The sequence below is a fragment of the Bifidobacteriaceae bacterium genome, from assembly GCA_031281585.1.
Classification (GTDB): Bacteria; Actinomycetota; Actinomycetes; order Actinomycetales; family WQXJ01; genus JAIRTF01.
Map to the genome: position 1 here is coordinate 1 of JAITFE010000060.1, position 57,671 is coordinate 57,671.

33 protein-coding genes and 1 pseudogene are annotated in these 57,671 nt (G+C 70.0%); 5 read left to right on the plus strand and 29 right to left on the minus strand.

Annotated features, from left to right (window positions below; genetic code table 11):
• The first annotated feature begins 125 nt into the window (after window positions 1–125).
• Entirely contained in the window at window positions 126–1,115 is a 990-nt protein-coding gene (locus LBC97_06810; GenBank protein MDR2565760.1) for a hypothetical protein, read from the plus strand.
• Window positions 1,116–1,181: 66 nt separating this feature from the next.
• A complete protein-coding gene (locus LBC97_06815; GenBank protein ID MDR2565761.1) occupies window positions 1,182–2,186 on the plus strand; it encodes a hypothetical protein in 1,005 nt (334 codons plus the stop codon).
• 128 nt (window positions 2,187–2,314) lie between these two features.
• Here LBC97_06815 and LBC97_06820 read toward each other — a convergent pair whose 3' ends face one another.
• The 9 genes and pseudogenes from LBC97_06820 to rpsB all read right to left on the minus strand — a co-directional run bounded on the left by LBC97_06820 (window position 2,315) and on the right by rpsB (window position 11,462).
• Window positions 2,315–3,175: an aldo/keto reductase gene (locus LBC97_06820; protein ID MDR2565762.1), complete on the minus strand. Its 861-nt coding sequence runs from the start codon at window positions 3,173–3,175 to the stop codon at window positions 2,315–2,317.
• Between the two features lie 78 nt (window positions 3,176–3,253).
• The gene (locus tag LBC97_06825; protein ID MDR2565763.1) at window positions 3,254–4,786 is read right to left on the minus strand and encodes an SLC13 family permease; all 1,533 of its coding nucleotides are present in this window, start codon (window positions 4,784–4,786) and stop codon (window positions 3,254–3,256) included.
• A 164-nt stretch (window positions 4,787–4,950) separates the two neighbouring features.
• On the minus strand, window positions 4,951–5,499 hold the full coding sequence (locus tag LBC97_06830; protein MDR2565764.1) for a DivIVA domain-containing protein: 549 nt from the start codon (window positions 5,497–5,499) through the stop codon (window positions 4,951–4,953).
• On the minus strand, window positions 5,499–6,581 hold the full coding sequence (gene rlmN / locus LBC97_06835) for a 23S rRNA (adenine(2503)-C(2))-methyltransferase RlmN (protein MDR2565765.1): 1,083 nt from the start codon (window positions 6,579–6,581) through the stop codon (window positions 5,499–5,501). Before rlmN ends, LBC97_06830 begins: the two co-directional genes overlap by 1 nt.
• Window positions 6,578–7,507, minus strand: coding sequence for a phosphatidate cytidylyltransferase (locus tag LBC97_06840; protein ID MDR2565766.1), 930 nt, complete (start codon window positions 7,505–7,507; stop codon window positions 6,578–6,580). Before LBC97_06840 ends, rlmN begins: the two co-directional genes overlap by 4 nt.
• A gap of 56 nt (window positions 7,508–7,563) precedes the next feature.
• Window positions 7,564–8,121 (minus strand): ribosome recycling factor, encoded by a 558-nt coding sequence (gene frr, locus LBC97_06845; GenBank protein ID MDR2565767.1) that lies wholly within the window; start codon window positions 8,119–8,121, stop codon window positions 7,564–7,566.
• A 54-nt stretch (window positions 8,122–8,175) separates the two neighbouring features.
• Window positions 8,176–8,871 (minus strand): UMP kinase, encoded by a 696-nt coding sequence (gene pyrH / locus LBC97_06850; protein MDR2565768.1) that lies wholly within the window; start codon window positions 8,869–8,871, stop codon window positions 8,176–8,178.
• Window positions 8,872–9,041: 170 nt separating this feature from the next.
• Window positions 9,042–9,887 (minus strand): translation elongation factor Ts, encoded by an 846-nt coding sequence (tsf, locus tag LBC97_06855; protein ID MDR2565769.1) that lies wholly within the window; start codon window positions 9,885–9,887, stop codon window positions 9,042–9,044.
• Window positions 9,888–10,664: 777 nt separating this feature from the next.
• A pseudogene (gene rpsB, locus LBC97_06860) lies at window positions 10,665–11,462 on the minus strand (30S ribosomal protein S2).
• 279 nt (window positions 11,463–11,741) lie between these two features.
• Here rpsB and LBC97_06865 point away from each other — a divergent pair.
• A complete protein-coding gene (locus LBC97_06865) occupies window positions 11,742–12,446 on the plus strand; it encodes a M23 family metallopeptidase (protein ID MDR2565770.1) in 705 nt (234 codons plus the stop codon).
• Between the two features lie 9 nt (window positions 12,447–12,455).
• Here the strand turns inward: LBC97_06865 and LBC97_06870 are convergent, their stop codons facing one another.
• From LBC97_06870 to LBC97_06925, 12 genes are all read right to left on the minus strand, one after another.
• Complete coding sequence (locus tag LBC97_06870; GenBank protein ID MDR2565771.1) at window positions 12,456–13,388, minus strand: tyrosine recombinase XerC; 933 nt, start codon at window positions 13,386–13,388, stop codon at window positions 12,456–12,458.
• Window positions 13,389–13,594: 206 nt separating this feature from the next.
• Complete coding sequence (gene dprA / locus LBC97_06875; protein MDR2565772.1) at window positions 13,595–14,956, minus strand: DNA-processing protein DprA; 1,362 nt, start codon at window positions 14,954–14,956, stop codon at window positions 13,595–13,597.
• Between the two features lie 109 nt (window positions 14,957–15,065).
• Window positions 15,066–16,607 carry a YifB family Mg chelatase-like AAA ATPase gene (locus LBC97_06880; GenBank protein ID MDR2565773.1) on the minus strand — a complete coding sequence of 514 codons (1,542 nt, stop codon included), beginning with the start codon at window positions 16,605–16,607 and terminating at the stop codon, window positions 15,066–15,068.
• Entirely contained in the window at window positions 16,604–16,972 is a 369-nt protein-coding gene (locus LBC97_06885) for a YraN family protein (protein MDR2565774.1), read from the minus strand. The genes LBC97_06880 and LBC97_06885 overlap by 4 nt, the downstream gene beginning before the upstream one ends.
• A gap of 119 nt (window positions 16,973–17,091) precedes the next feature.
• Window positions 17,092–17,820, minus strand: coding sequence for a signal peptidase I (gene lepB / locus LBC97_06890; GenBank protein MDR2565775.1), 729 nt, complete (start codon window positions 17,818–17,820; stop codon window positions 17,092–17,094).
• A gap of 104 nt (window positions 17,821–17,924) precedes the next feature.
• Window positions 17,925–18,227, minus strand: a complete 303-nt coding sequence (locus LBC97_06895; GenBank protein MDR2565776.1) for a DUF2469 domain-containing protein — start codon at window positions 18,225–18,227, stop codon at window positions 17,925–17,927.
• Window positions 18,224–19,246: a signal peptidase I gene (lepB, locus tag LBC97_06900; protein MDR2565777.1), complete on the minus strand. Its 1,023-nt coding sequence runs from the start codon at window positions 19,244–19,246 to the stop codon at window positions 18,224–18,226. The genes LBC97_06895 and lepB (LBC97_06900) overlap by 4 nt, the downstream gene beginning before the upstream one ends.
• Before the next feature lie 223 nt (window positions 19,247–19,469).
• The gene (locus LBC97_06905) at window positions 19,470–20,138 is read right to left on the minus strand and encodes a ribonuclease HII (protein ID MDR2565778.1); all 669 of its coding nucleotides are present in this window, start codon (window positions 20,136–20,138) and stop codon (window positions 19,470–19,472) included.
• A gap of 21 nt (window positions 20,139–20,159) precedes the next feature.
• Window positions 20,160–20,576: a 50S ribosomal protein L19 gene (rplS, locus tag LBC97_06910; GenBank protein ID MDR2565779.1), complete on the minus strand. Its 417-nt coding sequence runs from the start codon at window positions 20,574–20,576 to the stop codon at window positions 20,160–20,162.
• 1,015 nt (window positions 20,577–21,591) lie between these two features.
• On the minus strand, window positions 21,592–23,139 hold the full coding sequence (locus LBC97_06915) for a 2-oxo acid dehydrogenase subunit E2 (protein ID MDR2565780.1): 1,548 nt from the start codon (window positions 23,137–23,139) through the stop codon (window positions 21,592–21,594).
• Entirely contained in the window at window positions 23,132–24,187 is a 1,056-nt protein-coding gene (locus tag LBC97_06920; GenBank protein ID MDR2565781.1) for an alpha-ketoacid dehydrogenase subunit beta, read from the minus strand. Before LBC97_06920 ends, LBC97_06915 begins: the two co-directional genes overlap by 8 nt.
• Window positions 24,184–25,578, minus strand: coding sequence for a hypothetical protein (locus LBC97_06925; protein MDR2565782.1), 1,395 nt, complete (start codon window positions 25,576–25,578; stop codon window positions 24,184–24,186). Before LBC97_06925 ends, LBC97_06920 begins: the two co-directional genes overlap by 4 nt.
• Before the next feature lie 186 nt (window positions 25,579–25,764).
• Between LBC97_06925 and LBC97_06930 the strand changes: the two genes are divergently transcribed.
• The gene (locus LBC97_06930; GenBank protein ID MDR2565783.1) at window positions 25,765–26,892 is read left to right on the plus strand and encodes a VIT1/CCC1 transporter family protein; all 1,128 of its coding nucleotides are present in this window, start codon (window positions 25,765–25,767) and stop codon (window positions 26,890–26,892) included.
• Window positions 26,893–27,110: 218 nt separating this feature from the next.
• On the plus strand, window positions 27,111–27,671 hold the full coding sequence (locus LBC97_06935; GenBank protein MDR2565784.1) for a hypothetical protein: 561 nt from the start codon (window positions 27,111–27,113) through the stop codon (window positions 27,669–27,671).
• 550 nt (window positions 27,672–28,221) lie between these two features.
• Here LBC97_06935 and LBC97_06940 read toward each other — a convergent pair.
• The 8 genes from LBC97_06940 to LBC97_06975 form a co-directional block, all read right to left on the minus strand.
• Window positions 28,222–32,223 (minus strand): choice-of-anchor M domain-containing protein, encoded by a 4,002-nt coding sequence (locus tag LBC97_06940; protein MDR2565785.1) that lies wholly within the window; start codon window positions 32,221–32,223, stop codon window positions 28,222–28,224.
• A 644-nt stretch (window positions 32,224–32,867) separates the two neighbouring features.
• Complete coding sequence (locus LBC97_06945; protein MDR2565786.1) at window positions 32,868–49,424, minus strand: Ig-like domain-containing protein; 16,557 nt, start codon at window positions 49,422–49,424, stop codon at window positions 32,868–32,870.
• 439 nt (window positions 49,425–49,863) lie between these two features.
• Window positions 49,864–51,132, minus strand: a complete 1,269-nt coding sequence (locus LBC97_06950; protein ID MDR2565787.1) for a glycosyltransferase — start codon at window positions 51,130–51,132, stop codon at window positions 49,864–49,866.
• Window positions 51,129–52,346, minus strand: coding sequence for an amidohydrolase (locus tag LBC97_06955; GenBank protein MDR2565788.1), 1,218 nt, complete (start codon window positions 52,344–52,346; stop codon window positions 51,129–51,131). The genes LBC97_06950 and LBC97_06955 overlap by 4 nt, the downstream gene beginning before the upstream one ends.
• Before the next feature lie 10 nt (window positions 52,347–52,356).
• Window positions 52,357–53,892: a hypothetical protein gene (locus tag LBC97_06960; protein ID MDR2565789.1), complete on the minus strand. Its 1,536-nt coding sequence runs from the start codon at window positions 53,890–53,892 to the stop codon at window positions 52,357–52,359.
• On the minus strand, window positions 53,889–54,476 hold the full coding sequence (locus LBC97_06965; protein ID MDR2565790.1) for a 2'-5' RNA ligase family protein: 588 nt from the start codon (window positions 54,474–54,476) through the stop codon (window positions 53,889–53,891). The genes LBC97_06960 and LBC97_06965 overlap by 4 nt, the downstream gene beginning before the upstream one ends.
• A 182-nt stretch (window positions 54,477–54,658) precedes the next feature.
• Window positions 54,659–55,687, minus strand: coding sequence for a tryptophan--tRNA ligase (trpS, locus tag LBC97_06970; GenBank protein MDR2565791.1), 1,029 nt, complete (start codon window positions 55,685–55,687; stop codon window positions 54,659–54,661).
• A gap of 189 nt (window positions 55,688–55,876) precedes the next feature.
• Window positions 55,877–57,607 carry an HNH endonuclease gene (locus LBC97_06975; protein MDR2565792.1) on the minus strand — a complete coding sequence of 577 codons (1,731 nt, stop codon included), beginning with the start codon at window positions 57,605–57,607 and terminating at the stop codon, window positions 55,877–55,879.
• Window positions 57,608–57,671 lie beyond the last annotated feature (64 nt).

Sequence of the window (57,671 nt, forward strand, 5' to 3'; positions counted from 1 at the left end):
CCCGGCCCAACGGCATCGTCCCAGGCCACCGCCCCGGACCGTCACGCTGCCGCCCGGGGGCGCACTGCTGCACGGAAGTGGTTGAATGTTCGCAAAGCGCATTTCGGCCAACGGGAGGCACCCACATGTTGCGACGCCGTGTGTTGACGGCCGCATTGTCCGCGGGCGTTCTGACCGGGGTGGTCGCGCTGGCCGCCTGTTCGGATCGCGGGAACGTGCCGACCTTGAACCAGGACGGCCGGGCTGTCGCCCCACGGACCCAGGCGGAAGAGATCGCGGACCAGGCGCGAGGCGCCGAAGAGCTGCTCGACTGCCTCGCGGCGGCGGAAATCCCGGCCGCCACCGAGTCCTGGTACGGCGACGGCCAACTTCATGTTGTCATCGACGTCAAGAATGACTACATCCTGTCATGGGGGCAAATGCCCGAGTTCAGCGAGCCCCTGTCAGACGCGCTCCTGGCCATGGCCGAAAAGTACGACCCGCACGCGGCGATGATCAGGGAAATCAGCGCGGGCGGGTCCCCGCCCGCCGTGGAGGACGTTGAGGTGGCGCCTTATCTGATCATCGGCGCGCGGGACCACACCGAAGACTTGCGCCAATGTCTCCAGTCGTCCGGGTACACCGAACCAATCGACTACCCGGACCCGGCTGATGAGATCGCAGCCAAGCAGGCGACTTTGTCGGCCACGCTGTCGTGGATCGAATGCGCCCGCGCCAACGGCTACCCGAACATGGAGGACCCGGAGCCGGTGCAAGCCGACGATTGGCAGACGGAGCCAAGAGCCGTTCTGCCGGCAACCATCACCGAAGGCGCCATGCGCGCCCTGGTGGAGGCTTGCCCGATAGTCGACGAACAAGCCTGGGTGGCCCACTACCAGGCGCTGATTGACCTGGGACAGGCCCCGTCTGCGGAGCAATTCCGAGAAGTGGAGATCCAGTACCCGCTGAACCAGCCGAACATCGGCTTCGACGTGCCCGGCGCGGACGGACGCTACCGCCCCGGAGCGCGGACAGGCGACCCATTCCCGGACAGCGTTGTCCGGGCGTTCCAAGTCATCCAGGCGGAAGACGATCGCCTCCACGAGAAGTACGCGGACATGTTCGCGGGCGGCTGACCGTCCCAGACCCGACCGGGGCGCTATGGGATGACGGGGCCGGACTGCCGGCGTGGTTGGATGGAGGTGAACCGCGTTTCCCCAGGCCGGGAGGTCACCATGTTGCGATGCCGCATGTCGACAGCCGCGTTGTCCGCGGGCGTTCTGATCGGGGTGGTGGCGCTGGCCGGCTGTTCGGACAGCGAGGATGTGCCGACCTTGGACCAGAGCGGCGGGACGGGCGGCCAGGCGGAAGTGATAGCCGCCCAGGCGCGGAGCGCCGAAGACCTGGTCGACTGCCTGGCGGCGGCGGAAATCCTGGCCGCGACCGAGGCCTCGCGGGGCGACGGCCAGCTTCGCGTGGTCCTTCAGATTGACCAAGAGCACATCATGTCCTGGGGCGGGTGGCCGGAGGCGAGCGAGACGGCGGCGGACTCGGTGCTGGACGTGGCGGCGCAATACGATCCGCGCATGGCCGCCCTCAAAGTGATCAACGCGGGCGGGTCGCCACCGCCCATGGAGGACATCGAGGTGGACCCGTACCTGGTGATCGGGGCGACGGACCGAACCGGCGAATTCCGGCAGTGCCTCAAATCGTCCGGCTACACGGAGCCGGTCGCCTACCCGGATCCCAACCCCGAGATCGCAGAGAAGCAATTGATGTTGGACGCCACGCTGCCATGGATCGACTGCGCCCGCGCCAACGGCTACGTCGACATCAAGGACCCGCTGCCGGTCAAAGCCGACGGATGGCAGACGCAGCCGCTGGCCGTCCTGCCCGCAGACATGGAAGAGGACGCCTTCCGCTCGCTGATCGAGGTGTGCCCGATCATCGACGAGGCGGCGTGGACCGCCAACTACAAGGCGCGTCAGGCACTGCCCCCGAACCCGACGCGGGAGGAGTTCAACCAGGTCGACGTCGACTACCCGCGGGGCGAGCCAAGCATCGGCTTCGATTTGCCCGGCCTGGACGGCCACCCGAACGCCGCCAGCGGCGCCCCGTATCCCGACAACGTGAGCGAAATCTTCCTGATCATTCAGTTGGAGGAACAGCGCTTTGACGAGGAGCACCCGGACTTGGTCGCCTGGTGACTGCTTCCGCTCGGCGACCGCAGGCAAGAAGCGGGCGGGAAAGGGGGACGGTCCTGATGACGGAAATGGGGACGGTACCTATTTCGGAGGCGAAATAGGTACCGTCCCCATTTCCGTCGCCGTCTTCGTCAGCCCAGGAGCGCTAGCTCTTCCGGGGTCAGCTCCAAATCGGCGGCGGCCAGCGAGTCCAGAATGGTCTCCGGGCGCGAGGAGCCGGGGATCGGGATGACGTGGTCGCCCTTGGCGAGTTCCCAGGCCAGAGCGACCTGCTGGGGCGAGACCCCGTGGTCGCGGGCCACCTCGCCGAAGGCGGCGAAGCGGTCGGCCAAGCCGCCGGCGTTGGCGATCCCGCCCAGCGGGCTCCACGGCAGGAACGCGATCCCCAGTTCTGCGCACAGTTCGAGCTCCGGCTCGGAAGACCTGAAAGCGGGCGAGAACTGGTTTTGCACGGCCACCAGGTCTTCGCCCAGGATCGACAAGGCCAGCTTGATCTGCTCCGGATTCGCGTTGGAAATCCCGGCTTTGACGATCACGCCCTCCGCCAGCAGGTCGGCCAGCGCGCCGATCGAATCCGCGTACGGCACGCGGGGATCCGGGCGGTGGTAGTAGTACAAGCTAATGGCCTCGACGCCAAGCGCCCGCACCGATTCCTTCGCGCAGGTCTTCAACCAAGCGGGCTGACCGGCCAAGGGCCAGTCGGCGCCGCTGTAAGGATGGCGGAAATGGCCGCCCTTGGTGGCCACCAGCACCTCGGAGACGTCGCCGGGCCAAGAGCGCAGGGCCTCGGCGATCAAGAGCTCGTTGTGCTGTTCGGCGTCCAAGGGGACGCGGTACGCGAAGGCGGTGTCGATGTGGCGGACGCCGGCGTCCAACGCGGCGTGAATGGTGGCGATGGAGCGGGCGCGGTCGGGGCGCCCCTCAATCGACATGGGCATTCCCCCAAGGCCGATCGCGCTGACTGTGAACGGGCCGATTTGACGGGTTTTCATGGGTTTCCTTCCAGGGGTAAGGCGGCTAGTTGGGACGGGGGCGCCAGCGTGGCGCCGTTGGGACGCGGGGCCGGCGACTCACAGGCCGAGGGCGACCTGGCCCCAGATGAACATGTTGACAGAAACCATGATGACGCCGGCAACCGCGATCAGCGCGCCCGCCTTGTTCATGTCCCCGATTGTGATCATGCCGGACGAATAGGCGACGGCGTTGGGCGGCGTGCCTGCTGGCATCATGAAGGAGCAGGACGCGGCCATGGCGACCGGCAGCGCCAACATGGCCGGCGACTGTCCCAGCGCCATGGAGACCGACCCGAAGATCGGGATCAAAGTCGCGGCGGCGGCGGTGTTGGACATGAACTCGGTGATAATCCAGGTCAACGCGCAGCAAACGACGATCAGCAGGAAGAGGTGCAGACCGCCCAAACCTTCGGCGCGCTCGCCGATCCACAGGGCCAAGCCGGAGGCGTCGACCTGGGACGCCATCGACAGCCCGCCGCCGAACAAGTAGAGGATGCCCCACGGGAGCTCTTTCAGATCGCTCCAGTTCATCAGGGCGCGGCCCGGCCGCTTGAAGGACACTGGAGTGAGGAAGAACACGAAGATGACGGCCACCGCGATCAACTCGTCGGAAACGCCCGAATTCGTGATATTGAGCAAGTCCTCAATGAGACCGTGGAAGATCCAGGAGAACGCGCAGAGCAAGAAGATTATGCCGACGCGGCGTTCCGGCCCCTGGAACCGCCCGAGTTTCATCAATTCCGCCCGCAGGATTTCCTTGTGGCCGGGAATCGCGCCCGTCGAAGCCGGCGAGCTTGTCACAAAGGCCAGCAGGAACCAGCCGATCACCAGGAAGACGGCCCACAGCGGCATCCCGATCTTCATCCAGTCGAAGAACGAGATGTTGATGCCCTGCTCGGCCAGGTAGCCGAGCGCGATCGCGTTGGGCGGCGAGGCGATCGGAGTCCCAAAGGAGCCGATCGACGCGCCGTAGGCGATCGACAAGACCATGGCGATCCGGAACTTCGGGTCCTTGCGTTTGGTGACCGACTCCACAAGTTTCAGCACAGAGGTCGCGATTGGCAGCATCATGACCGCCGTGGCGGTGTTGGACACCCACAACGAGACGAAGGAGGTGGCCAGCATGAAGCCGAAAATGACCGACCGGGGCTTCGAGCCGACCAACAGCACCACCCAGATGGCGACCCGGCGGTGCAGGTTCCACCGCTCCATCGACATGGCCAGCACGAATCCGCCCAGGAAAAGGAAGATGATCTTGTTCGCATAGGGCGTCGCGGCGGCCTGAATGTCGCTCACCTGCAGCAGCGGGAACGCCACCAACGGAATCAGAGCGGTGACGTAGAGGGGGAGGACTTCCGTCATCCACCACACGGCCATGAGGCACAGCGCGCCGGCCACCAACGCCGCCGCCCTGGTCCCCGCGGCCCCGATCTTCCCAATCGGCTCCACGTCCGGCATTGCGAAATAACAGACCAGGAACAGGGCTGGCCCGAGTACTAGCCCGATGCGCCGCCGGGTCACAATCCGCAGGCGCGCGTCCGGGAGGTGGTGGAGATGGTGAGATTTCTGGGTCGTCGACTCCGACGCCATTTCGGGGCTCCTTGAGCTATCGAGTGGTGCTTTAGGCCCGGTGACAGGCCTGCTGCCAGCACATGCGCAGCCTTAGGCAGTTTACGAAGGTAAAATCCCGGCGCTAGGGACCGTTGGCCGTTGCCGACCGCCCGGTCACGGGCGTTTGCCGCCCGCTGGCCTGGTCATTCGGCGGCGAGGATGACTTCCAGCGCCCGGTCCAAATAGGCGTCGACAGGCCCCATCGCGTAGCCCCGTTTGCCCCGCACAGGAGTGAAAACGGCATGCCTCACGTCCGATGACGTCAGCGGCGCGCCGTTGTTGAAGTAGTCGGCCAGCCGGTGCAGCAAGGCGTCGACTTGGCTGCGGTCATAGCCCATTTGGCCCCGCTCCGGCGGCGCGAACTTTTCGCCGTCCGGGCGGCCCAGGCGATCGTAGAGGGTGGTCGCGCGTTCGACGATCTTGTCCAGCCAAGCCTGCTGCCCGTTGTCGGCGATGAACTCCGCGCGCTGTTTGCGGGTGAAGGCGTTGTCCAGCCGGTCCAGGGCGCCGTCTACTTGCGGTTCGTCATACCCGCCTTTGACCTGTGAGAAGGCCGCTGTCCGGACTGTTTCCGGCCCCATTCGCTCAGCGGATCGTCCCTCGTAGACCGCTTGCGCGCGCGCGAAGAAATCGTCGACCTCATGCGTGTCATAGCCCCGGCCGCTCTTGACCCGGCGAAATAGATCTGCCATCAGTTCATTCCCTCTCTAGCCGCCAGCTGTCCGCAAGCGCCGTCGATCTCCTGCCCTCTAGTGTCCCGCAAAGTCACCGCGAAGCCCGCATCCTCCAACCGGCGCAGGAACTCAGCCTGGACCTCCGGACGGCTGGCGGTCCAGATGGAACCCGGCACGGGGTTGAGCGGAATCGGGTTGATGTGGACCCAACCGGTTCCGTGTCTTCCCAAGCGTTTCGCCAACAACGATGCGCGCCATCCTTGGTCATTGATATCGCGGATGAGCGCGTATTCGATTGAGACTCGCCGTCCGGTGGCCTGAAAATAGCGGTGGGCGGCCGCGATGACCGCTTGAACCCCGTAGCGGCGGTTGACCGGCACCAAGCGGTCGCGGGCCTCGTCGTCCGGCGCGTGCAGCGACACGGCCAGGCGCAACGGCAGTCCCTCGCCCGCCAGCTTCTCCATGGCCGGCACCAGGCCGCAAGTGGAAACGGTCAGATTGCGGGCGGAGATGCCAAAGCCTGCGGGCGGCGGCGCGGAGATGGCCCGCGCGGCGGTCACCGCCGCGCGGTAGTTGGCGAGTGGCTCGCCCATCCCCATGAAGACCACGTTGCTGAGACGCCCCGGCACACCCTCCCCCAGTTCGCCGGCCGCCGCGGCCGCGGCGCCCAACCGCACCTGCTCGAGGATCTCCGCCGCGGACAGGTTGCGCTGCAGCCCGAGTTGGCCGGTGGCGCAAAACGGGCAGCCCATGCCGCAGCCGGCCTGACTGGAGACGCAGAGGGTGACGCGGCCCGGATACCCCATCAGCACCGTTTCGAGCCTGGCCGCGTCGAACAGTTTGTAGAGGGTCTTGACCGTGGCGCCGCCATCCGCCCGCCGCCGTGTCACCTCCGTCAACAATTCCGGCGCCAGCAAGTCCACCAGTTCTTCGCGCCCGTCGGCGGGCAGGTCCGTCATAGCCGCGGCGGCGCGCTCCAGCTTGGCGAAGTAATGCCGCGCGACCTGGCGGACCCGCATGCGGGCCAGGCCCAGTTCCCGCGCCCATTCGTCGCGCTCCTCGCTGGTCAGGTCGGCGAGGTGGCGCGGCGGCCGCCTCACCCGAACACCTCGGTGCCGAACAGCGTGATGACAGCGTAGAAGAACGGGGCGGTCATCAGAATCGAGTCGACCCGGTCCAGCACGCCGCCGTGGCCGGGCAGCAAACTGCCCATGTCTTTGATGCCGATCGCCCGCTTCAGCAGCGACTCGGCCAGGTCCCCCAGAGTCGCCGCCAGCGCCCCCAGGATTCCGAGGGCCAGCCCGAAGTACCAGGGGCGGCCCATGAGGAGCATGCCGCCCACGCCCGCCACGACCGCCAACAGGATGGAACCGGCCAAGCCCTCCCAGGTCTTCTTCGGGCTGATTTGGGCGGCCAGCTTGTGGCGGCCCAGGTACGAGCCGGCGAAGTAGCCGCCCGTGTCAGAGGCCACCGGCACCGCCACCAGCAGCAACACCAGCCAGCGGCCGTCCGGCATGAAGCTCAGCAGCACCACCAGAGCGGCCAGGGTGGGCAGGTAGACGGTGGCGAAGGCGATCGCGCACACGTCCCCGCCAAGACTGCGGCCCGGCGCCGCGCCGGCCGGTGCGGCGTGCCGGCCGCGCGAGGCGGCCGGAGAACTCGATTCCGAAAGGCCGCCCAAGTCCGGGTCCGGCGACGGGGGCGATCCGCCGGGCCGCGACACGGCATCGCCGGCTTGGCGGTAGTCGCCCTCCAAAACGCGCCACACGACACCCGCCGCCAAAGTCAGGAAAACTCCCACCACCACACCGGGCGCGCCCGAACGGGCGGCCGCCACCTGCGTGAACGCGGCGCCCACCGCCAACGGGACGTAAGGCACGTGGAAGCCGGCGCGGGCCAGCGCCTGAGTCAACTCGTGGAGGGCCAACCCCAAAGCCACAACCACCAGCGCCAGAAACGGCCACGGGCTGAACAGCACGCTGGCCAGCAACAAGACAATCAGACCGAGGGCTGTCGGAACGGCCACGGCCAGATTGCGGCCCCGCTTGGCCGGCGCCGGGGACTCGTTAGCAGGAGCCTCCATCAGACCTCGAGCAGTTCGGCTTCCTTGTGCGCCAGCAGATTGTCGATCTTGGCGATGTGCGCTTTGGTCAGGGAATCGAGCTCCTTTTCGGCGTGGCGGACCTCGTCCTCGCCGGCGTCGCCGTCCTTGAGCGCGCGGGCCAACCCCTCCTTGGCCTTGTGGCGAACCTGCCGCACGCTGACGCGGCCCTCTTCGGCGCGGTTGCGGGCCAGCTTGACGTATTCCTTGCGACGTTCCGCCGTCAGCTCCGGCAGGTTGATCATGATCACGCCGCCGTCGTCAGACGGGTTGACCCCCAGGTCAGAGTTGCGGATGGCCTTCTCAATGGTGGCCATGGCCGTGCGGTCGTAGGGTGTGATGGCGACCGTGCGGGCCTCCCGGATCGCGATCGACGCCAACGACTGCAGCGGCGTTGGCGTCCCGTAATAGTCCACTTCGATGCGGTCGAACAAAGCCTTGTTGGCGCGGCCCGTGCGGATGGCCTGGAACTCGCTGGCCGCGTTCTCGACCGACCGGTCCATGCGCCTGCCGGCGTCTTTCAACACATCAGCGATCATGTCTCTAGCTCCCTCAGATGGCAGTTGGGCGGAGCGCGGCTGGGCGCCGCGTTCCTAATTGGCGGCTGTTAACAGGGTACCTAGCCGTTCGCCCTCAAGGACGCGCAGGACCTGATCCGTTCCCTCCAGGCCGAACACGACCATGGGCAGGCGGTTCTCCATGCAGAGCGAGAACGCCGCCGCGTCGACCACCTTCAGGTTCAGGGCCAGCGCCTCCTCGTAGGTGACGCGGGTCAGCTTGGTGGCGCTTGGATCTGTGCGCGGGTCGGCGGTGTAGACGCCGTCCACGCCGTTCTTGGCCATCAGCAGCACCTGGCAGCGGGTCTCCAACGCCCGTTGGGCCGCGACCGTGTCGGTGGAGAAGTACGGCATGCCGGCCCCGGCCCCGAAGATCACCACCCGGCCCTTTTCCAGGTGCCGGACCGCCCGCAGGGGGATGTAGCTTTCCGCCACCTGGCCCATGGAGATGGCGGTCTGGACCCTGGTGGGGACCCCCGCCTGCTCGCAGAAGTCCTGCAGCGCCAGGCAGTTCATGACGGTTCCCAGCATGCCCATGTAGTCGGCGCGCGCGCGGTCCATGCCGCGTTCGGCCAGTTCCGCGCCCCGGAAGAAGTTCCCGCCCCCGACCACCACGGCCACCTGCACTCCGCTGTCGACAGCCCTCGCGATCTGGCTGGCGATCGAGGTGATCACGTCCGGGTCCACCCCGAGCTTGCCGCCACCGAACGCCTCGCCGGAGAGTTTCAGCATCACCCGGCGGGCGGCGGGACGGCGGATGTCGATGGCGGCCACATGGGCTCCTTTGCTGGTCGCGGGTGGTTTTGGCGCGAATCGCGCCGCCTGGTCGGGTTCGCCGGCCCTCAGTTCGCCGGCTGCCGGATTGCCGGTCCTCGGCCGGAGCGCGCCCCGGCCGAGGAGAGTCAGGCCCCGACCCTAAAGCGGACGAACCCCGTGACGGCGCCGCCCGCCTCGGCCAGCACCTTGCCGACCGTGGTCTTCGGATCCTTGGCGAAAGCCTGCTCCAACAACACGTTCTCCTTGAAGAACCCGTTCAGGCGGCCCTCGACGATCTTCGGGATGGCCTTCTCGTTCTTGCCCTCGGTGATCGCGGTCTCTTCGGCGATCCGCCGCTCGGCCGCCACCGTCTCCGCCGACACGTCGTCCCGGTTGAGGTAGGTCGGCGAATACGCGGCGATGTGCATGGCCACGTCGTGCGCCACCGGGGCGCCCTTCGCGTCCGTCGCCACCAGCACCCCGACCTGCGGGGGCAGGTCCTTGTTGGTGCGGTGCAGGTAGACCTCGACGTGTTCCCCGCTGACCACGCCGACCCGGCGCAGTTGGAGGCGTTCGCCCAGCGTGGCCGACAGGGCGTCGATCGCGTCCTGGACCGTGCCCTTCGCCGAGGTCAACGGCGAGCCGAGGACCAGCGCGGTGTCTTCGCTGCCCAGCGCCGCGGCGGCGGACAGCACCTGGTCGCCGAGTTCGACGAACTTGGGCGACTTGGCCACGAAGTCAGTCTCCGAGTTCAGTTCTATCAGCACCCCGGTCTGGCCATCCTCGGTGGTCACGACCTGCGCGGCGACCAGCCCGTCCGAGGTCGAGCGCCCCTCGCGCTTGGCCAGCCCCTTCAGGCCCTTGACGCGGATGATCTCCAGCGCCTTTTCCTGGTCGCCCCCGGCCTCGTCCAGGGCTTTCTTGACGTCCAGCATGCCGGCGCCGGTCTTCTCCCGGAGCGCCTTGATGTCAGCGGTGGTGTAGTTCGCCATCGTGTTGCCACTTCCTCACTTGGTTGCGTCGGCTTTGGTGTCCGATGCCGCCGCAGCGGTTTCGGTTGCCCCCTGCGTTGGCGCGGGGCTGGGTTCGGCGGCTGCCGCGTCAGCGGCGGCTGGCTCCGCCTTGGCGTCAGCGGCGGCGTCAGCGTCGGCTGAGGTCGCGCTGGCCGGGGCCTCGGCGGGCGCGGCGTCCGCGCCGGTCGGCGCCTCAGGCGCCGGGGTTTCGGCGGCGGGAGCCTTGCCTGCCGCAGGCTTCTCGGCCGCAGGTTCTTCGGCGGCGGGCTTCTCAGCCGCCGGGGTTTCGGCGGCGGGAGCCTTGCCAGCTGCTGGCTTTACGGCCGCCGGGGTTTCGGCGGGCACGGCTGCGCTCACGGTGGATTCGCTCGGGGAAGCCTTGGGTGCCGGCGCCTCAGCGGCGACAGCCGCTGCCGCCGCCTCGGCGGCCTTGGCGGCCCCTGGGGCTGGGCGCGGCTCGGCCTCGACAGTCGCGGCCGCGGCATCGGCGACCGGCTGGGTCAAGTCCTCCTCGGCGGCCTCGTCTGTGATCTCCGCGCCCGGAATCTGCCCCGCGGCCGCGGCGGCGACGTCGGCGGCGGTGCCGTCGGTGGCCGGGGCGGGCTTCGGCGGAGCGTCCGCCTCGGTCGCGGTCTGGGCCTGCGGGCCGTCAACCGTCTCCACGGCCCGTGCGACAGCGCTGGTCTCGGGGCGGGCGGCGGCCACCTCGGCCTCCGCCTGGTCGGAGAGGGGCGCGGTGGCGTCCACCCGGCCGACCGCGGCTTGGGCCTCGGCCGTGCTCGGCGCGTTCAACAACTCCTGCTCCCATTCGGCCAACGGCTCGGCCGCCGCCTGGCTGTCTTCCTCATCCTTGGCCTTCGCGGCGTGACGTTCGACCAAACCCTCGGCGACGGCATCGGCCATCACTCGCGTCAACAACCCAACGGCGCGGATCGCGTCGTCGTTGCCGGGAATGGCGTAGTCGACCTCGTCCGGGTCGGCGTTCGTGTCCAAGATGGCGACAATCGGGATGCCCAGCTTGCGGGCCTCGTCAATGGCGAGGTGCTCCTTCTTGGTGTCCACAATCCAGACGGCCGAGGGCAGCTTGTGCATGGTGCGGATGCCGCCCAGCGTGCGCGAGAGCTTGTCGCGCTCGCGGCTCATCATCAGCCGCTCCTTCTTGGTGAAAGCGCTGCCCGCGGAGTCCTCCAGGTTCATGTCCTCAAGTTCCTTCAGACGCGAGAGGCGCTTGGAGATGGTCTGGAAGTTCGTCAGCATGCCGCCCAGCCAACGCTGGTTGACATAGGGCATGCCCACCCGCGTGGCCTGATCTTGGACCGCCTCTTGGGCCTGCTTCTTGGTGCCGATGAACAGCAACGAGCCGCCCCGCGCCACCGTTTGCTTGATGAACTGGTAAGCCGTGTCGATGTGGGCCAGCGTCTGCCCCAAGTCGATGATGTAGATGCCGTTGCGCTCGGTCAGGATGAATCGCTTCATCTTCGGGTTCCAGCGCCTGGTCTGGTGCCCAAAATGCACGCCGCTGTCCAACAACTGGCGCATGGTGACAATAGCCATTGGTGTTCTTCCTCTCGGTTATTCGCTCTTCCCGCCCAAAGTGGCTGGTCAAGCGCCTAGTGCGCCCGCGGGTGCGGAACCGGGCGGATGCCCGGACCGAGTCCGCCCGCGCCTGGCTCGAAGGTCCAAGCTTGGGAGCACGCGAATTAGGCCGGTCTTGTGAACGGCCGGATGGGATTCTACCGCACGCGGGCCTTCGGATTTGCGCCGGACGCCTGCCCGTCCACAGGCTTTGCGTTTCTGCCCCCGGTCCCCGCGCGCCTGGGTTATGCCTGTGCGATGGGTTTGTGGACGCGGCTTCTGGCGGTTGGCCTCATCCTGACCGGCGCGGCTCTGGCGTTGGCCGGGCCGGCGGGCGGGGCGGGAGCGGGGGCGGCGGGCATGACTGGCGGCGGCGTGGGGGCGGGAGGCACGGCTGGCACCGGCGGGGGCGCCTTGGGCGGCGGGACGGGCGGTTCGCCCGGCGGGGCGACCGGGGGCGGGGGTGACGGCGCTGTTGGCGCTGTTGGCGTTGTTGGCGCGGGCGTCCCTGGGGGAGGGACGGGCGGTTCGCCCGTGCGCGCAGCCGCCACCATCCGCGCTGGAGATTTCCAGTGGCCGGTGCCGGACCCGGCGCTGATCGTGCGCCCATTCGACCTGCCAGAGCAACCATGGCTGGCGGGCCATCGCGGGGTCGACCTTCACGCGCCGGCGGGTTCAGCGGTGCTGTCCCCCGCAGACGGGACCGTCGCCTTCAACGCCTGGATCGTTGACCGCCACGTGTTGGTGATCAGGCACGGCGACCTCGCCTCGACCCTTGAGCCCGTGGTCAGCGACCTGGCGCCTGGCGAACCGGTTCGCCAGGCCGCGGTGGTCGGGTCGGTCGCACGCGGGGAGGCCTGGCACTGCGAGGAATGCCTCCATTGGGGGGTGCGCCAAGGCGACCAGTACTTGGACCCGGCGCTGTTGGTGAATCCCCGGCCGAGAGCGGTGCTGTGGCGTTGACCTCGCTTCTTAGGAGGCGGAACCCGAGCGGGGGTGGGCTTGCGAGTAGGACGCCCAGAGGCGCTCCGAGGAAACATGGGTGTAGCGCTGGGTGGTGGCCAAAGACGCGTGGCCCAGAATCTCCTGGACCGACCGCAAGTCGGCGCCGCCTTCCAGCAGATGCGTGGCAGCCGAGTGACGCAAGCCGTGGGGTGCCAACTCCCCCACGCCGGCTCTGCGTGTGAGGCGGTGAACCACCTCGCGGGCTTGGCGGACGCCCAGCCGGCCACCACGCTGGCCCAGGAAAAGGGCGTTGTTCGCGCCTGCGCCAACCGCCGCGACCAGGGAAGGGCGGCCGGAATTGATCCAAACCTCGAGCGCCTGCGCCGCCGGCTGCCCAAAGGGCACCACGCGGTCGTTGTCGCCTTTGCCCCGCACTCTCACCAAGCGTTCCGTCAGGTCAACCGCATCCAAGTCAAGTCCCACCGCTTCGGCCACCCGGATACCGGTCGCGTAGATCAACTCGACCAGCGCGTGGTCGCGCTGCCCGACCGCTCCGCCATCAGCCGCCGCCGCGAGCGCCTGCTCCATGAGGGCCATGGCCTCCCCGCGAGTCAGCACGCGCGGGAGGTGACGCTGAGGGGATGGCGTTTGCAGCCGAGCGGAAGGGTCGGAGGCGATCAAGCCCGAGCCGCACGCCCAACGCATGAAACGTTTGATGGAAGCCCCCCGCCGGGCCAACGACGACCGCGCCTCTCCCCGCTCCATGTGGTCGGCGAGCCATTCCCGCAGGTCGTCCAAGGTGAGCGCGGCCAGCTCCGCCGCCGAATCGACCGCTAACCGGGTGAGAAAATCCTTGGCGTCGCGTCTGTAGGCGTCCACGGTGTTGGGCGCGAGCCCCTCGCCCTCCAGTGCGGTCGCGAATTGGCCCAACACCGCAAGCCGCCACTTCTCGCCGGTCATGCCTACCAGTATTGCCGTTGGCGTTCGGCAGGCCTGCGGCGAACCGCCCGTTTCCCACTCGCTTGCCGCCTCCCGCCGGTACACGTCTTGTTCCGTCACCCGGCGAACCGCCCGTTTCCCACCTGCTTGCCGCCCGGCCGATCACGCGCGGTTCCAGGTCCAGTCGCATGGGACTGCCGCCAGCCGTGCGGCGGCTCACGGCCTGTTCAACGTCCGGCGGCCCGCGCCTTGCGCCAGCCGCCGTCGCTTTGGACGGCGCGGCCGGCCCTTTCCAGGCGGCTCAGCGCCGCCATCGTCTGAGGCGTGCTCAACCCGCTCGCGGCCACCAACGCGGTCAACGTGGCGCCACGCCGCACGGGCAGGGAATCTAACACCTGGCGATCCGCTGGCGGCAAGCCGTCCAAGGGCCCGGCCTCCCCGACCGGTTCGGCCAGCGTCACCAGCCCCAGAGGCGCCATCAGCTCGCGCACCTCGTCCGCGCCGGTCACCAGGGTGGCGACCCCCTGGCGGATCAGCCTGTGGCAGCCCGCCGAAGAGGCCGCGGTCACAGGTCCCGGCACAGCTGCGACCGGCCGCAGCAGTTCTGCGGCGACCGCCGCCGTGCGCTGGGAGCCAGAGCGCCAGCCTGCCTCTGTCACCACGGTGACCAGCGCCATCGCCGCGATCAGGCGGTTGCGCGCCAGGAACCGCTCCCTCCTGGGAGCCGCGCCGGGCGGCAGTTCGGAGACCACCGCCCCTTCTTGGGCCACAGCCTTGAGGAGACCATCGTTGCCGGCGGGGTAGAACCGGTCCACTCCGCCCGCCATGACCGCGACCGTGAATCCGCCTTGGGCCAACGCGGCCCGGTGAGCCGCCGCGTCAATCCCGAACGCGCCCCCGGAAACGATCGCCACGCCGCGCGCGACCAGGTCGCCGGCCAGCCCGACGGTGACCACCTCGCCATAGGAGGTGGACGCCCGCGCGCCCACCACCGCGGCAGCGGGAGTCAGCAACTGATCCAGGCGCGCGGCCGCCCCTTCGGCGCCCCGCACCCACAGGCAAAACGGCGCCTCCGGGCCGAGGTCCGCCAGGCCGGTGGGCCAGCCCGCCGTTTCCGGCGTGATCAAGGTCCCGCCCAATTGGGCTAGGGCGTGCAGCTCCCGGCGCGGATCCAGGTCCTCCAGCCGCACCCGCCAACGCTCGCGTGCTCTCGCCAGACCGCCGCCCGTCGCCTCGGACCACCCAAATAACTCCGGCGCGTCGGGGAAACGGCCGCCGTCCGGCCCGTCAGGGGCCCCCTCCCCGCGTCGGGCGGCCTCCCGATCCAGGCCCGCCTGCCCAATGCCGTCCGGTCCGTTAGGGGGCCCCGCCCCGCGTTGCGCAGCCTCCCGATCCAGGCCCGCCCGCCCGATGCCGTCCAACCAACCATCGCGTCCGCGTTCCGGAGGCGCTCCGGCGAGCCACCGCAGCGCCGCCGACGGCCCGACGGCCTGCACCAGCGCGCCCGCTTGGCGATCGGCCGGCTCGGCGATTCGGCTCCACGCCGCCCGCGCCAGCGCCGGATCGTCAATGTCAAACCGCCAACGCATCAAGCCCTCCCCTGTCGTTTCGTCGTAGCCGCGCCGACGCCGTCCGGGTGGCCGAGACCGCGCCAAACCGGTGCTGCTACGGGCAACATGACCCGCGATGGCGCGCGCACTACAGCCCCCGTTGCCGCAGCGTCATGGCCGCGTCGATGTCTGCCGTCTCCGGCAAGTCGCGGCCGTCCAGATCAGCCATGGTCCAGGCCACCCGCAGGACCCGGTCCACTCCGCGCAACGACAAGGCGCCCAGTTCCAGGGCGCGGTTCAAGCCGCTGAGGCCCAGGCGCTTGAAACCAATCCGCTGGCGCAACCAGCCACCCGGCGCCTCCGAATTGAGCCGCCAGCCAAGTCCCTGGTGGCGCTCCACTTGGGCGGCGCGGGCGCCCGCCACCCGCTCCGCCACGGCCGCGCTCGACTCGCCGGTCAGAGCCTCCGCCGAGGTCAGCGCTCGGACCGGTTCCACGTCCACCCACAGGTCGATCCGGTCGATCAGGGGGCCGGACAGCCGCCCGAGGTAGCGTCTCCGGGCGACGGACGAGCAGGTGCAGGCCTCGGCGCGGCCGTAGCCCTGCCCGCAGGGACACGGATTGGCGGCCAGCACCAGGTGGAAACGGGCCGGGTAGCGGGCGGTGGCGTTCGCCCGGTGGATGACGATCTCGCCGCGTTCCAGCGGTTGGCGCAGAGTCTGCAGCACGCGTGGACCGAATTCGGGGCATTCGTCCAGGAACAGGACGCCACGATGGGCCAGGGAAATGGCACCCGGCCGGGGCGAGCCGCTGCCGCCGCCCACCATGGCGGCGGGCGTCGCCGTGTGATGGGGATCCTGGAAGGGCGGCCTTCGGATCAGCCCGGCCCGCGCGTCGAGCGCCCCGGCGATCGAATGCAGCGCCGTCACCTCCACGGATTCTTGTTCGGTCAACTCCGGCAGGATGCCCGGCAAGCGTGAGGCCAGCATGGTCTTGCCATTGCCGGGCGGCCCCTGGAGCATCAGGTGGTGGCCGCCGGCTGCGGCCACCTCGAGGGCGTAGCGGGCGGGGGCTTGGCCGATCACATCCGCCAAGTCCGGGCACGATTGAGACTGGTCCGGCGCTTGGCCGGCGCGGTCCGCGGCCGCCCGCCTGACCGGCGCCGGTTTGGGGATGTCCGCGCCAAGCCGCCAGGCCAATTCGTCGAGCGATTCGACCGCCAACACCTCGGCACCTTTGACCAAGCGGGCCTCCAATTCCGCGTCGGCCGGCACCACCACCCGGCGAAGCCCGGCACCCACCGCCCCCGCCACCGCCGGCAGGACGCCGCGCACCGCCCTAATCCGGCCGTCGAGCGACAATTCCCCCAGGTAGACGGTCCCGGCCTGGGTTTCCTGGTCGATTTGCCCAATCGCGATCAACAGCGCCACCGCGATCCCAAGGTCAAAACCGGTGCCGGTCTTGGGCAAGTACGCGGGCGACAAATTGGCCGTCACCCGAGAACGCGGAAAACCGAAACCCGATGACGCCAAAGCCGCCCGGACCCGGTCCCGCGATTCGCCCACGGCGGCGTCTGGCAATCCGACCAGCACGAATGCGGGCAAACCCGATTGCGCCAACACCTCCACGTCAACCATGTGCCCTTCCAGCCCGGTCAGACTGACCGCGAGCGTCCGCCCAATCCCGCTCACGCGCCGACGCCCTCAAGATGCTGGATGGAGCGTCCGGCGGCGCCGCCGGTGGTGACCGCGACCACGTCGATCCGCACCACGTCCGCATGGCGGTCGTGGGCCGCCAGCCAGGCCGCGGCCAACTGGCGCAGCCTGGCCAGCTTGCGTTCGGTGACAGCCGCCTCCGGCGTCCCGCAGCGATCACTCGCGCGCGTCTTGACCTCCACAAACACCAACGTGTCCGGATCCGGCTGAGCCACCAGGTCGAGTTCGCCGACCTGGCACCGCCAATTGCGGTCGAGCAGCTTCCAGCCTTTCAGGGTCAAATACGCGGCGGCGACGCTTTCCCCGTAGCGGCCGAGCGACTGCCGCGAATTCGTTGCCACCAAGCCAGCTTGGCGAAGACCCGCAGGCAGCGGGCGCGGCGACCCGCAAACCTGTGGACGGCCGATTCATCCCATGTTTGGGAATCGGGCCGAAGGCCCGTTTTCCGCCCGACCCGCCGTTAGGGATTGGGCACGGCGGCGAAGACCGCGCCCGGATTGCGCAGCAGCGCCAGGCGGTTGAGCGGCCACAGCCGTACCTTCGCCACGCCCACCACGTCCTCAACCGCGATCGCGCCGCCCAAGTCCTGATCTTGGTGGAAGCGGGAGTCGGCCGACTCGGGCCGGTTGTCGCCCATCACCCAGAGCGCGTCCGGCGGGACGCGGACCGAGAAGTCGCGGAGCGAGGGGTCGGCGCCCGGCATCACATAAGTCTCATCCAGGGGCACGCCGTTCACCGTCACCGGTTCACCCGCGCCGACACAGGAAACCTGGTCGCCCGGCAAACCGATGACCCGCTTGATCAGGAAGTCATCCGACTCGACCGGGGCCAGGCCCAAAGCCTGGGCGAAACCGAGCAGCCACGCCCCCAGGCCGGTCTCCTCTGGCAACGGCGAATGCTCATTCGACCAGCCTCCCGGGTCGCGGAAGACCACAATGTCACCGCGGTGGACCTTCAGCGGCCCCGGCGCCAGCTTCGAGACCACAACGCGGTCATCCTCTTGAAGCGTGGGCTCCATTGATTGCGAGGGGATGTAGAAGGACTGAATCACGAAGGTTTTCAGGACGAATGAGGCCACCAAGGTCGCTAGGAGCGTCAGGCCCACGTCGGCCCAGATCGACCGGTAGACAAGCGGGGGATCGCCGTGCCGGCTTGAGCCGTGGCGAGCGCCTCCCCGCAAGATAGTCACGCACCGAGCCTAGTGCGTGACAGTCCCGACGTGCGTAAACGCGGCGCACGGACCAGGGCCCGCGCCCAGAAATGGGGACGGTACCTATTTCCGGCCCCGGCGAGTCAAGGGAGGTTGATGTCCGCCTTGGCTAGTTCTTCAACATTGACGTCTTTGAAGGTGACCACCCGCACCGAGCGCACAAACCGGGCCGAACGGTACACGTCCCAAACCCAGGCGTCCGCCATCTTGACCTCGAAGAACACCTCGCCACCAGCGGAACGGACCTGCAGGTCGACGTGGTTGGCCAGGTAGAACCGCCGCTCCGTCTCCACTACGTAGCCGAAAAGATTGACGACGTCGCGGTACTCCCGGTAAAGCGACAACTCGGCATCGGCCTCATAAGACTCAAGGTCCTCGGCGCTCAACTGCCACCTCCATCGGCGGGCGGAACGGCTGCAAACACCCGACCAGGGTTGCGCAACAAGGCCAGCCGGTCAAGCGGCCACGTCCGCACCTGGGCGACCCCGACCACGTCGTCAAGGGCGACCGCGCCGCCCAGGGGCTGGTCCATGTGGGCCCGCGAATCAGCCGACTGCGAGCGGTTGTCGCCCATCACCCAAATCGCGTCGGGCGGCACCACGACTGAGAAACTGGCCTCCGACGGCGCCGATCCGGGCGCCACATACGTCTCGTCCAAGGGGACTCCGTTGACGGTCACGGGACTTCCCCTGCCATCGCACGCGACCCGGTCGCCGGGCAGGCCGATAATTCGCTTGATCAGGAAGTCCTTCGAGTCGGCCGGGGCCAGGCCGATCGCCTCAGCCAAAGAGCGAAAGGCGCCGGAAATCCCTCCCGTGGGCGCGTCCGGAGTCTCAGAGGTTATCCAGCCGCCGGGATTCTCGAACACGACCACGTCTCCCCGGTGCACGTCCAAAACGCCCGGGGCGAGCTTCGTCACCAACACGCGGTCAAGCCGCTCCAGGGTGGGCACCATGGACACGGAGGGGATGTAGAAGGACTGAATCAGGAAGGTCTTGAGCAGGAAGGACAACGCCACCGCCGCCACGACCACAAAAGCGGCGTCCTTGGCGAACCGAACCAACCGCTTTTCCGGTTTCTTGGGCGGGCGCCGGGATCCGCTTCCGCCGGAAGGCGGGTCTTCGCCATCCGGGGGTTGGTGGGCTGGGCGGCCGGCGGCGCGGTTGGCGGCCCGACTCAACGGCACGGCCGGATCATCCAACGCGGCTGACTCGAGCGCCTCAACCGAAGCGGTCAGACCCTCCACACCGGCGGCCGGTGGCGCGGCGGTTGGCGTGACCGCCTGGTCTTCGCCGGTCAACGCCGTTGGCGTCAGTTCAGCGCCGGCAGGGGCAATCGCCCCATCGGCGGTGACCAGGGCTGCGACACGGGGCGGCGGGTCCAAGGCGGCGGGAAAACCGGGCACGAGCGGCGCCATCGGAACGGAACCGACCGCCCGTGTTCCGGCCGGCCCCTGGGAGGCTTTCGCGGCGGCATGCCGAGGCGGCCGAATGGAATGGGCGGGGATGGCCGCCGTGCGGACGGAAGAGGCGGTGGGGCCGGTCGGACTAGGCGCGCCTGCCCCGGCGGCCGGGTCGGTGGGACGCCACCTGGGCGGACCCCACGGAAGGTCGGACGAATGCACCATGCTAGCTTCTCACTTCCAGGCGATCGGCGCCCGGAAGCGACCATGATTGGCGGTGCTCCGGGGTGGGTCCGAAGCGGCGCAACGCCTCAAGATGCTCTGGCGCGCCGTAGCCTTTGTTCGCCGCCCAGCCATAACCGGGGTGTTCACCGGCCAGTTCGATCATGCTCTGATCCCGCGCGACTTTGGCTAGCACCGAGGCGGCGGCGACGGAGGCGCATTGCCGGTCGGCCTTGACCTTCATGCGCACCTCCCACCTCGGTTCGGTTTCGCTGGCGAACAAATCGGCCGGCGGGCAAAGCCAGTTGTGCTTGCCATCCAGAATGATGACGGCGGGCCGGATGGACAGTTCGGCCAACGCCCGGCACCCCGCCAGGCGCAACGCCCCGACAATCCCCAACTGGTCGACCTCATTCGCGCCAGCCCAACCCAACGCCCGGCCCGCGCCCCATTCGGCCAATTGCGGCACAAGGCGCTCACGCTGGGCGGCGGTGAGTAGTTTGGAGTCGGCCAGGCCTGAAGGCGGCGGCGGCGTGCTGGTGTCAACCACGACCACACCCACGCAGACCGGACCGGCCAGGGCGCCCCGGCCCACCTCATCCATGCCCCCGACGGTCGCGGCGCCCTTGGACAAGAACGCGAGTTCCGTTTCAAGGGTTGGGCCGCCGGGCATGGCGCGTGGGCTCGGCTCAGCTCATTCGGACTGGTCGTCCCCGGCTTCCGGGCTGACCTCCGCCTTGTTCGCGGTCTTCGCCCCGGAGCCCCGGTTGTCGCGGCGCTCGCGAATCTTGGCCGCCTTGCCGCGGCGGTCGCGCAGATAGTAGAGCTTGGCGCGGCGGACGTCGCCCAGGGTGACCACCTCGATCTGGTCGATCACCGGCGAGTGCAGCGGGAAGGTCCGCTCGACCCCGACGCCGAAGGAGATCTTGCGGACTTTGAAGGTGGCCCTGACGCCCTCGCCGTCGCGGGCGATCACGACTCCTTTGAAGATCTGAACCCGCGAGCGAGTTCCCTCAACGACTTTGACGTGGACTTTGACTGTGTCGCCAGGCCGGAAATCGGGCAAATCCTTCTTCAAGGACGGCTGGTCAACGGAGTCGAGGCGCTGCATGTGCCACTGTTCTTCCTCGCCTGTCGCCGCAGGTCACAAGCGGGTTCGGGCAGCCGGTCGGCTGCTGGTGAACTTGGGATTCGTTTGGGCGGCGCCGTCCGTTCGAGTCGACCCCCTGCGGCAGGTCGCCGGGCGAGGCACGCCGGACGATCATTGTGCCACATGGGAAGGGCGCCGCCAAACCGACGCCCCCGGCCGACCGCATGGGCGGTCAGCCCTGCGTGCACGGAAGAATGGCGCCTTCCCCATCTCGCCCACCGGCAGGGCGCGACAAAACCCGCCACTCGAGGATGTCGGCCCAACAGTCCACAAGATGGCGAGACTCGGCAAGGATGTTGGCACCGAGGATGTTGGCACAAGATCCGCCACTCCACGTCGCAGCCGCACAGAATCCGCCATTGGACGGTGGCATTGGCGCAAAACTCGCCACTCGGCGGAGGGTGTGTAACAGAATGCGCCACTCGGCGTCGAGTGGCGGGTTTTGTGCCGCCGAAGACGCCGAATGGCGTTTCCTGTGCCGTCCACGGCCCTCCACCTCGTCGAGTGGCGGATAATGTCCACCTTTCGGTTGAGCGCACCCCCGTGACCAGCGCAAACGCAAACTGGCCCGGACACAATCCGCCACTCGACGGAGGGGGTGTAACAGGATCCGCCAGTCGGTGGAGAGAGAGTAACAGGATGCGCCAGTCGACGTCGGGGCGGCACAGAATCCGCCAGTCGTCCGTGGACCCGGAACCGCCACTGTCGAAGGTCTTGGCACAAAACCCGCGACGTCGCAGCGGCGCGGAGTCCGCCAGTCGGCGGCGGGTCTTGGAGAGTAGTCGCAACTGGGGGAGGGGGCGGCGCATGACGTCGCAATCTGCGGCCCCACAAGCACCCACGAATCAGGCCCGCGAGCCGGAAAAAGGTACCGTCCCCATTTCCTTTCGGCGGCGGTCAGGCTAGCAGCGACCAGGGGTTTTCCAGCAGCGCGCGCACCGTGCTTAGGAATTGCGCCGCCCCATTTCGGCGGCGGTCAGGCCAGCAGCGACCACGGGTTTTCCAGCAGCGCGCGCACCGTGCTTAGGAATTGCGCCGCCAGCGCGCCGTCGATGGCCCGGTGGTCGCAGGTCACGGTCAGGCGCATGACTTGGCGCGTCACCACATCCGCGCCGGCCAGCGCCAGTTCGGGCCGGGCGGCGCCGACCGCCAAGATGGCCACCTCGGGCGGATTGATGATCGCGGTGAACTCCTCCACGCCGTACATACCCAGGTTGGAGACGGTGAAGGTGCCGCCGCTCATTTGGTCCGGGGCGAGTTTCGCCTCCGCCGCCAGCCCCGCCAACGACCGCGATTCGGCCCCGATCTGGACCGGGGTCTTGGCGTCCGCGTCTTTGATCACGGGCACCATCAGGCCACGGTCGGTGGCCACCGCGATGCCGACGTTGACCCGGCCGTGCAGCAGCAGTTGTTCCTGGCCCCAACTGGCGTTGACCGCCGGGTGCTCCCTCAGCCCCAGGCCAGCGGCTTTGACTATAAGGTCGTTGACGGACACCTTTCCCCGCCCTGTCGCCGCCAGGTGCCGGTTGAGTTGGGCCCGCAGTTCCACCAGGGCGTCCGCTTGGACGGCCTGCGTGACGGTGAAGGACGGGATCTCTTGGGCCGATTGGGTGAGCCGCCGCGCGATCACCCGCCGCAACTGCGCGACCGGGACGGCGACGGGTTCGCGGGGGTCGTCGCCGGTTGGCGTCCCGTCCGCTCCCCCATTGCCCGATGCCGTCCCCCCGGCCGCACTCAGCCCCCCGGCCGGGCCAGACCCTCCAAACGTGGCGGATCCGCCTGCGGGGGCAAGGCCGCCCTTCTGAGCGGATGATTCAGCCGCACTCGACCCGCCAGGCGCGGCGGATCCGCCTGGCGGTGTCACGCCGCCGATGTGGTCAGACGCTCCAGCCGCGCCCGGCCCTTCAAACGCGGCGGGACCGCCGGCCGAGGCCAGGCCACTGACTTGGGCCGGCGCTTGGGTCGCGCTCGGCCAGCGCGCGGGGGGCACCGCGCCGAGCGGTGCGTCCGGGCCACAGCCGGCCTTGGAATGGGCAGTTTGGAATGGGCGGTTTTGGTCCGCCAACGCCCGTTCCACGTCCAGGCGGATGATCCGGCCGCCCGGCCCCGACCCGGCGATCCGCCGCAGATCCAGGTCGTTCTCCCGCGCGATTCTTCTGACCAGCGGCGAGGCCAGGACCGGCCCCGCCGGGACGGCGTGCGGCCGACGGTTGTCCGGGGTCGGCTGGCTGCCGCCCGCCCGATCCGCGCGATTAGCAGCGGGGCCAGTTGGGGCCAGCGCCTCGCCCGAACCGTCGTCCAGCAGCGCGATCGGCTGGCCGATCGACACCACCGATCCGGGCTCGACCAGCAGTTCTGTGATGGTGCCCGAATCGTAGGCCTCGAAGTCCATGACGGCTTTGTCGGTCTCGATCTCCGCTAGGACGTCGCCGGGCGAGACCCTGTCGCCGGGCTGAACCTGCCAGGCCGCGATCGCCCCCTCCTCCATGGTGTCGCTGAGCCGCGGCATGGTGATCTCAATCATGGGAGACACTCCTTGAATAGTTGAAACCGGTCGCCGCGAGGGTTTCCTTGATCGCCCGGATCACGTCCCCCATCTGCGGCAACGCCGCCGTTTCGAGAGGTTTCGAGTAGGGCAGGGGGACCTCCGCCATGGCGACCCGCCGGACCGGGGCGTCCAAGTAGTCGAAAGCCCCCTCGCCAATGGACGCCGCCACCTCCGCGCCAATCCCGTAGGTCAGCCAGTCGTCCTCCAGCACCACCGCCGCATGGGTGCGCCGCACCGATTCGACAAAGGTTTGCCGGTCCAAGGGCCGCAGGCTGCGCAGGTCCACAACCTCCAGGTCCGCGCCCTCCGTGGCGGCGAGGTGCCGGGCGGCCTCCAGCGCCACGGACACCATCCGCGAATAGGCCACCACCGTCAGGTGGCGGCCCGGCCTGACCACGCTGGCCAGCCCCAGCTGGGACGGCGGCGCCGCCAAGTCGACCGGGCCCTTCGTGTTGTACAGGGACAGGTTCTCCAAGAACAGCACCGGATCGTCGTCCCGGATGGCGGCCATGAGCAGCCCGCGCGCCTCCGCCGGCGTGGCCGGCGCGACCACCTTCAGACCCGGCACGAACGCGTAGTACAACTCCACGTTCTGCGAATGGGTGGCCGCCAACTGCTGGCCCCCGCCGCCCGGCGTCCGAATGACCATTGGCACAGAGACCTGGCCGCCGAACATGCCGTAAATCTTGGCCGCGTGGTTGACGATCTGATCCACCGCCAACAGCGAGAAGTTGATCGTCATCAACTCCACGATGGGCCGCAGCCCCAGCATGGCCGCGCCGACCGCCGCCCCGGTGAAGCCCTCCTCCGCGATGGGCGTGTCCCGCACCCGCTTCGGCCCGAACTCCTTCAACAATCCCTGGGTGATCTTGTACGAGCCCTCGAACAGCCCGATCTCCTCACCGATCAGCAGCACATTCGGGTCGCGGCGAAGCTCCTGCGCCAGCGTTGTCCGCAGCGCCTCCCGGTAGGTCATGGTGACGACGCCGGTCGCCTGCGCCGGGCCTGTCGCCGTTGTGGTCACGCCGCCGCCCCCCGACCGGCGCCCGCCGTCGCCAAGCTTGCACCGGCCGCTGGCGCATCCCCGGCCGCCGATGCCGTCCGCCCGCCCTCGTAGTAGTCGTTCGGCAGGAGGCACAGGGCCTCGGGCGGGATTGGGAAAAGCGGGTCCCCCGGCAAGCGCCGGGACTCGTTCGGGACCGGTGTCGCATAGGTGTGGTCGAACAAGGCGTCCACCGGCGGCAGGGGGCTGGCTTTGGCGAACCGCTCGGCCTGGGCGACGGCATCGTGCGCTTGTTGGTCCCAAACGTCCAACTGGGCGGGGGTGGCGGCGCCGGACTCGACAAGTTGGGCGGCGGCGCGGGCCAACGGGTCGCGGCTGAGGGCCAAGGCGGCCTCCTCGGCGCTCCGGTAGGAGGCCGGATCGACCACGGAATGGCCCTTCAGGCGGACGGTCATGACCTCCAGCAGGAACGGGCGCCCGGCGCGGGCGCGGGTGAGGGCGTGGCGGGTGGCCAGGTAGACGGCATCGGGATCCAAACCGTTCACCCGGGCGGAGGCCATCTTGTAGGCGGCGGCCCGTTTGTGCAGGTCGGGCTGGGCGGATGAACGCTCGACGGTGGTGCCCATCCCGAGCTCGTTGTTGTCCACCAGATACACGATCGGGAGGTTCCAGAGCGCCGCGATGTTGAGCGACTCGTGGAAGGCGCCGATGTTCGTGGTGCCGTCGCCCATGGTGGCCACCACCGCCTCGCCGCCGCCGCGGTAGTCGATGGCCAGGGCGGCGCCCGTGGCGAGCGGAAGCTGGCCGCCCACAATCCCGTACCCGCCCATCAACCGGTGCTCCAAGTCGAACATGTGCATGGAGCCGCCCCAGCCTTTGGACAGGCCGTCCGCCCGGCCGTACAACTCGGCCATGACGCGGCCCGGGTCCGCCCCCCTCGCGATGGCGAAACCGTGCTCGCGGTAGTTGGTGAACAGGTAGTCGGTCGGCTTCATGGCCGCCGCCGCGCCGACTATGAACGCCTCCTCCCCCAGGTTCAGATGCAGGTAGCCGCCGATCAGCGCTTGCGTGTAGGAACGCCCGGCCCGTTCCTCGAAGCGCCTGATCAGGAGCATTTGGCGGTAGAAGTCAGCCAGGCGGCGGGCTTTGGCGGGCGAAAGGGGCGGCGCCGGGCTGGGCTTGGCATTCGGCTGGGCGGATTCCGGCGCCGCCTGGGCGTCTGGGAGGGCGCGCTCCGGCGCCGCTTCCAAGTCCGGCCGGGCGCTTTCCGGCGCCGCCGTGGCGTCCGGCTTCACCTTGGGTTGGGGTGGCCCTGCGGGCCTTGGGGCCGGGGTGGGACGGGACGCTGAACGGGATTGGGCGCGGGGCGGCTTGGCGCTCTTCGGGGCTGCCGGGGTGGCGGATCGCGCCATGGCCGGGTCTCCTTGCTGTTGCGGGTGGACATTGCGGAAACGTGCGGTCACGGTAACACAAACCGCCGGTAATTCATCCCATGATTTGTGGATGGCTCACCTGGTGGTCACGCGGCTGGCCGCCATCCGGCCGCTGACCGCCCCGGCGGGACCGCTGCGCCTGGTCAAGCCGTAGGATCGACCACTATGGCAACCCCAATCCCATCCGTCCCACATGATGGATCGGCGGCGGCGCCCGGCTCGGTCCCGGCGGTGCCCGATCCGTCGCGGAAGCAGGTACGGCGCTGGCGCCGCTATCTGGCGGACGAGATCCAGGAGGCCGCCACCTACAAAGACCTCGCCCGGCGCTCCAGCCCCGAGGAAGCGGCGATCCTCCTGGGACTGGCGGAATCCGAGGCGCGCCACGCCGACCATTGGCGCGGGCTCCTGGGCGACAAGGCCAAGCGGCCAATGGGCCGGCGTTTTTCCACCGACGTTCTGGCCTTCATGGCGAGGCGCTTCGGCTTCGTATTCGCGTTGGCGATCGCGGGGCGCGCAGAAACGCGGACGCGTTACTGGCGCGACCCGAACGTCCCCGAATCGATGACCGCCGACGAACAAGTCCACTCCGAGGTCATCCGTGGCCTGGCCGCGCGCGGCCGGGCCCGGCTCTCCGGCACGTTCAGGGCGGCGGTCTTCGGCGCGAACGACGGCCTGGTCTCAAACCTGGCCCTGGTCATGGGGATAGGCGGCGCCGGGGTTAGCCCCAAAGTCGTCATGCTGACCGGCGTGGCGGGCTTGCTCTCCGGGGCCATGTCCATGGCCGCGGGCGAATACGTCTCGGTCGACTCGCAAAAGGCCCTTCTGGACGCCTCCAACCCCGACCCCAAGACCGCCACAATGCTGCCCCATCTGGATCTCAAGTCCAACGAGCTGGCTTTGGTCTACCAAGCCCGCGGGCTGACCGCCGAGGACGCCGCCAAGCAGGCCGACGAGGTGCTTCGCCATCAGACCGATTTCACCCTGCCGGGCGCCCACGCCGAGTCCTCGATCGTGGTCGGTTCAGGCGTCAAGGCCGCCGCCGCGTCGTTCTGCTTCTTCTCCTCCGGCGCCATCTTCCCGGTGCTGCCCTGGCTGGTCGGGCTGTCGGGGTTGACCGCGGTCATTTGGGCCGCAGCCCTGGTGGGAGTAGGGCTGGCCGTCACCGGCATGTGCGCGGGCATCCTGTCCGGAACGTCGCCCCTGAAGAAGGCCCTGCGGCAGGTGGCGATCGGCTGGGGGGCCGCCGCCGTCACCTATCTGCTTGGGCTGGCCTTCGGCACCACGGTCGGCTGAGCCGGCGCCGGCGCTCCGCGAGGAGCCGGAGGCCGAGCGGGATGGCGACCAGAACCGTCTCACGGCTGGTCCCCAGGGCAGAAGCTTGATCCACGGTCGGCTGAGCCGACGCCGCCTCGACCTGGTCCGTCCCCGTGGCGGGGGCCAGATCGCCGATGCCGAATATGATCAATGAGATCGGGGCCAACCCGGCGGATCACTTGCGGAAGGGGCGGGCCGTGGCGCGACGGAGAAACGGCATCGCGATCACTTGCGTCGGCCTCTTGGCCGCCTTTGCGCTAACCGGTTGCGAGCCGAACCCGACCGGGCGCGGAGGCGAACCGTCCGCGACGGCATCGGATCAGACAACCTTGGCCAGCGTCGAGGTGGGCGATGGCACCCCCTTGCCCTGGATCCGCGAAGACCCCGCGGCCGGGGCGCCGCGTGCGCTGGCGGCGCTGGCCGAGGGCCACAACCTGGCGGCGGCCCCGGAAGTGCGCCTCGGATCACGGATCACGGTCACGTTCGCGGGCGCGCCCCCCGCCGCCGTGGCGTTGACCGACGAGGTGGTGGACGCCGAAGGAACGGCGCGCTACGCCGGGAAGCCGCAGACCATCGAGTTGAGCGCGGCCGATGGCGTGTTCGCCTTCGAACTGCCGGCCAACCCCGCCGCCATGCTGAGTTCGGACTCGGCGGACTATCTGCCCGGAGCGGTCATCAGGGGCTTCACCCTGGCCGTCACCTCGGAGGAGGGCACCGCCACCTACGCCTTCGCGCTGCGCACCGACGCCTATCGGTGATCCGGCCGAAGCGAGGGGGTTTGGGCCCGCTTCGGGGAGAAACGGACAACCGGCGCCGATGCCGTGTGCCGGCCCAGCGGCATCGTCGCAGATCACCGGGCTGGCCGGTTACGCGGCCGACCGGGAGCCTGTCCGGAACTCCCCAAAGCAAGCCGAAAACCGCCGCTTCGGGGAGAAACGGACAACCGCCGCCGACGCCGCCAACCCGCCACACGGCATCGTCGCAGGTCAGCGGACCGGGCGTGCACGGGGCCGACCGGGAGCCTGTCCGGAACTCCCCAAAGCAAGCCGAAACCCGCCGCTTCGGGGAGAAACGGACAACCGGCGCCGATGCCGCCAACCGGCCACACGGTATCGTCCCAGGTCAGCGGACCGGGCCTTTACGTGCCCGACCGAGGCCCTGTCCGGAACTCCCCGACGCAAGCCGAAACCCGCCGCTTCGGGGAGAAACGGACAGCAGCCGAACGGCCGGGCCTGGCGGTGCGGGGGCCAGGCCCGGCCGTTCGGCGTTGCTAGGCGGTCGGCGTTTGGCGCTGTCGGCGATCGAGGCTCATTGGGCGGGGCCTTGGCGCGCCAGCTTGCGCCGACGCGAACCCAGGAGCGTGGCGGCGCCGATCAGAATCAGGCAGGTGGCCACGCCGATGGCGGCCTGGGGCCTGAGGCTGGAGCCCGTCACCGGAAGCGCGGCCTGGCTGGAAGCCGACTGGCCGGGGGCGGACTGGCCCGGCGTCGGGTCGCCCGAGTCGCTCGGTTCTGGGGTTCCGATCACCACCACCTGGGCCGAAGCCTCGGAGGCGGGGGAGGCCCCAACCGCGTTGACCGCGACAACCGTGGCCCGGTAGGTCCCCGGACCGAGGTCGGTGAACACCGCCGAAGTCGCGGACGCGGCCACTTCCCGCGCCAGCGGCTCCGGGCCGCCCAGCAACTGAACCGTGTAGCCGGTGATCGGCGATCCGCCGTCCGCCGGCGCCTCCCAGGTGACCGTCACGGTGGAGCCGATGGCCACGATGCCGGGCTTCGCCGGCGCGGCTGGCGCCGAGGCCAGTGCGCGCGTTACGGCCAGCGCGACAGGTGCCGACGGGCCGTAAACGACGGTGCCGTCCTCGCCGACAACGGCCACTGAGAATTCGGCCCCGTTAAGATCGGCCGTGGCCGTGAAAGCGTGGGTGGCCGAGGTGGCCCCGGCGACCGGGCTGGCCTCGTCCGCCCCGGGCGCCTTGACGTACCACTGGTAGCGGTCCAGCACCGTTGAGGGCGCCACCGTCGCGGTGAGCGTGACAGTCTGGCCCTCAACAGCCTGGGGCTCGCCCGCGATGGACACGACCTGGGGAGCCGCGGCCCCGTGGTCGTCCACCGCCACGGTCACGGGGGCCGAAGTGTGGGTCACCTCGCCGCCCACCAGCCGTTCCGCTGTGACGATGGCGCCGTCGAGGGCCTGCTCGGCGGTCAAGGTCAGCACCTCGGAGTCCGTCTCCTGGACCACATGCGGCCCGGCCTGGTCGGCTCGTTGGACCGACCAGCGGAAGGTCGCGGGAGCCGGGTCCTCCGGGGCGAGCACCGCCGTCAAAGTGACCGGTTGGGAGGAGTGGTAGTGGCCGGCCAGGCCCAGGATGTGCAGCCCCGGCTCGGTCGGCGCGGGCAATTCGACCCGCATCTCCTGTGGCGTCGACTCGGCGACCCGGTGCCCCTCGGCGTCCAACACCGCCACGCGCCACAAGAATCCGTCCCAGCCCTGTTGAGCCGTGAAGGTCAGGTCCGCCGTGGTGACGGGGCCTTGGGCGTCGCGGATCGTGTACCAGGACTCCGCGCCGGTTTGCTTGAGCTCCCAGCTGTAGGTCGCCCCTTCGACCGTAGGCGAGTGGGCCGCCGTCAGCGTGTAGACCTGGCCGGCGACGAACCGCTCCAGGAAGTTCGTGATCACGACGGTGGTCGGGACGGGCTCGGCGACGGGGGTGAGCACAAAGCCTCGGGCGCCGTCCGCCGTGGCGGCGGTGCCGACAATCTGGCCGGACTCGTTGACGTCTGAGGCGGACTGCAGGGTCACGCCCTCCGGCAAAGCCGCGACCCGCGAGTTCAGGTCAACCGCTCCGGTCGCGTCCCAGCCGGTGGCGGCCCCGCCAAAGGAGGTGTTGCCCGCGAACTTGGAGGTGTAGCCGACAATCACGCCTCCCGAGACCGCCTTGGCCGCCGCGTGCGTGTAATCGGAAACCTCAGGGAGCGCCAACGTGTACGGAACTCCGTCCGTTCCCCACGCCACCGGCCTTTCGGTTGACCCGGCCGTGGCGCTTCCCACGGCGAGGCCATCCGACCGCACGCCGGCCACCGCCGGGGAACTCGCGCCCTGCGGCGTTTCGAGCAGGCGAGCGCCTTGCGCGTCCCAGACAACGCCCAGGAGTCGGCTGCCGCTTTGACCGGGCAGAGTCAACGACCCCCGGCCGCCAACGACCTGGCCGTCGGCGATGGTGGTCGCGGTCAAGGAGGCGGCCGTGGTCCCCGCCGGGCCCGGGATGGGCAAAGTGGTGACGGCACCATCGGCGGCCAACCGGACGGCCGCGCCGGAGGCGGAGCCAACGGCCACGCCGTCGTTGTCGATGTCATTCAGGATTCCGGTGCCTGCCGCGTTCAAGCTCGTCACGTGTTCGGGGGCGGTCGTGCCCTCCCAACGGATCGGGATGGAGGCGCCCTGGGAGTCGAAGGCCTCGCCGACAATCTGGCCCTGGTTGTTCACGTCGAAGCCCCGGGAGAACTGGGAACCGTCAAGGTTGGCGAGCTCATGGGCGTGGAAGTGGTCGCCGTGGGCCTCCCAGAGAACGGTCCGCTGGGGCTGCGCCGAACTGGTCGGGCGCGTGATCCCCACGACGTCGCCCTGGTCGTTCAGACCCAGCGCGCCGGCCGAGGCCCCGCCATTGGTCGGTTCGAGGAGCGTCAGGCTGTACTCCTGGGCCAGCCGGCCGAGTCCCAGCGCCGCTCCCGGTTGGGCGACGCTCACCGACACGGGCGCCGAAGGGCCGTAGGCCACCTCGCCCGTTGGCTTCAGAATGGACACCCGGAAGGACGCCCCGTCCTCGCCCAGCGCGGCCGGCAGCGTCAGCGCGGATGCGCTCTGGCCGCCGACCGGCGTCCAGTCCCCCGACCCGGCGAGCTTCTTCTCCCACAAGTGGTCGGTCAAGACCGTCGAAACACCCTCGGGCAGTTCCAAGCGCAGCGACAGCGGCTCGCCGACCAGGTAGGAGGCCTTGCCCCCGATAGCCGGTGCCTGGAGGGCGGCGGCGCCGTGGTCGTCCTCGTGGATGACCCGCGTTTCAGAGAAGGTGGGTGCCGCCTGCGGGTCGGCGCGGATCAACGCCACCCGCACCTCGACTCCGTTGAGCGCCTGCTCGGCTGCCACAGTCCACGAGTCGGTGGGGTTGCCGGGGATCGGCGACCATTCCCCGCCGGGCCATTTCCACTGCCATTGGATGGTGTCGCCGGCGGCAGGCGCCGGGTCGATGTTCAAGCTCAGGTGGATCGGGCTGCCTTGGTGGTAGTGGCCGTCTAGGGCCCCGAGTTCGACCACTTGGCCGGTCGGCGCGTTTGCCACAACGACGTTCACCGGGGCCGATGCCGACGATTTCGCCAGGTTGTCGACCTCCGGCACGAACACCGCGGTCACCTGGTGGTCGCCCAGGCTCAGGTCCTCCGTCAGGAATTCCGCCTCGCCCGCAGCGAGCCTGACGTGGCCCAGGACGTTTTGGCCGTCCCGGAACTCCACGTACCCCTGCACGCTCGCCGGCTCCACGGTGGCGTGGAGCTCCAGTTCTTCTCCGACAACGACGGTCGAGGCCCCGTGCACGTGCAACTGGGTGGTCGTGACGGCCTGCGCCGGCAAGTCCCCCACGACGAAGGTGTAGACGGCGGTGTCGCCGACCGGCGCGCCGCCGACTTTGGCCTGGGCGGCCACCGTCAGAGCGTAGATGCCGGGCTGGGTGAAAGCCCAGTTGGCGTGCATGTGGACGTTACCGCGCGTGAAACTCTTGAAGCCGTCCTCGTCGCTCGACCAGAGGCGTTGTGGGGCACCGAACGTTCCGCTTTGCCACAGTTCCACGTCTCCTGGACCCTCCACCCCGACCAGAGTCAGCGTGGTGTCGTTGCCGTCCAGAGTGCCGAGCGGGACCGACTCCGTGGAGAAGCCGGGCCAAAGCTCGCCACCCACCTGGGTTTCCGGAGCGATCCAAACGGTCGAGCCGGGCGCTGCCACGAACTCAAAACCGGCGGGAAAGCCGGTGAGCCGCAATCCGTTGCTGACGTGGAACCACACCTGGTCCGCCTCGTAGCGGGTGTGGGCCGTCGGCGTGTCCGCCTTCGCGGCCAGGACAAGTTGCCCCTGATCCCAAAAGGTCGAGATCGCGTCCGCGTGGACGCCTGCGATCACGGTCCGGTGGGACGGAGCCGGTGCCGGCCCTGCCGTGCCGACGGGCGGGGCGGCGTAAGCGGTCCCGGTTGCGGCCGCGAACGCCCCGATGGCGAGGCTCGCGGAGGCCAGGAAAGCGGCGTTCTTCTTGAAAACCCTCATTCGTCTGATTGCCTTTCTGGGGGTCATGCGGCGGTTGGCAACGCCTGGGCCGGAGGCCAGGCCTGTCCGGGAACAGCTTCAGGGGCGGACCGCGCAAGACCCTTGAGCGCCTGAGCCCGCCGCCGGTTTGGTCGCCGCAACTGCGACGACGTTCGGCGATTCGCGGGCTCCCAGCCTCCGCAGGGTTCGTGGTCCACTGAATGATAACCATTCCTATTAAATCCAATACAATAGGCGGTTGCGCCCAAATGCACAAGCTGGCGACGTCGGCGCCCGCCGACGTCGCCTATCCGCAGGTTGGCGGTCCTGCGCCGTTGGGCGCCGCCTGGGGCGGCCCCCGCCAGTCGCCGCCTGCCAAGCCACAAGGTGGCTATCACTCGCCAACCAGCGGCGCGTTATCCGCGAACCGGCTGGACGGGGCACCCGTTCCGGGCGTGACGACATCGCTCGCCAAACGGCACCGCGTTGTCCGCGAACCGGGTGGACCGGGCACCCGTTCCGGGCGTGACGACATCGCGCGCCAAACGGCACCGCGTTATCCGCGAACCGGCGGCCATGCGCCATTGGGCACCGCCTGCGGCGGCTCCGCTGGTCGGTGCCCGCCTGCGCCGCCGGCGTCAGCCGTCGCGCCTGCGGCGGCCTCCCTACTGGGCGCGGAGTCTGCGGCGGGCGGCCGCCCCCGCCGCGCCGCCGGCCAGGATCAGGGCGCAGGCGACCAGGCCCAAGCCGATCGCCGCCGGTCCGGTGAATGGCAGGCCGCCAGGCGGGCGCGCCCCCGGCGGCTGGGCGGGCGGGACGGTGTGGCCAGGACCAGCGGTTGGAGCCTGGGAGGCGGCCCAGCCCGGCGCGGACGAGGCGCTCGGCGAACCGGGCGAAGTCGGAGACGCCGATGGGCTCGGCGAGACCGGCGGGCCGGGGCAATCAACCTTGTAACCGGCGCTGTGCCGCCCGGACAGCGGGCCGGTCAGGACCACGGTCTGCTGGCCGTTCGGCGAATCCGCCGGGGTGGTCCACGCCAACTCGACCCGGCCGTCCGCGTCCGCCTTGGCGGTGCCCAAGAGCGCGCCGTCGCCAGTCGTGGCCGTGACATCCTCGCCGGGCTGGAAGTTGCGGCCGGTCGCCGCTTGCCTGGCCGCGCCGCACAGTGTTCCCAAGCTCAGGTTGACCTGCGGTTGGCCCACCCGCCACTTGACGCCGGTCGAATTGCCGGCGGCGTCCGTGACCGTGACGGTCACGATGGCGCCCTCGGGTTGTTTGGGCGTCAGCCCGCAGTCGAAGCGGCCGTCCCGGCCGACCGGGCAATTCGCCAGCGGACGGCCCTGTGAGTCCTCCACGGTGACGCTCAACTCACCCGCGGCGGCCGCCGCCGAGTCCTCCGCCGCGACCTGCCCCGTCAGGCGCCCGCCGTCGGTTGGATCGGGCCGGGCCGGGCTGGGCGGGGTCGAATCGGTGAACGCGATCCGGGCCCGGGCGGTTTCGTCAGGCGCGACAACCCCGTCCGCGATCCCAACCGGCTTGTCGCCCACAACGCCGGTCACGTCGTAGCGGCCCTCCGCCCCTCGGTACACGGCGGTGGCGACCCCGCCGGACGCCGGCGCCGCAATCTCTCCGCCGGCCCCGTCCCCCGAAGGCGCGGGTCCGTAGTCCACCAGCGACGCGGCGGCGTGGACCACTGCGGGGCCGGTCACCTGGCCCGAGCCCTCGCCCACCCAGGTGCCTGCCGGCACCGACAGAGCGACCGGACAAGGCAGCTGCCTGCCTCCGGACCAGCAGGACGCCAGGTTGCCGTTGGCGTCCCGCAGAGTCGCCGTGACGGTCTGACCAGCCGGATCATCGGCTCTGGCCGGCGCGGGCGGGCTGGTCAGCTCCGACCGCGACGCGTCAGGCGGTCCGCCCACGAACAGCGCGGTGCGCGCGTGGCGGTGGCCGCCGGGTTCGGTCGGGATGGGCGAACCGCCCAGGTTCGCCCCGACCAGCGCCCAGCCCGCCACCGTCGAGGTCACCTGGATGGCGACCCGGCCGTCATCGCCCGTCGCGTAGGAGCCGACAGGGCAGCTGCCGCCCGGCTCGGCGGGGCTGACAACGCTCATTCCGGCAGGCAGCTGCGGCGTGACGCACGCCCCCGCGACCGGCGCCGCAGCCGCGCCCGTCTGGCCGTTCATGACCGTGGCCGTCAACGTGTAGGAGTCGGCGCCGTCAGCCGTCACCACCGCAGCCGTCGAATCGGTCCGCAGCAACGTGAACGATGACGCCGCCGCCGAACCGGCCTGGTCCCCGGCCGCGAAGGCCACGTCGCCGGGGCTCAGGTCGACTGTCAGCGCGCCGGCGGCGACCGTCGCCGAAACCGGGAAGGTTCCCGCGAAGGCGGACACAATTGGCGCGTAGGCCAGGCCGGGCGTGTAGACGCCGTCCTTCAGGCAGTTGGCCGGGGCGGCCGACACGTTGGCGGCGTCACCCGCGCTCCCAGCGGCGGCGGCCACGTCGGTTGGGCTGCTCAAACCTGGGGCCCCGGCGGCCTCGGCCGCAGCCCCCTGGTTTTGCGCCCGGCCGACCGCGCCCCCACCCTGGGGTTCGGCGCCGCCGGCGGCTTGGGCCGGGCAACTCGCCACGGTCAATTCCTTGGCTTCCGGCGGACGCGAACCGTCCGCGAAGACCGGCGTCCCCGCAGTCCCCGGCTGGGCGGCGGGCACGGTGAAGGAGACCTTGGCCCCCGGCACGCCATTGCCGAAGCGGTCTTGCACCACCACTCGCGCCCATGACTGGTCCGTCAGGTTGGCGGGCACGGCGGGACGGAACGTCTCGAAGCTCGCGGCGGTGCGCGCCGGGTCGACGGGGCCCGCCACAAACTCAGCCCGCTTCACGCTTTGGCCGTAGTCCGGATCGGCCTGGGGGCCGCCCACCGCCTGGGGCACGCCGTCCACCTCGACAAACGCGCGGACCCAGACCCAGCCGGCTTTGTCCCCGGGCGCGCCGAACGGCACGCTCGCCTGGCCGTCCGGCCCCGAACGCTGGGCCTCGGAGGTGGTCCAAGGGCCCGCGCCGGGGGCCGTCGCCGAACCCCGCGCCCACTGGAACACCACGGGAGCGCCCTCGACCGCGTTGCCGGCGGCGTCCCGCACCGTCACGGTCGCCACATGCTGCTCTTCACCCGCGCGTTTGGGCTCCGCGCCCGTTGGGATGGCCAACTCGGAGGCCGCCCCTGAGGGGGTGCCCGCTACAAAGGTCAAGGCCACCTTGCCGTCCGTTCCGAGAGTGGTCGATCCGGCGGCGTCTTTCACGGTCAGCAAAGGCCGCTCCGGCGGCCCCGCCAGGGCGGCGGTGACCACATAGCGGCCAGCTCTGAGCGACGTGAAACGGCAGGTCGCAGCGCCAGCCACAGCCGTCGCCACGACGGAGCCGGGTCCGGCGACCGCGTCCTGGTCCGTCCCGCACGCCACCGCCAACCCGGCGGGCAGATGGAAAACCACCTCAGCCCCGGAGACCGGGTTGCCGTTGGCGTCCCGCAGTTCCGCCGCCACCGGGAGTTCGGCCACGCCGTCCGCCACCGCCGCGCCGGCCGGCTGCGCCAGCCAAGAGGCGTCCGGATCAGGCGCGGCGGCCCCGAAGCGAACCGTGAACGGCACCCCGACATCCGCCCACCCATCCGCTTCCCAGACTTGGACGCGCCCGGTGAACGTGCCGGCCACGGACGAATAGAGCCGCCAACTGAAGCGGCCAAAAGCGCTGCTCGAGGGGGCACCGGTGAGGCCCTCGACGGCATCGTCGGCGATTTTGACCGAAGTTGGCAACCCGGCCAGGCGCACCCGGGCGCCGGGGACCAACAGGCCAGCGGCCGACCGGGCGGTGACGGTCAGGGTGTACGAGTCGGCGGGCTGGCCGCTGGCCGGCAGCGACACGTCCGCGCCCGTCGCCGGGTCGGCGGTGTCCGGGTCGATGGCCCAGGCAGAATCGGCGGCACTGGCCGGGCCGGCGGTGAAGGAGACGGGCTTGGGCGAGCCGTCGACGGGCGCGCCGCCCGCGGTCGCGCTGACCGGGAAGGTGCCCGGCTCCTCGGAGGTGAAGTGCGCCATGGCCAGGCCAGCCTGCAAGACGCCGCCGTCGAAGCACCATTCGGGCGCGTTGGCGCCGGACGCCGGGTCGCAGGTCGTCACCGTGACCGTCCCCGTCTGCTGGCCCTTGACGTTCGGGCCCGGCACACCCGGAGCGCCCGCGCCGATCTGGAAGGTGACGGCGCGGCCGCCCAACGGGTTGCCGAAGCTGTCGCGGATCACGACCTGGCCGTAATGGCTCGCCTGGCCGTCCGCCAAGACCAGGTTCTGGGAGACCTCGAAATCCGACTTGACCAGGTCCATCGCGCCTGCGGTGAGCGTTAAGTCGACGGGGCTGCCGCCCACAATCTGGTCGCCGGCGTAGAAGCCGCAGCCATGCCACGGACCCGCCTTGGTCGAGGCGAAAGGAACCGTGGCCGTCCCGGCGGCGTCCGTCAACGCGGACGCGAACCGGGTGTCCTGGTCGGGCGCCTGGGTGCAGAACGCCGCCGGGTCGGATGTGTCCCCGGATGGGAAGAACCGGTATTGGATCGGCACGTCCGCCTGTTTGACCGGGTTGCCGCGCTGGTCCCGGAGTTGCACGCTGACCTGGTAGGTCGCGCCGCCAACGCCCAGTTGGAGCGGGGCCTTGGGCGTGGCGGTGATCAGCGACCCGGATGGGGAGATCGGCCCGGCCACGAATTGGGCCACGGCGGGAGAGCCCTTTTCGATGGGCGTCCAGGCGGCAGCCCCCTCCAACTGGCTTTTGGCCGTGACTTGGTAGACCCCGGCCTTTGTGGCCGTGACGGCGACTTCGGCCAGGCCCGTTTGCGGGTCGGCCTGTACCACCACTTCGGTTGGCGCCACCTCTGCGGCTGAACTGGGACCATCCCCGTCTCCGATGCCGTCCGGGGCCGCAACGGGACCGTCCCCGTTTTCGAGGGTCGCCGGGTCCGAAAAGGTACCGTCCCCAGTGTTGGAGGAGGCCGCTTCGAGGTCGGCGGGGAGGGCGAAGGCGACGCGGGCCCCCGGCACCGGGTTGCCCTGGGCGTCCAGGATGTACGCGCGGACCGGGAGTTGGTCGCGGCCGTCCGCGACCGCTGTGACGCCGGGGCCTTCCAAGTAGGAAACGTCCGGTGCGATGGGGCCGGCGGCGAACTCGATGGTCTGCCGGTCCGGCGCCACCGCCGCCGCGCCGATCATGGCGCGGACTTGGTATGAGCCGGCCGCCTTGGCGGTGAAGGTGACGCCGACCCGACCCGACTGGTCGGTCGTGTGCGGCCCGCGCGGCTGGATCGCCACCGCGCCGGGGACCTCGAACTGGACCTCGGCGCCGCCCACCGCGAGGTTGCCCGCGTCCCGCACGGTCACCACGGCCTGCCACGAGTCCAGGCCGTCCGCGGCCACGGCGGGGTGGTCGGCGCCAAGCGCGGTGGTCGGGGTCACCGTCCAAGACGACTGGGCGGCGCTGGGCGCGCCCGGACCGAATTCCAGTTCGGCCGAACCGACTTGAACGCCGCCGACTTCGGCCGTCACCTGGACCGATTCGACGGCGGTGTCGGAGATGTCGATCCGGGCCAAGCCCGCCGCCGAAGAGGCCACCGTGACGGTTTGGCCGTCTCCGGGGGCGCCGGCGATCCTGGCCGAGCCGCCCACTTTGAAGGTGACCGGCTCTCCCTCGACCGGGTTGCCGCCGGTCACCGCGTCTTGGACCAGCACTTGGGCGAAGTGGGCGGACGAGCCGTCGTTCGCCACCTTGGTTCCGGCCGAGGAGGTGAAGACCGAACCGGCCGGCACCGCCGGGCCCGGCCCGAAGCGGGCCGCCAGGACCTCACCGACCTGGCCGGACGGGATGGTCGCCTGGACCTCGTAAACCCCGGCCACCGCGACCGTCCAATCGGTCCACTGCGCGGTTCCCCCCGTCGATTCGACCACCTTGGAGCCGGACCAAACGCCCGCGCCCTGGGGCCGCCAGTTGAAGGTGACGGGCACGGAGGCGGCGGTGTAGGGGTTGCCGGAGGCGTCGAACAGCCTCACCGTGGGGGTGTGGAACCCCGTGCGGACGGGCATGACCTGGTTGGCGGTGGGGATGGCGAAAAGGGACCGGCCGGCGGAGACGGCGGCGTTGACGAAGACGGCCTTGGCCGGGCTGCCCTCGGTGATGGCCATCGCGCCCACGGTGGCGGTGACGTCGTAGACGCCGACCACCTTGGAGGCCAAGACCAGCCGGGCCTGGCCGGAGGCGTCGGCGTGCACCGCGACCGTGACCGGGCCCGGCGTCTCAAGGCGGGTGGCCTCTTCGACGGCCGTCACATTCGCCGGGATTGCGAAGGCGACCGAGGCCCCGGCCAGGGGGTTCGACTGGGCGTCCCGCAACTCGGCGGTGATGATCTGCTGTTCCCGGTAGTCCGCCTTGGCCGGGCCGGTTCTGGGCCCGATCAGACGGGACGTCAAGGCGTCCGGCGGACCCGGATTGAACACGACCTGGGCGGACTTGGCGCTGGCGCCGGCCTGGCCCAGCGACAATTGGTCGCCGCCCAGTTCGACCGTGACGTTGAATGAGCCCGCCTGAGTCGACGTCACCTCGTGAACCGCCGTGCCGGACTGGCCGTCAAGACGCCCGGAAGTGACCGGGTACTGCAGGACGCGGCCGGTCGCCGGGTCGGTCACCTTGACGATGGCGCGGACCCCGTTCAGCGGGTGCCCGTCCACGCTGCGGAGGTTGACCGTGACGCGGTAGGAGTCGCGCCCGTCCGCGGTGGCCGGATTCCCGGCGTTGGCCGGGTTGCGGTCCACCGTGAACCAGGACGTGGTCGGCTCCGCGGTGTCGCTGGTGAAGACCAGGTCCTTGGGGTCGGTCTGGCTGGCGCCGAAGACGCCCACCACCGGGAAGGCGCCCTCGAATTCGGACACCACGTCAGCGGTCAAGTAGCCGTCTGGACCGGATTCGCCGTCAACCTCCTTGCGGCCGTCCGCCAAAGGGGTGAAGACGGGCCCGTCCCCGGCCCCGGTCAATTTGAAGCCCAGGGCGACCCCGGACAGGGCGTTGCCCTGCGCGTCCTGGGCCTTCATCCGGACCCACAGCGGATGGGCGCCGGTCGCGGGCGCCACGGAGTCTTGGACCTCGAACGAGGCGAGCGTCCGCGCCAGGTCGAGGGGCCCCGCGACAAACCGCGCAGTGGCGGGCGAACCGGTGACCTCCGCGCCCGCCAGGTAGGCCCGCACCTGGAAAGCGGCCGCCTGGGTGGACGCGAAGTCGACCGCCGCCAGCCCCTCCCGGTCCGCCGCGACCGCCAGTTCGGTCAGGCGGGCCTCGTCGGGGCCGTAGCGGAAGAACACTTGGGCGCCCGCCACCGGGTTGCCGAAAGCGTCTTCGACCCGCACCTCGGCCCGGTGGGTTTGCCTGCCGTCCGCCACTTTGGTGGCGCCGCCGGCCGCCGTTGGGACGGTCAGAACCGATTTGTCCGATGCCGCCGGGCCAGCCGTGAAAGCCAGTAGCGCCCGGCCGCTGGTCGCCAGAGTCGCGCTTTCCCGCGCGTCTTTGACCACCGAGATGTCATCGCCGTCCAGTTTGGCGCTGACCGGGTATTCGCCGGCGGCGGTGGATTTGTACAACACGGTGGCGTAGCCGCCGCTGATGGGCGCGTCGACCGTGGGCATGGGGCCGCCTGCGGTGTCGGTACCCGCCACGGTGGCGGTCAGCCCCGGAGGCACGGTGAACACGACTCGGCCGGCGCCGGCGTTGTTGCCGGAGGCGTCCCGGATGTGCGCCTTGACCTGCAGTTGGTCGGCGCCGTTGGCGACGGCCGAGCCGTCCGGTTGCACCAGCCACGATTCGACGGCGGCCCCGGCGCCGGCGTTGAAGCGCAACGTCACCGGATCCGGCGCGACGGGCGCCCATTGGTTCCCGGTCGTGTTCACCTGCACGGTGGCGGTGTACACGCCCGCCGTCGCCGAGTAGAGGTTCCAGGTGTGGGTCCCGTAGTTGGCGGAGGCCGGGGCGCCGGTGGCGCCCCCCGTCCCGCCGGCCTGGACAATGTGGACTTTGGTGGTGTCCAGGCCCACCAACCGGACCCTGGCGTCCGGCACCAAGATGCCGCTGGCGGACTTGACCTGCACCGTTAGCGTGTAGGCGTCGTCCGGGTTGCCCGAGGCCTCGATGGACGCCTGCGGCGCGGCGGCCGTGTCCGGGTCGAGGACGTAGGAGGACGCGGCCGCGTCCGGCGAGCCCGCGACGAAGGACACCGGCTGCGGGGCACCCGCCACGGTCGCGCCGCCCACGGCGGCCGTGACGTTGAAGGACCCCGGTTCCTGCGAGGTGATAGCCACTTGGGCCTTGCCGGGCTGGTCGCACCAGGTCGGTTGGCCCGGGGCGGTCGGATCGCAGGCTGTGACCACCCCGTCCGGCGGCGCCAGTGTGGGCCCCGGCACGCCCGGCGCTCCCGCGGCGACGCCGAAGCTGACCTGGGCGCCGGGGACCGGGTTCCCATTGACGTCTTTGACGATCGCCCAGGCCGCATGGCTGGCCGCGCCGTCCGCCAGGACGTTGCCGGGCGTGACCTCGAACTGGGAGGCTCCGGCGGCCGCTCCCAACGGGTTGAACCGCAATTGAAGGGGTGAGCCCTGCGCCACCGTCGCCGCCCCGACCTGGGCCGTCGCCCGCCAAACGCCCGCGCGGGTGGTCGTGAAGGTGGTGGCGGCCACCCCGGCCGAATCGGTCAGCACGCTCCTGGTCACCGGCGCCACCCCCGGCGCGGGCATGGTGCCGTCAGGCTGCATCAACTCGAAGGTGAAAGCCACCGGCAGGCCGGCGGTCTCCACCCGGTTGCCGTATTGGTCCATCAACTCGGCCTTGACGGAAAAGGCGGTGATCCCGTCCGCCGGGAGCGGCCCCTGAGGGACGCTCGAGATGACTGAATGGGCCGGCGAGACGGGGCCGGCGACAAAGGTTGCCAGGGCCGGAGAGCCCCCTGTGATGTCTTGGTACGCGTCCTCGCCGCCGCCCCGCACGGCAGCCGTGACCTCATAGGTCCCGGCCGTGAAGGAGACCAAGGCGAGTTGGGCGCGCCCCTGGCCGTCCACTTCCACCTCCGCGCTGGCCCCTGCAGCCAGGGCGGCGCCGGCGGGCACGTCGAAGCGCACCGTCGCGCCGGTCACCGGGTTTCCGTGCGCGTCGGCGACGGTGGCGGTCACAACCTGGGTGGCCTGTCCGTCCGCGACCGCGCTGGAGGCGGGCCCGGTCAGGAACGTCCGGCCGGGTTCATGGCTGATGGGACCCGCCACAAAGGTGATCTGTTGGTCGGCTTCGGGGATCGGATCGGCGCCAATCAGCGCGTTGACCGTGTAGGTTCCGGCCACCACGGAGGTGAACTGGACCTCGAGGCGTCCGTCCGAGCCGGTCAGGTGGGGGCCGGCGGGACTGACTGTGACGGCCGGCGGCGCGGCGATTCCTACTTCGACCCCTTCCTTGACCTGGCCGTCCACGTTCAACACCAGCACCGTCGCGGTGAAGCTCGCCTGGCCGTCCGCGACCAGGGGCCCAGCCGGGGCGATGGACCACGAGGACCTGGACGGGTCGGCCGCGCTCTTGGCGAAGATGAGATCGGCCTCGCCTATCCGGTCGGCTTGGTTTATGACCGCCTGCACGTGGGTTGTTGTGTCCTCCCCTGAGGCGATCCTGACGCTGGCCGAACCGGTCGCAGAGGTGGTCACCGCGCAGGTCCGCGCGCCGCAGCCAGCGCCCGCGAAGTGGGCGGCGGTGTCGCCCGAAAGGCCGAAGGACACCGCCTCGCCCGCGACCGGGTTGCCCAAGGCGTCCCGCACCTGGACTGTGGCCGAGTGGGTGTCCACGTCGTTGGCCACCACCACGCCCACCGAGGCGCTGAAGGAGGAGTTGGCGGCGCTGGCCGGCCCGGCTTTGAACCGTGCCTGGCGGGCTGGAACAGCCTCGGCGATTCGCCCCGCCGCCACGTCGGCTCGAACCTCGTAGGCGCCCGCGCGGTCCACCGTGAAGTCCGTCCAGTCGGCAACGCCGTCAACGCTTTCGACAATTGGCCCGGCGGACCAAACCGAGGCGCCCGCCAACCTGTAATAGAAGCTGACCAGAACCGCAGGCGTGTACAGGTTGCCGGAAACGTCCCTGAGCGTCGCCTGGGCGGTGTGGAATTCGACCGCCACGGTCTTGACCTGGCCCGCCGTCGGGATGGTCAACTCCGAGCGGCCGGGGTCAAGGTCGGCGTTGACAAAGACGGCCAGCGCCGGCGAACCGTCGCCGATCGCCTGAGCCGCCAGGCGGGCCGTGACGGCGTAGGCCCCGGTCTTGGTCGAAACGAGGGTCAGCTCAGCGACCCCCAAATCGGCCCCGCCCGCGCCCGAGTCGACCACCACCCGGGCGGGTCCGGGCACCTGGCGCCCGTCGCCGGTCACCGCGGAAACATCAGCCGGGATGGCGAACTCGACCACCTCGCCGCCCACCGGGTTGCCGTTGGCGTCCGCGATCTCCGCCCTGACCACCTGGGTTTCCCGGCCGTCAGCCTTGGCCGGGGCCACGGGCGCGACCAGGCGCGAGGCGCCCGGCCCCACAGCTGCGGGGCCCGGCAGGAAGGTCACCGCGACCGACTTGACGCCCGGATCGGACTCCGTGCCCAAGCGGTTGTTGCCAATCGCCACCGTCACATCCCAGACCCCCGCTTTGAGCGTCCTCAAGTCCACCGTGGCCTGGCCGCGTCCGGCGCTGCCCGAACGAACAGGGTAGAAGACCGGCGCCGCGCCGGGGATGTTCCTTGGGGAGAAGCCGACCTGGGCGCCGGCGTTGTTGACGGGCACGTTGTTCGCGTCCCGCAAACTGACCGTCACCACATAGGCGTCCGACCCGTCCGCGAAGGCGGGCTGGCCCACGTTGGACTGGGACCGCTCGACCCGGAACCGCGACTTGTCGGGATCCGCGGACAAGTTGGAGAAGTGGACCTGCCTCACCGCCGACTGGGATGTTTGCCAGACCCCGCGCACGTCGAAATCGCCCGGCCAAACCGAATAGACGAAGGCTCTGGCCACCCCGTCCGGACCCGACTTGGCGGCCGCCTCCTTGGCCCCGCCCAGGGCGTCGCCAAAGGCGGGCCCCTGATTGCCGTCATAGACCAGAGCGAATTTGAGATCGGCCCCCTCGACCGGATTGCCGTATTGATCCTGGGCGGTCAATTGGGCGGCCGCGTTCGCCACGCCATCAGCCCGTTTGACGGTCGAATCGACCGTGAACGAGCCGAGGGTCGCCCAACGGTCCACGGGACCTGGCGAAAAGCGGGCTTGCTTGGGCGACCCGGCGGCATCGGCGGCGGTGCCCTCGACACGGGCCCAAACCGTCCAAGTGGTCGCCACTGTGGAGCCGAAATCGTAGCTGGCCACGCCCTGGCCGTCTGCGGCGACGGCGGCCGTGGAGCCGGTCACCAACCGGCCGGCCAGGTCGGTGTGCTCCCACCGGAACACCACCTGGCTGGAACCGTCCACAATGGCGTTGCCCTGCGCGTCCCTGACCTGGACTTGGGCGGTGTGCTTCTCGACTCCGCCGACTTCCTTCGCGGCCAAGCCGTCAACCCCGGCGGTCGGAATGGACAGCTCGGACATGGCCGGGTCGGGCGGGCCCGGCGTGAACGTGACCTCGGCTTGGCCGTCAACGCGCAACGTGGTGTCCTCGGCCGCGTTCTTGACGGTTTCCACCGGCTCACCGGCCACGGTGGCGCTGACCTTGTGGACGGCAGCCACGGTGGCGGCAAGGTCGATGCGGGCCTGGCCGTCGGCGATCGGGGCGGTGACGGCGCCGGGCCCGGTGACGGTGACGCCGCCGGAGGCCGGGTTGACGGCGGAGGTCCCCGCGGGGATGGCGAACACCGCCGACCCGCCCGCCGCCGGATTGCCCTGCTCGTCAAACGCGCGGACCATGACCGGCCGGGTGGCCACCCCGTCGGCCGGGGCGGAACCGGACGGCTGGACCAGCCATGACTCGGCGGCCACGGGCGGGCCGGCCACCAGGTTGGCGTAACGGTTGCCGTCCGGTGCCAGCGGCAGGAAGGCGCCGCCGGCCTCCACCACAATCTGCTGCCTGCCTGCCTTCAGCCCTGTGAAGTCGGCCGTGTAGCGGCCGTTCACCGCCGGATCGGGGGTGAACGCCGAGATCTTGACGCCGGCCCCGACCGGGCCGGAGGCGACCAGGGCCGCCCCGGCCGTGGTGATCGGGTTGGCGTTGTCCCCGATCAGGGTGGCCGTGATCACCCCCGTGTCGCGGCCGTTGGCCACCACCTCTTCACTCGACACGGTGAAGCTTGACGCGTTCGCGTCGATCTCGGTGTCCTTCCAAGTCAGAACCTTGGGAGAGCCTTTCACCGGCCGCCATTGGCCGCCCGCCATGATCTCCGCGACAATGACGCACCGGGAATCGGCGGCGGAGTTGACCTCGGCGGGGGCCTTGCCGTCCCCCGAGGTGCGCAAGATGATCTGGTTGGCCGGGTCGGCCGGGTCGGCCGTGGAATGGACGAACTCGGCCGCGCAAGGCTGGCTGAGGGTGAGCCGCACCTCGGCTCCCGCGACCGGATTGTTCCGGCCGGCGTCCCAAACGCGCACGCCCGGGTGGAACGCGACGCCGGTGTCGTGGCTGATCGAATCGCCGCCATCCGGCTCGTCCGCCGGGTCGTTCCAGTTGTCGAACCCCTCGGTCTCCTCCGGATAGAGCGTCGGGTCGCCCAGGACGAAGACCGACCAGTCCGGGTCGGGGGGCGGGGTGGCGAACACCGCGGTCACATGGTCGTTGCCCGTCCCCTCCTCCGCAATCGTCTGTTTGGCGCCGTCGGCCCCCGTGTAGGTGACGCTGACCGTCTTCGAGCCCGCGCGTCCGGAATAGACCTCCAATGCGTAGACGCCGTCCGGGCACCGGCCGCCGACGGGCGCGGCCGCGCAGCCGAACTGGCCCGCCGAGCCGGCCGGGGCGGCGAAGTAGACCTTCGCGTCCGGGCTGGAAGCGGCCAACCGGCCGATCGCGTCCTCATAGGGGCGCCCCTCGGCGTCCCGCAGGGTCACCGTGACGGTTTGCCTTCCCCAACTGGCCGGCTGCGAGCCGGGGGCGTCGTGGTTGGCCGGCTGGTCGGCATCGGCGGTGATGCTCATGCCCGAACCGGACGTGGACGGGCCGGGCGGGGCGAACTCGAACGTCTGGGGCTCCGCCAAGTAGGCGAGGCTCGAATCGGCTTGCGCGAAGCTCACCCTCTTGCCGGAATACGCGGCGGCCTGGTCGGACCAGATTCTGACCTGGTAGAGGCCCGCCTGACCGGACGCCGTGTCCTCGGCGAACTCAACCCGGTTGGGGGGCGGCGCCAGCTCGGCCCAAGCCAGCTTCCCGGCCGCGAGCGCGCCCGTGATCGGGTTGCCGTTGGCGTCCCTCAGCGTCACAACGCCCTCATGGTAGGTGTTGGCGGCGGCGCCGTTGGCGGCGGAGGCGAACCGGACGCCTGTGGAGGTGACGTCGAAGGTGGAGGTGGCCGGATCGATCGAGGCCATCGGCAGGAAAGTGGCAGTGACGTGCCTGCGGTTCGGGTCCTGTCGGCTCGGCAGCGCGCCGTTCACACCGCTGACCCACACGCCCAAGCTCTTGGGGCCCGACTTGGTCGAATAGACAGCCACCGTGTAGCGGCCCTCGCGGCCGTCGGCCTTGTCCTCGGCCACTGCGCCGAACACCACGCCGACCTCCGCCGGGCAGGTGGTCCCCGGCGCCGAGTCGGCCCCGGCCGCGCAGGTCTTGGCAAAGTCCGCGTCGGTCAACCCGGTCACCCCGTTGCCCGCCGCGTCTGCGACCTGGATGCCCAGCACGTAGAAGTCGCCTTGGCCGGCGCCCGCCACGCCGTAGTTGGCCGTCCTGTCGGCGGTGTCCGCAAGATCGATCTGGCCGGACGCCGCCGCGCCCTCTTTGAACCAGACGTCGACCGGCGAGGTCGCGGTCGGCTCGCCCGTGGCGGCGTTGTCCAGATAGGCCCCGTCCACGTTGGCGGTCAAGTCGTAGCCGCCCCTGACGCTGGCGATCACGCGGACGGGCGTGTCGCAGGCGCCGTCCTGGCCCACCACGCAGGTGTGGGACTGCCCCGCGTCCTGCCAGGTGGCGGCGTCGTTCTCCGAATACTGGAACCGCGCGCCGGCTTGGGTGGCGCCGGTGCCGGCGCGTGGGGCGAGGGCGAGGGCGACCTCGGCGCCGCCGACGGGCACGGTCACCGCGGCGCCGGCCTGGTCTTGGACAACGCCTTTTAGAGCCACAACGACGGCGGCGTTGCCGTCCGGGATGGTCAGGCGGTCGGCGGACGCCGAATTGCCGCTCGGATCCGCCGTCACCGTCGAGACGGCGAAGTCGACGGCCGGGGCGTAGGTTAGCTGGCAGGTGATGTCGGCGGGGAGGCGGCCGGCGGCCGGTACGGGGACGGTCACCTTGGCGGCCGCCTGGTCGACGGCGGCGCCCAGGTCAGTTTGAGTCGCCGAGTCGTAGCACCAGGTGTCGACCGGCTTGCCCGCCTGGACGCCGGCGCTCAGCCGCCAGCCGTTCATTCCAGCCGCCGATGCCGCGCCCACACCCGTCGTGTCGAGCACCACCGGCGCTGTTCGGGACGTCAGGGCGTGGCCGGTTCGGGAGACCTCAAAGGTCCCGCTCGCGTTGGTGAGGATGCGGTCCTGGGCCGACGAGGGGCCTGCTCCCGCCACGTTCGCAAGGGCCAGGTTGGCGTTGGCGGCGTTCCCGCCCAAGGTCCGCGCCTGAACTCTCAGGACCCCTCCGGCCAGCCCCAAGGCGTAGTCCTCGATTTCCCCTTGGGGCGCCCAGGCGTCTTTGGCGCCGTCCACGGGACCGTGCGAGGTGGCGGTGAAACCCGTGTCGGGGCCGACCCTCAGCCGGGCGAAAAGCGGGGTGACGCTACCCTTGGGCGCGCCTTGGTCCGCTTGGTAATCGCAGTAGACGTAGCCCTCGGCGTCTGGCGCGTCATCGCAGCCGCCGCCAGCGCCCAACAAGGGCCGGTCCATGGCGGACGCGGCGACTCCCCCTTCGGTCAGACTGGTGATCCAAGCTTTGACGTGCGCGTTCTTGACCGCGTCCGCTAGACCGGAGGCTTTGGCCCTGAACCGGTACCTCCCGCCGGACACCATGATCTGGCCCTGGGCAGGCGCCCAGGAGCGGTCGGCGTCGGTTTCCCCCGCCACCACCGGCGCCATCTCCAGCCCGTCGTCGGTGGCGTGGGCGTCCGCCAGCGCGCTGGGTTGGCCGTCGGCGTAGGCGCCGGCGGCGGCCCCCAGGTACAGGTAGCGGTCGGATCCGAGCCGGGCGTTGGCGTAGGGGCCCTGCTGCGCGTTCGTGGTCTTGTAGGAGGCCGGCGCGTCGCCCCAAGACCCGGTCGTTGTGATCCCGAAGTCGGCGGTGACCACCGCCAGGTCCGACCTCATGACGACATGCGACACGATCCCGGCCCCGCCGGACGCGGCCAGCGGATCGGCGACGTTTGGGGGGTCCACCCCGTCGGCGCGGGCGCCGAAGCAGGGCCCGGACTTCGCTTGGGCCTGATAGTCGCCGTCTTGGGTGAAACAGTAGGGGCGCAAGGCGTTGACGGGGTTGTCCGCGAAACGGAACTCGCCCGCCGAAGCGTAGGTTTGGGCGGCGTTGACGCCGTTTATCTGCGGCCGCCTGAGCCGCACCAAGAACTCCCCCTCGGCGGCCGGCAACATGGCCGAATAGCCCCCCGACCCGTCGGTTGTGAGCGTCCCCTTGAGCGCCCATTGGGAGGTGCCCGAGGCACCGGTTTTCTGCCAGATCTCGACCGGGATGTTCCCGGCCCCGCCCTCGCCGTTGTCGCGCCTCGAATTCGCGTTCGCGTCGTTGAAGACGGTTCCGTCAATCAGGGGCGCCATCTGGGCGGAGGCCAAATCTTTCGGATAACCGGGAGGGTCCCCCTTGCCGCCAAGGTTCTCGATCGCCCCGGACAGCGGATCGTAACGCCAGACCGGCGAACTGGCGATCGACTCCTGCACATACATCTTCCCGTTCATGAAAGCCATCCCGTAATTCGACGCGTTTGAGGATTTTCCGGTGAAGAACTTGACCACCTGGTAGGTGTACTTGCCCATCGGATCCGGCTCGCCCGCAACGGTGGCGGGCACGTTGATCCGCAACAAAACATGACGGTCGTCCGCGTTGCGCGCAAAGACATAGGCGTTGCCGTTGGCGTCAATGGCCATGTCGGACCCTATGTACCAATATTCGGTGCGAGGAAACGGCGGTTTCCCGAACTGCTTGTCCCAGGCGCCGTAAATGGTGTCGTTCAGGGCGGTGGTGGTGCCGCCATTGGAGGCGAGGCAGGTCAGCGTCCGCTTGCCGCCGGCGTCCTTGGCGACTCGGAAGATGGACAACCTCAGGCCCTCCTCGGTCGTGGCGTCGGCGCCGATCAGCTCGTCCACCGCGGTGGTCATGATCGCGTACACGTAGCCGTTCTTTTGGTTGATCTCGCCGCTGTAGGCCAAGGGCCCGGAGCAGTCCCGGCCTCCCGGTTTGCCGCCGAAGGCTCCCAAGGAGATGGCGTTGACCTGCTTCGTCGCGTTGTCGCGCTCCATCAGGGTGACCGGGATGCCGGGGGCGGAATACCAACCGACGGCGTGGAGCGTGTAGTCGCCGGTCTTCGCGTAAACCGGGCCGACTCCCAGCGTCTCCCACAGGTCGGGGGTGGCCGAGCCGTTGCCGGTCCGGTCCTTGTCCATGATCAGCGCGGCAGTCGGGAGCTCGGTGTCATTCCAGGGCGATGACCATTTGTAGGCCACGGTGAGGTCGGCAGAGCTCAGAGCGTAAAGATCCGAACGCGAGAACTCCCCCTCCCATCCGCCCAGGTAGGCGGTGGCGGCGCCGGGGCCGGATTGCCACAGGCCCACACCGGTCAGGGCCGTCAGCGCCGCCAGGTGCCAGGCGACCAGGCGCCCCCACCACGCGCGTCGCGCGGAACGTTGGCGCCCGCGGCCAGTGTGGGAGCGATGGCGGCCAATCGGTCCGGCGTTGCGTCCGGCTCCGCCGCCGTTGGCGCCGGCCGCGCTGGCGTGGCGGTCGACTCGCTGGCCTGGGGCGCGGCCCCCGGCCGGGCCGGACCGGTCGTTGGAAGGGACGGTTGCGCTCATCGTTGATCCCCCGATGATGTGGCCTTGCGGGCCGCCCACGGCGCGGTGTCCCGCGTCCGCGTCGAGCGCCCCGGTGGCTGTTGATGTGGCGCCGCCAGCATAAGCAGCCGGGGCGGGTCGAAGCCCGCTTGAGCGTTCTCAGGCCCACCAGTTGAGAACCGCCGATGCCGTCCACGGGCCAGGCGCTGAGCCCGCCGCGCCGTTCACGCCGGGAGGCTCGCCGCCGGAGGTTCGCCGCCGGCCGCCGCTCCGGGGCGGGGCCGTTTGGGCGGCCACTTTCGTCGCTGGACTCGGCACCGGCCGCCGGCCCCTCCGCTCAACCCTCCCGAACGCCCCCTTCGGGCCGCCCGGCCCAACCAGCAGACGCGGACCCGCCGCCCCACCGCCGACCCCTCCGCTCAACCCTCCCGAACGCCCCCGTTGGGCCCGCCCGAGCCAGTCAGCGCGGAGCGGACGCGGCGACCGCCGCGTAAGTGGCCGCAAGGGCCGCGGCGACATGGTCCCAGGTCCGCTCGCGTCCCAAGTTGACCCCGCCGGCGCTGAGTTTGCGGGCCAGTTCCGCGTCTTGCAGCACCCGCCGGATGGCGCCGGCCCAAGCTTCGGGCCGGCGCGAGCGAACCAGCAGGCCGGTCACCGAATCGATCACAGAAGACCGCAGCCCGGTGGTGTCAGAGCCGATCACGGGCGCCCCGCAGGCCGCAGATTCGATGGCCACCAGGCCAAAAGTCTCGGAATGCGAAGGCATCAGGCTGGCCCGCGCGCCCCGGAGCAGCTCCGCCAGGCGTTCGGGGCGCTGAGTGCCCATGAAGACCACGTCGCCGGCCAGACCCAGGGCCGCCACCAGGGATTTCAACGAGGCCGCGTACTCCAGGTGGCCCGGTCCGGGCGCCCCCGTCACCACCAACGCGGGCCGGAGCCCCGGCGGCAATTCGGCCAGCGCCCTGATCGCGAGGTCCTGTCCTTTCAGCGGCTGAATCCGCCCGATCATCATCAGATAGCCGGCCCGCCGCCGCAACGCCTCCGGCAAGTCGTCCGGGCATGGCCCCGGCCCAGGCCCGAACACGGAGCCGTCCACACCGGGGCTGATCACCGCGACCCGTTCGCCCGGGACGCCGTAATCCCGCACGATCGCGTCCCTTTCCGCCGCGCTCACCGTCACGACCCGCGCCGCCCGCCTCGCCAATCCTTGTTCGCCTGCCAGGCGGGCGGATCCCTCGGGGGCGTCGCCGCTGGCCAGCGCCCGGTTCTTGATGGTCGCCACAGTGTGCAGCGACTGCACGTGAGGGATGCCCCAGGCCTCCGCGGCCGCTTCGCCAGCCAACCCCGACAACCAGTAGTGCGAGTGGACCACGTCCGGCTTGGGATAACGCCCCAAGGCGGCCGCGAACTCGCCCGCCAGCGGGGCCAGCTCTGACTTGTCCACCGGGGCGACCGGCCCGGCTCTGAGGTAGTGGGCCACCGCTCCGCCAATGGACTGGCTGGGGTGGGCCAAATCGGCCGCCGAGGTGGCGCGCGAGTAAATGTCGACCCGATGCCCGGCCCTCGCCAAGGCGGCCGCAGCCGCCTTCAGGTAAACGTTCATCCCGCCCGCGTCGCCAACACCGGGCTTGACCAGCGGAGAGGTGTGCAGCGAGATCAGCGCTATCCGCAGGCCCCGCGGTCCGGCCGGGTGGGCCAGGACCTCGCAGGTCGAGTCGCAGACGGTCATGCGCTGGCCGCCGTCGCCGCGAGGACCTCGACGCCAACCCGGATGGCGCCTTCGTCCGGGTCAAAATCGGGCTGGTGGAGGTCGGCTGGTTGGGCGCCGGGAATGCGCACGCCGAGTCGCATCAGGGCCCCCGGCACTTCGCGCAGGTACCAGGCGAAGTCCTCCCCGCCCATGGACTGTTCCGCCACTAGGACGTTGTTGCCGCCCAGCACCGCTCTGGCGGCGGCGCCCACAAGCCCGGTCACGGCCGGGTCGTTGACCACCGGGGGCACGCCGGATTGATAGTCCAGTTGGGCCCGGATGCCGTACTGTTCGGCCAGCAGGGGCACCGCCTGCTTGACGATCTCCGCCGCCCGGTGCCAGGTCCGCATGTCGCCGGCCCGCAATGTGCCCTTGATGACGGCCGAGGAGGGGATGGCGTTGTGGACTTCGCCGGCGTGAACTGCCCCCCATGTGAGGGACACCACCGAGCGCGGATCGAGCCGCCGGTCCAAGACGGCCGGCAGGCCGATCAAGAGCTGGCCGACCGCGTAGACCAGGTCCTGGGTCAGTTGCGGGCGGGAAGTGTGGCCGCCTTCGCCGTAGGCGTAGATGGTCACCAGGTCTGCGGCCGAGGTGATCGACCCGGTCTTGATTGCCACGGTCCCAACTTGGTAGCGGGGATCGCAGTGCAGGGCCACGATCCGGTTGACCGAGTCGAGGGCGCCTTGGCCGATCAGTTCTTTGGCACCGGACGGCTGGACCTCCTCCGCCGGCTGGAAGATCAGCCGCACGGGTGAACGCAACAGCCCGGCCCGGTGTAATTCGGTCAAGACCAGCCCGGCGCCCAGGGCGCAGGTGGTGTGCATGTCGTGGCCGCAGGCGTGGGAGGCCCCATCCTTGACCGAACGCCAGGGGGTGGCGGTGCCGTCCCCGATCGGGAGGGCGTCAATGTCGGCCCGGATCGCGAGACGCGGCCAGCCCGCCTCCTCGATCGAGGGTCCCAGGTCGCACATGAGGCCGGTGCCGTTGAACCGCCTCGGATCGAGCCCCGCCTCGGCCAGGCGGCGCAGAATCACCGAAGTGGTCCGCACCTCTTGACGGGCGATCTCCGGATGGCGGTGCAGGTCCCGCCGGATTTCGATGAGTTCGTCAAGCAGGCGACCCGCGCCGCGTCTGATGGCTTCGCGGGTGGCCGGTGCCAGGGTCGGGGAATCACCGAGCTGACTGGACACGACCTAAACCCTACAACCGCTCGCTTTGGCCACGCCGTTCAAGGCTCTCAACGAGTTGCTTGACCTCCTGGGCCCGCGAAAGGGACGTGACCAGGACGGCATCGGGCGTGTCGACAACCACAACGCCGGGCACTCCGAGTAAGGCGACCAACCGACCCCCGGCGGCGAGGGCGAGGGCACCGGGCGAGTCCTCGACCACGGGAGCGGGGCTCCCGTTCAGGACCAACTGCCGCGCGGGCGGCCCGCACACGGGGGCCGCGGCCCTTCCCCCAATCGCCTCGTCCTCCGGGCCGCGCCCGACCCGGCCGACAACCCCGGCCACTTCGCCTTCTCCGGCCACTTCGCCTTTCCCGGCCGCATCCTCTCCCTCGGCGACCCGGCCGCGCCCGACCCGGCCGACAACCCCGGCCACTTCGCCTTCCCCGGCCACTTCGCCTTTCCCGGCCGCAGCCTCTTTCCCGGCGACCCCGGCCACCCGGCCGCGCCCGGCCCCGCCGACAACCCCGGCCACGTCACCTTTCCCGGCGGCCCTGGCCACATCGCCTTCCCCGGCCATCCGGCCGCGCCCGACCGGAGCCGTCCCGGCGTCCGAACTGCCGCCGCTGATTATCTGCGGCGGGACCTCGCCTCGGGCTCCGGCTAGGCTGCCGGGTCTACCCGCCCCAACCGGTTCGGCCAACTCGGCGAGCGAGCCGAAGTCACCGATGTCGCTCCAGACGAAGTCGCCGGGCACGGTGGCCAAGCCGCCCTCGGCCGCCACCGGCTCGGCTATGGCATGGTCGAAAGCGATCCGTTGGAGCCTCGGCCAGACCTTGGCGGCGACCTCGTCGCGCGGTCCTCCGTCCCAGGCGTCCGCCAGTTGCCCAATCCCATCGGCCAGCGCGGGGTGCAATAGTTCTAGCTGGTCAAGCAGCAGGTTCACCTTGAACACGAACATGCCCGCATTCCAGCGGTAGCCGCCTGCCGCCAAATACTCTGCGGCGGTCGCCTTGTCGGGCTTCTCCTTGAAGGCCGCCACCAACGCGACTTCGGGCACCTCGACCAGTCCCAGGGAGGGCCCGGATTTGATGTACCCGTAGGCGGTCGACGGCCCTGAGGGCACAATCCCGATGGTGGCGATGAAGCCCTCCTGGGCGGCCAGGTAGGCGGCCTCGACCGCTGCGGCGAAACCCTTCTGACCGTGGATGATGTGGTCGGCAGCGAAGGAGCCCAGGACCACGTCGCCGTGACGCCGCTGGGTGACGGCGGCGGCGAGGGCGATCGCGGGCATTGAGTCGCGCGGACCGGGCTCCACGATCAGATTGGCGGGGTTCAGCCGGTCAAGTTGCGTGGTCACTGCGGCCGCGTGGGCCGCCCCGGTGACCACTTCGATGTGCCCGGCCCCGGCCAGCGGCTCGAGGCGGTCCCAGGCTTGTTGGATCAGGGTCCGGCCTTCGCCGGAAAGGTCGAGGAGGAACTTCGGGTGGGCTTGACGCGACAGCGGCCAGAGCCGTTTCCCCGCCCCGCCGGCGGGGATGGCCGCAAAGAATTCCGGCAACGGGTTCACTTCGACTCCTCGGGACCGGACTCGGCCGACGCCTGCCCGCGGCCGGAGGGGGCCAGGGGGAAGCGGCGGAGGGGCTGCCAAACGGCATCGGGCTGGAGGAGACACACCTCAAGCGCGTCAACCGCGAATCCCTCGTCGAGGTCGCCGATCGCGTTTTCGGCTTGGTCAAGCACCGCGTCCGTGGCGTCCTGAGCGACCGTGACGTGGGGCTCGTAGGGGAACCGGCCTTCCGGGTGTCCAATGGCCTCGCGGACTTGGGACTCGAGGGCGGCACAGGCGCCCGCACCTTCAACCAGTTTGGCGAACACCACCGGTGTGACCGGCCGGAAGGTGCCAGCTCCCCGCAACCGCACGTTGAACGGCCCGCATTGCCCGATTCGGGTTTCGATTCGGTCCAACATGGCAGGCAGGGCGGATCGGCTTACTGCGGTCGGGGGAATGACGGTGATGTGGGGCGGGAAGGCTTCCGCTTGCGGGTCGCCGCAGGCGCGACGGACCTGCAGCAAACGCTCGCGCAGGGGTGAGGGCACCACCAGGGAGGCGCCAACGCAGACTTGGTCCGGACCGAGAAGGGGAAACCTCATTCAGGCGTCCTCGCCTGCGCGGCACCACTGACCGGCCCCACTGCCTGAAGCCACTGACCGGCACCACTCCCTGTTGCGCGCGGCATCCCTCGCCACAGCGCTTTTCGGGCGCCACCCGCGCCGATGAAGCTGGCGATCCGCCACCAGACCGGCACGGCAACGGCGGCCGCCCCCATCGCAGGTCACGGAGCCTCCCCGGCAGGACCCAATCCGAAACGCCCAGCCATCCGCTGGTAGACAACCTCGGCAATGGCCTCCGCCCGCCTGGCGCCTTCGGCGAGGACGAGGTCGAGCTGGCCCGGATCGCTGAGGTAGAGGCCGGTCCGTTCCCGGAAGGGACGCAGCGCCTCCACCACCACTTCGGCGAGATCCACTTTGAGGTGGCCGTAGAGCTTGCCCTCGTATTCACGGACGATTTCCTCAACGGCTTTGCCGGTCAAGGCCGAATAGATGCTGAGCAGGTTGGCAACTCCAGGCTTGTTTGCGGGATCCCATGCGACCTCTGAGCCTGAGTCGGTCACCGCCGACTTGATCCGCTTGGTGATGACCTTCGGGTCGTCAAGGAGCTCAATGATCCCGGCCGGGTGGCCGGTTTTCGACATTTTCGCGTTGGGCTCTTGGAGGTCGAAAATCTTGGCGGTCGCCTTTACGATCAGCGGTTCTGGGATGACCGCGGTGCCTTCGCCAAACCTGGAGTTGAGGCGGGCAGCCAGGGTCCGCGAGAGTTCGAGGTGTTGGCGCTGATCCTCGCCGACGGGCACCAGTTCGGCGTCATACAGGAGGATATCCGCGGCCATGAGCACGGGGTAGTCGAACAGCCCGACGGTGATCGACTTGTCGCCGAGTTTGGCGGACTTGTCCTTGAATTGGGTCATGCGGCCGGCCTCGCCGAATCCAGTCAGGCAATTCAGGAGCCAGGTCAGCTGGGCGTGCTGAGCCACCTGGGACTGAACAAACAAGATGGAGCGCTCGGGGTCAACTCCAGCGGCCAGGAACTGGGCGGCGGTGGCCCGCACCCGCTCGCGAAGGGCGGCCGGGTCGGGCCCGACGGTCAGTGCGTGAAGGTCCACCACCGAATAGATGCAGTCGTAGGAGTCCTGCAATTCGACCCACTGCTTGAGCGCCCCCAGGTAGTTGCCGAGGTGAAGCGAATCGGCGGTCGGCTGGATACCCGAGAAGGCGCGTGGTCTAGGCGTTGGCACGGTGAACATTCTGGCATCCTCCTTCTCGGCAGCCCAATCGGGTATTCGCCACCCGACCCGAGAACACCGCCGGACCCGAGGCCGCCACCCGACCCGAGAGCACCGCCGGACCCGAGGCCACCGCCCGACCCGAGAACCCCGCCGGACCCGAGGCCACCGCCCGACCCGAAGGCACCATCCGCCCAAGAACAAGCTGCGTCACCGAGCCCCAGCCCCCGCCGTGGCAATCGCAGCCTCCGTTGCGGTCGCGGTCACCGGGGCGGAGTTCTCCCGCGCCCTCGGCCCCTGATCGGGGGTTTCCCGCAGCCGGGAATTGCGCGCTCCCTTGGCAATTGCCCCCGACGCCTCAAGTCTGATCCGGATCCGGTCGTTCAGCATCGGTTTTCGTTCCGAGTCGACTCTGTCCGGCGGTATGACCACCGGGTGGTGGTGGACCGGGTCTATCTCCGCCCGCCACCTGGTCGGGTCGTCGCAGCCCGGAAACCATGGGGAACCGTCGGGGAGCTTGATAGCAGGCTCCAAGATCCGGTGGTGCCGGTGGCAAACCGACACGAGATTAGTCAAACTGGTGTTCCCTCCCAGCACCCATTTTCGGAGGTGGTGCGCTTCGCACCCTTCCGGACCCATTCCACAGCCGGGGAAAATGCAACCGCCATCCCTTTGGCTCAGCGCGGTCCGGATAGCGGGCGGGATTCCCCTGGTTGTCCGCCCCACGTCCAGCGGCTCTCCGAATGACCCGACCAGCACCCCGATCCACTCGGCGCCGCACAACAACTGGTTCAAAGCTTCGGGCGCTAATTCCTCACCGGTCTCCTCCAGCACCCCAGTCGGGGCCGGGGAACCGACCTGATCTTTGGTCATGGTGACAACGACTCTGGCCGGCCTGCCCGCCTTCAGCGGCGCGCCGCCCTCCGGGTAGGAGTCGGTTACGGCGACCAGTGCGTCCATCAGCGACGCCCCGAACGGCTCCGGCCCCTCCGCGCCCCCGGCTGTTGGGTCCCACAACCCGCCTGCGGCGTTGTCCCTGGAACCGCCGTTGCGGGGGTCGGTGCGTTCCCGGCGGGCGGCGAGCGCGGCGCCTTCCAAACGTCTCTTGATCCGGATGCCTTCCTCCACAGGGCAGCGGCCGTTGATGACCATGGCCTGCCCGTCCCGCCGGAACGACAAGAACCGTTCTTTGTGAGCCTTCTCTCGGTCCAGGTTCAGCCGGTCCCGCCGACCGCCACCAACTCCGGCTTGCCGGCGGGCGCTGTCTACCAGTTTGCGGGCCTTCGCGGCCAACGCTCTGGCCCCCAACCTGGCGGCCTCATCCACCAACTCCGCCTCCGCCTCCCGAAGAGCTCTGTCGCCCAGCACGTCCGTCGGGAAGTCCCTCAGCTCCTTCGCCACCGCCCCGGCCTGGGCTGGGGCCATCACGCCCGTCTCTGCTGCCCGCCTGACCACGTCGAACGGCCTCCAAGCCCGCCCCTGCTCCAGCAGCCGCTTCGCCTGAGCCGCCGGAATGCTGCTGGCCAACTTCAGATGCGACTCCACGTCCAGGCCTTCGGCCTTCGCCGCCGCGCCCTTGCGCTGCGCCTCCTCCGCCACCACCGAAGCCAACGATTCCGCTTGGTTCCCGATCCGCGCCAACAAATCCAAGCAACCCAACAACCGGCCCGCGTCCAACCCAGAACGGTTCTTGCCGGCGAAACGGATCAGGCCTGCCACCGACATGGTCAAATCGGGATCCACCAGACCCGGATCCGTCGCACCGAGGGCGTCGGAAACGGCACCCAACCAGTCCGCCGCTTCAAATCCCGCCACCGGGGTAACGCCAGCGGCGACTGCCGCCACCCCGCTCACGGCCGCGGCCGCGCCCGCCGACCCGCCCCAAGCGCCGAATGCCGGAAGCGCCTCGCCCCCGCCGCCGGCGCCAACGCCACCCGCCACACGAGAGTTCTGGTGGCAAGCCTCGGCGGCACCCCGACCGCCAACCGAGCGACTCCCGGCCACC

Coding starts and splice junctions, on each gene's coding strand:
- LBC97_06810 (MDR2565760.1), top strand. CDS start 126: ATGTTGCGACGCCGTGTGTTGACGGCCGCATTGTCCGCGGGCGTTCTG.
- LBC97_06820 (MDR2565762.1), bottom strand. CDS start 3,175: ATGAAAACCCGTCAAATCGGCCCGTTCACAGTCAGCGCGATCGGCCTT.
- LBC97_06825 (MDR2565763.1), bottom strand. CDS start 4,786: ATGGCGTCGGAGTCGACGACCCAGAAATCTCACCATCTCCACCACCTC.
- LBC97_06830 (MDR2565764.1), bottom strand. CDS start 5,499: ATGGCAGATCTATTTCGCCGGGTCAAGAGCGGCCGGGGCTATGACACG.
- frr (MDR2565767.1), bottom strand. CDS start 8,121: ATGATCGCTGATGTGTTGAAAGACGCCGGCAGGCGCATGGACCGGTCG.
- pyrH (MDR2565768.1), bottom strand. CDS start 8,871: ATGCTGAAACTCTCCGGCGAGGCGTTCGGTGGCGGCAAGCTCGGGGTG.
- tsf (MDR2565769.1), bottom strand. CDS start 9,887: ATGGCGAACTACACCACCGCTGACATCAAGGCGCTCCGGGAGAAGACC.
- LBC97_06865 (MDR2565770.1), top strand. CDS start 11,742: ATGGGTTTGTGGACGCGGCTTCTGGCGGTTGGCCTCATCCTGACCGGC.
- LBC97_06870 (MDR2565771.1), bottom strand. CDS start 13,388: ATGACCGGCGAGAAGTGGCGGCTTGCGGTGTTGGGCCAATTCGCGACC.
- dprA (MDR2565772.1), bottom strand. CDS start 14,956: ATGCGTTGGCGGTTTGACATTGACGATCCGGCGCTGGCGCGGGCGGCG.
- LBC97_06905 (MDR2565778.1), bottom strand. CDS start 20,138: ATGCCCGGCGGCCCAACCCTTGAAACGGAACTCGCGTTCTTGTCCAAG.
- rplS (MDR2565779.1), bottom strand. CDS start 20,576: ATGCAGCGCCTCGACTCCGTTGACCAGCCGTCCTTGAAGAAGGATTTG.
- LBC97_06915 (MDR2565780.1), bottom strand. CDS start 23,139: ATGATTGAGATCACCATGCCGCGGCTCAGCGACACCATGGAGGAGGGG.
- LBC97_06925 (MDR2565782.1), bottom strand. CDS start 25,578: ATGGCGCGATCCGCCACCCCGGCAGCCCCGAAGAGCGCCAAGCCGCCC.
- LBC97_06930 (MDR2565783.1), top strand. CDS start 25,765: ATGGCAACCCCAATCCCATCCGTCCCACATGATGGATCGGCGGCGGCG.
- LBC97_06940 (MDR2565785.1), bottom strand. CDS start 32,223: ATGAGGGTTTTCAAGAAGAACGCCGCTTTCCTGGCCTCCGCGAGCCTC.
- LBC97_06945 (MDR2565786.1), bottom strand. CDS start 49,424: ATGAGCGCAACCGTCCCTTCCAACGACCGGTCCGGCCCGGCCGGGGGC.
- LBC97_06950 (MDR2565787.1), bottom strand. CDS start 51,132: ATGACCGTCTGCGACTCGACCTGCGAGGTCCTGGCCCACCCGGCCGGA.
- LBC97_06965 (MDR2565790.1), bottom strand. CDS start 54,476: ATGAGGTTTCCCCTTCTCGGTCCGGACCAAGTCTGCGTTGGCGCCTCC.
- trpS (MDR2565791.1), bottom strand. CDS start 55,687: ATGTTCACCGTGCCAACGCCTAGACCACGCGCCTTCTCGGGTATCCAG.